The organism is Staphylococcus sp. MI 10-1553, assembly GCF_010365305.1.
In the GTDB taxonomy this organism is placed as follows: domain Bacteria; phylum Bacillota; class Bacilli; order Staphylococcales; family Staphylococcaceae; genus Staphylococcus.
Window position 1 is genome coordinate 2,825,898 of record NZ_CP048279.1, and the last position, 57,671, is coordinate 2,883,568.

Sequence of the window (57,671 nt, forward strand, 5' to 3'; positions counted from 1 at the left end):
AAGCGAATATTCCTCTAACGAAAGATATTTACGGTACGAGTATTAAATCTGCCTATATTATTAAATATGTTTTTGCGAACCGTATTCCAAGACATGTGATTTATCCATTACTCGTTAAAATGGATTTGCGCAAAGAACCTTATGCCTAAACCCTTGAAATCAACCGTTAAAGCCGTTACAATGGTAAAGAGGTAAGACTGACGGGTCACTGAACGCACACTACCGACAGTCTAAAAACATGAGGGAAAGGACCTAATGGCATATGCTAACAAAAGAATTTGCTCAACGATCTGAGCTTAGTGAAAAACAAGTCCGTAAAATCGTCCAACATCTTGAAGAACGCGGCTATCATTTAAACAAGACTGAATATCGTGGACGTGAAGCGACAGACTTTAAAGAAGAAGATATCGAACTCTTCCAAGAAATTGCTGAACGTGTCGCACAAACGAATAGTTACGATCTTGCTTTCGAAGCGCTCGAAAAAGAAAAAGACTTTTTACAGGTCATCGTTAAAGAAAACGATCAACAATTACCTGCTGACCAACAAGTGCCACAATTGATTCAAGAGTTGCGCCACGAAATCAATCAAATGCGTGAAGAACGTCAAATGTTAGGTCAAATGGTCTCACAAGTGCATCAACAACAAGAAGAACTTAAAGCATTACATCAACAGTTACATACACAGTTGGAAACGAGCAACAAGTCGCTTGAAGCTTTGACTACTGCACAACAGCAACAAACTGAGCAACTGTCAAAAACGCAAGAAACGATTGAAACCCAAACGAAAGAGCATCAAGAGCTTGCGGAAACGATTCACCGCAATGAGAAAAAAGGGTTCTTCCAACGTTTATTTGGTGGCTAAGCAACATTGATGATAGGCTAAGAATTGTAAAAGTTTCGATTTAACGTCCGTTTAAGTAATACTAATGAATGATCAACAAAAAAACATAAGCTAGGGGTGCTCGAGGTGAGCTGAGAAAGATGGTATCTTAACTCTTTGAACCTGACGTGGTTAGAACCAACGAAGGGAAGCGCAATATGACGACGAAATAGTCTCAAGATGAATGGTGAGTAGTCACATTATTTCAATCATATACGCTTTCCTCTTGCATCCTTTTATGCAGGAGGTCTTTTTTTATGAAACAAACGATAATTATTGGTGCAGGTGTCATGGGATTGTCTATTGCACGCCAACTCGATTCCAAACATCGTCATATCCGTATCATTGATCGCTCCACCCCACGAATGAACGCATCTTATGCTGCAGGTGGTATGTTAGGCGCACAAAATGAATTTTTTGAAGATACCCCACTTTATCGACTTGCAATGAAAAGCCGTGCGATGATGCCTGAATTAGCTCAAACCCTGGAGCGCGAAACGGGGATTCATATCGAATATCAACAGCATGGACTCATCAAAGTCGCTTCTCAACCCCAAGATGTCCAAGCAGTCCGTCAACAGTTCGAATTTTTACACCATCATGACCACACCGTCACCCAACTGTCGACGCAACAATTAACACAACGGTTCCCCCATCTCAATCCATCACAAAGTGCCGCGTTCAAAATTCAAGACGACGGCCAAATTAATGCGAATCTCTACACACAAGCGCTCATTGCTTCGGTCATGCAACGTTCCCATATCGAATTGATGACCCATACGGAGGTTCACGCGTTGCAGCGCCATCATCATCGATACCGTGTTGAGACGTCAAAAGGCATATTCGAAGCTGACGAGCTCATTATTGCAGCTGGCGCATGGAGTGGCGCATTGCTTCAACAATTAGGTTTCGAATTACCAACGCATCCTGTTAAAGGTGACGTCAAATTGATTGCGTCTGATTACGACGGCTTAAAAGAAACGATTTTTAATATGAACGGTTGTTACATCGTCCCAAAACTGCCGAATCGCTTCTTAATAGGCGCAACATCCGATTATGATTGTTGGGACACTGAAAACAATGACGACAACCTTGCGTGGCTTGAGCACGAAAGTTTGAACATGATTCCCGCATTACGGTCACACCATGTCATTAAAACTTGGACGGGGATTCGCCCCATTACAGAGAATGAAATACCTATTATGGGGAAAATCGCACCTCAACTTTTCGTGACGACAGGGCATTATCGTAATGGTATTTTACTGTCACCGATTGCTGGACAACTGATGGCACAACTCGTTGATGAGGATAGTGAAGCCCAACATCAGCTCGCTCCATTTACACCTAAAATTAAGCAAATATAAAAAATATATCTTGATTTTATGTTTCCTTACCATTATCCTATTATAGAAGTCGGAATTAAAAAGGAAGCGTATTTATGTCTATTTTTTTAGTGATTATTAATTTAATTATTTTTCTTATTGCGTTAATAAGCCTATGGGTCATGGCTAAAAAGCACGTCAAATTTCCCAAACGCGTGTTCTTTGCACTTGGCCTAGGTATCCTATTAGGCTTGCTACTCCACCTTGTTTATGGTGTTGAAGGCACGGTCACGTCTCAAACAACGGATTGGGTCGGCTTAATTGGGAATGGCTACATTTCATTGCTACAAATGATTGTCATCCCACTTATTTTTGTTTCTATCGTCGCAGCATTTACGAAAATTGAAATTGGAGAAAAGTTTGCTAAAGTCGGCAGCTTCATCTTCATGTTTCTTATTGGTACCGTAACGATTGCAGCGATTATCGGTATTATCTATGCAATCGCATTCAATTTAGATGCCTCTAGTATTGACTTAGGTCAGGCAGAAAATGCTCGTAGCGCCGAAATTGCTGATAAAGCGAAAGAGCTTACTGCGACAACATTACCAACACAAATTTTAGAATTGTTACCATCAAATCCATTTTTAGATTTCACTGGTGCACGTGCAACTTCTACTATTGCAGTCGTGATTTTTGCCGCATTTGTAGGTTTTGCATTTTTACGTGTCGCACGCAAACAACCTGAAAATGGTCAAACTTTAAAACGCGGTATCGATGCCATTTACGCACTTGTAATGGCTATCGTAACATTTGTTTTGCGCCTTACTCCTTATGGGATTTTAGCGATTATGATTAACACGATTGCGACGAGTGATTTTGCTGCGATTTGGACACTCGGTAAATTCGTCATTGCGTCTTATGCAGCACTCATTACAATGTACATCATTCACTTAATCATTTTGGCCATCATTGGTGTCAATCCAGTACAGTATGTGAAGAAAACAGCCGAAGTGATTTTATTCGCATTCACTTCACGTTCAAGTGCCGGTACATTGCCATTAAACGTTCAAGCGCAAACGAATCGCTTAGGTGTGCCTCAAGCTATCGCAAACTTCTCTGGTTCATTTGGGCTATCTATTGGACAAAATGGTTGTGCTGGGATTTACCCTGCCATGCTTGCGATAATGGTTGCACCTGTCGCGGGCGTTGAAGTGAATCTACAGTTTATCGTGACAGTAATCGTTGTTGTAGTCTTAAGTTCATTCGGTGTAGCAGGAGTAGGTGGCGGTGCAACATTCGCTTCAATCCTTGTATTATCTGCACTGAACTTGCCGGTCGGTCTTGCGGGTGTCTTAATTTCAGTCGAACCACTGATCGATATGGGGCGTACAGCACTTAATGTGAATGACTCTATCTTAGCGGGTACAGGTACTGCCAAACTGACAAAACAACTCGATGAAGATATTTTCCATTCAAATCATATGGACGAACTAACAGCACAACACTAAGCAACACAATAGTTACAAAACAGTATATACGGATGAACTTGCTCTCTTCCTACGATTTATTAGCTCTAGGATTGTCTTGATGGATTCGCTTTCCCAGGGGACTTGCCTCAACTAGCCAACGCTTAATCAAACTGTTACATAAGTGAAGCGTTGGCGGATTTTCGGCTGCGTCTGATTCCTCGGGAGTCTCACCCATCTTGACAATTTCCCTTTACAAAGTCATAGGACGAGGGCAACTTTGTACATCGATGTGATTTAACTTGATTTTGATTTCGTCGTTAATTGCTTGCTTTATTGTAAATTATATTAAAGTGCACATTTCATACATACTGAAACTTAATTTTCGTAGACAGTCTATAAAGGCAATCACATATGTATATAAAAATAATCAAAGAGACAGAAGGCAAGTTCGCTGTGATACTCCATTTCTTTCCAGCTAACATTAATGCCCCTATCTCTTTAACTTACATTTATTGTACTGTTTCTAATTCGCTGCTGTGACATTTTAGTGCATCGACTTGAATAATCTCGTCGCATCGTTGGGCAAGTGCTAAATCATGAGTGGCGATAATGAGCATTCGTCTTTCATCTACCATTTCAAACAAGAGTTCCACCACTTTTTGCCCGTTCGCGTCATCTAAAGAGCCAGTCGGTTCATCTGCTAAAATCAAGCGCGGTTGTTTGAGCAATAAACGCGCTAATGCTACCCGCTGTTGCTCACCCCCACTTAATGTCGCAACTTTACGCTTGCCTTCAATGTCAAGACCCACTTTTTGCAAACTATGTGTCTTTAATTGTTTCTTTCCTGATTTAGAACCTTTTTTAAAAGCCAGTGCCATATCGAGGTTTTGATTAATCGTCATAGATTCAACAAGACCATAATTTTGAAATACATAGCCGAGGACATCACGATAAAAACGAAAATCAGCTTTCAATAGTTTTTGGTCGAGTCGCACTTCACCTTTTTTTAACGTTTCAAAACCTGCAATGGTATTCAGCAAAGTCGATTTCCCCGAGCCACTACGCCCCACAAAGGCATACGACTTGCCCGGCTCGAATTTTAGATTCACATTGTCAAAAATCTTACGCTTCCCTTTTTGTATCGTTATATCTTTCAATTCAATCATTCTTTAACACTCACCTTTTTAGGCCATTTCGAAAGATCTTTAATATAATCGATATGAAAAACGTACGTCCCTTTGTGAAGCACTTTAACATGATCAAAATTGGCGTCATATCCCCCGAAATTTAAACGATATTTAAGAGGTTCACCTGATTCGTCATACGCTTGAATATCCACATATGTTTGTGTTCTCAATGGCACTACTGCATAAGAGGTCTCTTTTTTAAGAAAGGGATTAAAATAATCGACATAGGGAATACGTGCAAAAGCTAAAAATAACCCCACTGCCACTACAATAATAGCAAACGCAGCCAAAATAAATTTCTTCACTACCTACACCTCCCTAATTAATACATTAAATTGTTTTTCTAAATAATGGATGTAAACCCATTGAATGAAGAATTGAAACAGTAAAATAATGGCAAATATCCATATAACGTTGCTATTTTCGGTCATATTAAATAAGACGGCACCAATAACAGCAGTAAACAAACTATTCGCTACAACATATTTTTGATAATTTTGCCAACGCTTAAAGCCAAACATTTTTCGCATGAGCAACCATTGGCGATGCTGTTCAAAGTAATGTAACACATCTAATAACGTGACGATGAATAATACTGATATCGCAAGCCCACTAGAAAAGCTATATACAATCCATTGTGTTTGTGCTTCTCGATACTTTTTAATCACATTATCTTTATAGTTCGTTACACCTTGCACGTCATCCTTCAAATTAAAACGGTCGATATTACGAATGATATTTTCATAATTTTTAAAGATAAAAGTACCTTGTGATAAAGTGGCGTAATAGAAATCATCCGTTAAATCTGTGGCGTTTAACATCATAATTGCGGGTGACTTCAAATAAGCTGTAGACAAACCTGTCCGTACATCAAAGGCGTAAATTTGGTATGGATTGTCCAACTGTGTCACTTTTACTTTTGTATTGGTAGCTGAATTTGGAAGTTGAAAGTCTACCCATTCTTGAAAATCATCACGTATAGATGAGGCTTTTGTTTTTGCCTGAGGAGGTAAATACAACTCTACCTGCCCATCTTGATCTTCCAAACGTGGTAAATCTTGTAATTGTGACTTAAAATAGTCTACAAAGTTTTGATTAACAAACAGCACGTTCCCATTCTCTGGTACAAAATTCGTTTCGCTTGGCTGAGCTAGCACATTTTGGCGCATCAGTAATGCTTGTTCATGTTGCTCACTATATACTATCATTTGATGAAAGCGCTTTGCGAAATCTCTTTTTTCATTTATACTGCGCCGTATTGGTTTCAATTCAACCGTATAATAATCGTCTAATTTGCCCCACCATGCTTCTGTCTCTTGAATTTTTTCTAACTTTTTTAACTGATTAAAGTTAGGCAATACAAGAAGCGTAAGTAAAACTAGCATACTTAACTTAGATACATGATTGATAAAGTGTAATAATCGATACGGTTTAAGGCCTTTAATCATTAATGGTACATTCATGTTTACAAGTAAAATATAAGATAGCAAAGAACTTATGAATAAAATCATCCAAAACCATATGTCCGCTAAGATAAGATGACTGATAAAATATCGAAGTTGTCCATCCAAGCCTAACCATTTCAGCAGTCCAATTGAGAAGAGGCTGACACCCATCGCTAAAAGTAACCATCTCGCCACTATTTTCTTAATATTCAGAAAAAATATGTTGTAAAAACGGTAACCGTGTAAACGCATCGTCGCATAGGTTTTAAAATTTTTACTTCGATCATGCAAATGGTAAAGTACATATATGATTAGCAATGTTACAAAAGGGAGTAGGACGCCTCGATTAATGAGTACATCGATATAAATCATCCATCGCTTTATCGGAACAACAGCTACTTTAAGCCCAACACTTTCTAAAGCTGCTTTGATTTGATGGGGATTTGCGACACTATCCAATATGAAATAATCCCCACGTACATCCCGCTTCATCAAGTCATCATGGGTTAACTGTTGATAGCTATATGACGTATTCATTGGCGTGATTGTGTGATGATTCGCTTTTTTATTGAAAGTATAGATGGCCTTATCAACTTGCCCCTTTTTATGATCCATGATCACTTTAAAAATCGCAATATCTAAATCTTTCGCAACCTTTTCAAAACGATCAAAAACTTCTGCTTTCGAATATTGATAATCCCAACCTTCTACTTGAATGGCCGCTTGGCTCCCGGTAAGTATTTCACTATCTTCTTCATACAACAATACCATTAAAAATAGACTTATTAGCATGAGTGTAAACACATCTAATAAGTGTTTCATCCATTTCATGACTCACCCCCTAAAATTCTGGTAATTATAATACACTATAATATGCTTCATTATGCCACCACCATCTCTTCTCCGCTGACGCCTGAGCTTCTACTCCAGGTTTAGTAGATCCACTCTCTGATCTATATCTTCCTATTGCTGTGGAAGTGTGATACTTTTCATTATGACTATAATATGACCATACGTATTTACTTCCCACGCCATAGTTCCATATTCCACCTTCTGCATGAATACTTTCTGCACTCACTAAACTTGTTGCACAATAAAAACGACTAATAATCCTGTTGCAAGTGTACTTAAAAATTTCTTTTTCATAATTGCTTCCTCTTTTTCAATAGAATTATACCTATATTATATTTTTAAACAACTATATTTACAACATCATTATATTACTTTTAACAACTAGTAGGTAATATATTGCAATTAATTTATAATAGGTAACTAAAGTGAGCAAAAAAATACTCATTTTATACAAAAAATCTCCCTAATCAATTATCTAGATTAAAGAGATACGTTTTTTAACTAAAACCACTCAAAGGTTAAAGGGCTTTATTATTTTTGGTACGATACGTTTTCTTACTTGCAAAAACTTGTTCTTTTTACTTTTTTGAGGGAATAAGATTGCCAAAAAGGGTGAGACTCCCGAGGGATTAGACGCAGCCGAAAATCCGCCAACGCTTCAATGATGTATCAGTTTGATCAAGCGTTGGCTAGTTGAGGCAAGTCCCCTGGGAAAGCGAACCCTTTAAGGCAATCTTAAATTTAACATACATACTCAAAAGTAAAGCAGGCAAGTTCAGCAAACTTAGCTCTGTCAAAAAAATCTTAGCCCTTTCACCCCTATTTCTTATTAAATCCTGACATTTGCAACCAATCATTCATCTCTAATCGTTGCTTACTACTCATAAAGCCGGCAATTTGATCAGACCATGTTTCATCACGTTTGCCTTGTGTGCGTTCTTGATAATATTGAGAAACAGTTTGATCATAAGCTTCAATTTGTTCAGACAATTCAGTGTCGTCTTCGTTGTACGTATCCACGTGAAAAACGTGCGATAATGGTAGACGTGGTTTAGGTGCGCCATTTTCGTCATCTGCCGGCTCTCCAATCGCCATACCGAATAAAGGGAAGACGTGTTCAGGTAAGTTTAAAATTTCGCGTACGCGTTGGACATCGTTCCGTAACGAACCAAGATATACAATACCATAGCCCATATCTTCAGCCGTTAATGCAATATTTTGAGCCGCTAATGCCGCGTCAATTGTACCGACTAATAACCCTTCAGCCGATTCAAAGCTCGCTTCCATGTCCGCTTTCATTTTTTTGTTTATCAATTGGTGACGATGGTAATCAATCACGTAAACGAGCAAGTACCCATTTTCAACGACATAAGGTTGGCCTGATACTTCCCTGAGCGCTTCTTTCTTTTCAATAGATTCTACTCCAATAAATGATGTCGTTTGTAAAAAACTCGACGTCGATGCCATTTGCCCGGCTTCGATTAATTTTTCTATTATATCTCGATCAATCGGTGTTTGCTTAAACTTTCGAACTGAATGGTGACGTTTCGCCAAATCATACACATATTCTGACATAAAAACACTCCTTACATTCTTTTCTTAATCGTAACACTTAGCACCGTATAACGCATGGTTCTTGCATTATACGTAGCCATCACACTCACTCTTCATTAAATAGACGATCATCGCTTCTATATAACAACATCTTTGAAAGGTTTTCTATTTTACGTTTTAATTGAGAATGAAAGCATATAAATGATATTCAAATCTTTTACCAATTAACTTATTTCCGTTTTTATTTCCAATGTATCGTCTACTTTGTTATCTTTACTACAATGAAAAAAATAATGCGTATCAATCATCAAATGTGACCGAATTGTGATCAAAAGGTGGTGTTTTTACTGTATTTAACCTTTATTGCACCTATTACATCAAAATCGCTATTAATAATGAAAGCGTTTAACTTCAAAGTGGATAAAAATCGTTTGTATTTATTTGACGTAACGATTGTTCCATGTCATAATACTACTTGAGATTAGAATTATTATTAATAAGGAATTATCACAAAGTAAAAACAAGTTCTAATCCAAATAATAATGATTCATATAAATAGGAGGATTTTGATTATGTCATTAATCGGTAAACAAATTGAGGAATTTTCAGCACAAGCATACAATGCAAAAACAGATGAATTTATTGAAGTGACACACGAAGATTTAAAAGGTAACTGGAGTGTTGTCGTATTCTACCCTGCAGATTTCTCATTCGTATGTCCAACTGAATTAGAAGATGTACAAAATCATTACGAAAAATTACAAGAGTTAGGTACAAACGTATTCTCTGTTTCTACAGATACTCACTTTGTACATAAAGCATGGCACGATCATTCAGATGCCATCAGCAAATTACAATATACAATGATTGGTGATCCTTCCCAAGCGATTACACGTCAATTTGATGTATTAGATGAAATTTCAGGTCTTGCACAACGCGGTACTTTCATCATTGACCCAGACGGTGTTGTTCAAGCAGCAGAAATTAATGCAGACGGTATCGGCCGTGACGCAAGCACACTTGTACACAAAATTAAAGCAGCACAATACGTTCGTCAAAATCCAGGTGAAGTTTGCCCAGCGAAATGGGAAGAAGGTAGCGAAACTTTAACTCCAGGATTAGACTTAGTAGGTAAAATTTAAGGAGGCAATACTGAATGTTAAATCAAGAATTAAAGCAACAACTTTCACAACTTCTTGATTTGATGGAAAGTGACGTTGTACTGAAAGTGAGCACTGGCGATGACGATCATTCTCAAAAAATGAACGATCTCGTTAATGAAGTTTCAGACATGTCATCTCGAATTACAGTAGAAAAAGCTGAATTAAAGCGTACGCCTAGCTTTAGTATCAACAAACCATACGAGGACACTGGCATTACATTTGCTGGTGTCCCTCTTGGTCATGAGTTCAATTCTTTTGTCCTTGCACTCTTACAAGTGAGTGGTCGTGCACCAAAAGAAGAACAATCTGTAATTGATCAAATCAAGTCTATCAACGAACCCCTTCATTTTGAAACATTTATCAGCTTAACATGTCAAAAATGTCCTGATGTTGTTCAAGCGTTAAACTTAATGAGTGTCATCAATCCGAATATTACACATACGATGATTGATGGTGCAGTCTTCAAAAAAGAAGCAGAAGACATTATGGCGGTACCTGCAATTTTCTTAAATGGTGAACAATTCGGTAACGGCCGTATGACAGTCACAGACATTCTTAGTGCGTTAGGTCAAGGTCCTGACGCTTCTGAATTTGAAAACAAAGAAACATTTGACGTCCTCGTAGTCGGCGGCGGTCCTGCAAGTGCAAGTTCTGCTATCTATGCTGCTCGTAAAGGTTTAAAAACGGGTATCGTAGCAGACAGAATTGGCGGTCAAGTTAATGACACAGCTGATATTGAAAACTTAATTGGCGTGAAGAAAACGACAGGTCCATCACTTGCGACAAGTCTTGAAGAACACATTAAAGACTACAATGTGGATATTATGACTGGCGTACGTGCAGAAGGATTAGAAAAAACAGATGATATCGTTCATTTGACTTTAGATAACGGAGCAGTGCTTAAAACACGCTCACTCATTATCGCAACAGGTGCGCGTTGGAAGAAAATCGGTGTACCGGGTGAAGACACATTCGCAAACAAAGGTGTCGCATACTGCCCGCACTGTGACGGCCCTCTATTCGAAGGTAAAGATGTCGCTGTTATCGGTGGCGGTAACTCTGGTGTTGAAGCCGCGATTGACTTAGCAGGTATTTGTAAAAGTGTAACAGTCCTTGAATATGGTGAGTCATTAAAAGCAGACTCTGTATTACAAGAGCGTTTAAATTCATTACCGAATACAACAGTCATCACACATGCAGCAACACAAGAAATCAAAGGTGACGACCGTGTAAGTGGTATTGCTTACACTTGTAACGAAACAAATCAAGAAAAACATGTTGATTTAAATGGTGTATTCGTGCAAATCGGTCTTTCTCCTAATACAGAATGGTTAGGCGATACTGTTCAACGTAACCGCATGGGTGAAATTGAAGTGGACCGTTTAGGTAACACGAACATTCCTGGTGTCTTTGCAGCAGGTGACTGTACAGACCAACGCTATAAACAAATTATTATTTCAATGGGATCTGGCGCAACAGCAGCATTATCTGCATTTGACTACTTGATTCGTAACTAAATAGAATTAAAACAATCGGACTGATGAAAAGAAGGGGATTTTCATCAGTCCGATTTTCTGTTTTAGCAATGTAGTGATAGCACGGCTTTTACATCCATCGAGACAAACCTAAAAACACACGCCCTTTGAGTGCAATCAATAAAGGACAAATACATTAAATATTAAAGCATGATTCTGCAATTTGAATTCTCACCCTATTATAATGCGCGCTGAAATGCTCAGAAACACCTATACTGCAATCCTACAAAAACGAAATCAACCAGTTCCAAATTTTAGTAAAAAGGCTGACAATAGCATCCCACAATTTTTGCAAGAAATTACGCGTCTCCTCATTATCTAAATTCTTCAACTTCTTCAACTTATCACCGGCTTGGCTTTGAATCATCTCTTTTAATTTAGTCGCCTGCTTTTTAAACGCATCCGGATCCTGGTTGACAACATTGGATTGCGCGACGTTCATCATGATATTTTGAATGACTGCAATTTCGTTATCACTTAAAATCTGATACAGTCCGCGCTCATTTAATGTTTGGTTGACGATTTGGTTGATCGTTGTACTGTTCAGTTGTTGATCCGACGCTTTTGCTTCAGCGATTTGGGCTTTCATTTCTGCAACTGCTTCATTCAACGCTTCATCAGAATAGCCCTCTTTATTTTGATGATTTTCACTAATTTGCGCTAAATGATTCATTTCTTGGTTCGCATTTTGAATATCTTGCGTATTTAAACGATGACCTTGTGTGGCATAAGCTTTATAAATACCTGTCAATGCACCTTCACCGGTCACCTGATCGACAGAAGCAATTTTAATCGTCGCATCTTGAATACCTGATGTAATCGCTGCGTTCATATACTGTTCTCGTGTAATACGTGTAATATTTTCAGGGGTTTCAATTTCTACGTCGACACCACTCGTAAAGCGTTTCGGTTTAATCAAAGCACTAGAATGGATAAAGTCGTATTCTGTCCCTGTATATTCAATGACATCAGTATTTGTCACTTTATACGTCGTCACATTGTTACCGACCCCCAACTTTTCTTTCGTCTCTTCAAGTTGGTTATGATTCAAATCGGCGCCTTGGATAAATATTTCTTCTTTTGGCTTAAATTCATTCGCGGCTTGAGCAACGCCTACCATTAACATCGATGTGACCACGCCACTGATTAATAGCTTTTTATACATTTCCGTCACTTCCTCCTAGTGCTACGCTATTTTCTCTATTTTACCATGAATGTTCTACAATACTATCATTCTTGGGACCTAAGCGTAAAAAGTATCATGAGCGCTAAGAAAGATGTGATTAAACTAACACTTCCGATTCATGAGATGTGCCATAATCAATGTCGTATCCCATATCTTCAATCATGTCATAGTCTAATTGATTCGGTTGCCCACCTGTAATTAAATAATCGCCTACAAAAATTGAATTCGCGACCATTAACGCTGTAGCTTGTAGTGAACGTAAATTAACTTCTCTTCCCCCTGCAATACGAATTTCTTTTGTCGGATTGATCAAGCGAAAAAGCGCCAAAATGCGTAAACAGCGAGTCGGTGTCAGTTGATCCATTTCGCCAAATTTCGTTCCTTTAATCGGATGTAAAAAGTTGACTGGAATACTGTCCGCATCGATTTCTTTCAATGCAAAAGCCATATCCACGATGTCTTGGTTAGACTCACCCATGCCACAAATGACACCCGAACATGGTGAAATGTTGTTTTGCTTCATGATCTCAATGGTGTTGACACGATCTTCATATGTATGTGTTGAGACCACTTCATGATGATAGTTTGCACTCGTATTCAAATTGTGATTATAGCGGTCGACCCCTGCTGCTTTTAACTTCTCTGCTTGCTTCTCATTCGTTAAACCTAGACATGCACATACTTTCAACTGTGGATGTGCCGCTTTGATACGTTCAACAGAGGACGTAATATGATTAATTTCCTTATCACTCGGACCTCGACCACTCATCACAATACAGTACGTTCCAATTTCATTTTCAGCTGCAACGCGTGCACCTTCTGTAATTTCATCCTCTGATATTAAAGCGTAACGTTGCTTTTGCTTCATTTCACGTGATTGACCACAATAGCCACAATCTTCAGGACAAATCCCACTTTTCGCATTTAAAATCATATTCAACTTCACTTTATGTCCATAATAATGTTTGCGAAGTTGGTACGCTTCATGAACGAGATCCATCGTGTCATAGGATGGATTTACCAACAAATCTAATGCTTCATCTGGAGTCAATGCACGGCCTTCTAATATTTGTTTCGCTATTTTCATAGTCATTCCTCCTCATATAAAAGTCAGTATATCATAATTGTAACTATTTTTATAACAAAGTTTACAATTCATATAGAGGTTCATTTTAACTCAAAGTGGGGTATATTGAAGTTGTCACATTAATTTAAAATATCGCTTATAATAAAGTCAGTATCATCAAATTAAGACAGACCGCAGTCTAAAAACAGATATGGAGGCAACATAATGGATACATTAGATGAATTTTTGGAAACTATCGACAAATCAGAACATCGTAATAAATTAGCAACAGTGATACAAACCATACTCGATCACTACCCTGAACTTGCTTTGGAAATCAAATGGAATCAACCGATGTTATTGTACAAAGAAAATGGCACTTTTATTTTAGGATTCAGCAAAGCGAAACCCCACTTTGCCGTCGCACCAGAGAAATATACATTAGATACCTTTGCGAAAGAGATTGAAAAATCGGGTTATCAAATGACTAAAATGTTTATGAAGATCAAGTGGACAGACGAAGTCAATTATACGTTGTTATATGACATCATTGATTTTAATATTCATGATAAAAAGGACTCTCGTTTCTTCTGGAGACAGTAGCTTACCATAAAGCTGACTCGACTTCTCAAGCCTATCCGTATTGAGAAGTCAGACAGCGCCTTCGCTATGTCATCATACGCTTTAATTTTGTTATTCTCACCCACACCCCACCATTTCCATTTCTCTCTAAAATTTCAAAAAGAAACATCCATTTTCTATATACACATTCTGCAATGCACCTCCAATAATAAATGATTGTAATTTTTCTGAAAATGCCCAAAATTGTGTTGACTTGAATATAAAGTTCTTCTACAATACATAACATATCGCTTAGTTGTGAAGTCGGAATTCCGGGAGGCCTGTATGATTGAGTTTAAAAATGTGAATAAAATATTTAAGAAAGGGCATCATTCTGTTCATGCCCTTAAAGACATCTCTTTCTCCATTCAAGCGGGTGATGTTTTTGGTGTCATTGGCTATAGTGGTGCAGGGAAAAGTACACTCGTTCGTCTGATTAATCAATTAGAACAACAAACTTCTGGTGACGTTTATGTCGATGGTCATCATTTAAATACATATGCCCCTGCACAGTTAAGAGCCGTCAAAAAAGATATCGGGATGATTTTTCAACAATTCAACCTATTGGATTCTAAAACTGTCTTTAAAAATGTCGCCATGCCTCTCAAATTACGTAAAGTACCCATGGATGAAATTAAGTCTCGCGTAGAAGAAATGCTTCACTTTGTAGGCTTATCTGGCAAAGCGAACAACTTTCCTAATGAACTGTCTGGCGGTCAAAAACAGCGTGTCGCAATTGCACGTGCGCTCGTGACACGTCCTAAAATTTTACTCTGTGACGAAGCAACCAGTGCACTCGATCCAGCGACGACGGATTCGATTCTTCAATTATTAAAGAAGACGAACGAAACTTTTGGCGTCACGATTATCGTCATTACACATGAAATGAGTGTCATTCAAAGTATATGTAACCGCGTCGCCATTATGGAAAATGGTGTCGTCATTGAGCTCGATACGGTGAAACAAGTGTTCAGTCATCCTAAAACTGCGACTGCTCAACGTTTCGTATCCACTGTCATTAATACCTCACCTTCTCAAAAAGTGATGGACAACCTTCAAATTGATGAACAACACCAACTTTATCGACTGTTTATCGAATCGACTCAAATTACACAAACATTAATGAATGATTTGATTCAAAAAGCGGCCGTGAATGTGAATATCGTACATGCGACGATGGCTGACATTCAAGAGGAGACGGTTGGCTATTTATGGTTACTCATTAAGGGAGACGCAACTCAGCAACAACAGGTCACGTCTTATTTCGAACATCATCAAATCCAATTTGAGAAAGGGGTGCCGACATGCTAGGTTCATCTATTGATAGCACACAATTACTAGAAGCACTGTATCAAACGTTATACATGGTGACAATTTCACTCATTTTTGGTGCTTTAATCGGCGTCCCACTTGGTATTGTATTAGTGGCGACCCGACAAAATGGAATATGGCCAAATGCTTGGATTCATCACATTTTAAACCCAGTGATTAACATTTTGCGGTCTGTGCCATTCATTATATTACTTATCGCAATCATCCCATTTACTAAATTGATTGTAGGGACATCCATAGGGACGACTGCAGCGATTGTGCCCCTCACTGTTTATGTAGCCCCCTATATTGCTAGACTTGTTGAAAATTCACTTTTAGAGGTAGACGAAGGCATTATAGAAGCTGCGCATGCGATGGGTGCAACACCGATACAGATTATCCGTTATTTCCTATTACCTGAAGCACTCGGTTCACTCATTTTATCGCTCACTACGGCGATTATCGGGCTCATCGGTGCAACAGCAATGGCTGGTGCTGTCGGTGGTGGCGGTATTGGAGATATGGCGCTTGTATACGGTTACCAACGTTTTGACACACTTGTGATTATTATTACTGTTGTCGTTTTAGTGATTATCGTGCAATGTATTCAATCTATTGGAAATGCACTCGCTAAAAAAGTACGACGACATTAACTGGAGGATATATTTATGAAAAAACTGATTACCTTTTTAGTATTAGCTGTATTCGTTTTAAGCGCTTGCGGCAATAACAAATCTGAAAAAGTCACACTCGGCGTCGCTTCAAATGACACAAAAGCATGGGAGAAAGTAAAAGAACTCGCTAAAAAAGAAGATATTGACTTAGAAATCAAACAATTTTCGGATTATAATGTTCCTAACACAGCACTCAATGATGGCGATATCGATATGAACGCTTTCCAACATTTCGCATTTTTAGAAGCGTTTAAAAAAGCAAACAAAGGAACTGAAATTACACCGATTCGTACGACTGTGCTGGCACCTTTAGGCATTTATTCAGAAAAAATCAAAGACATTAAAGACGTGAAAGATGGCGCAAAAGTGGTCATTCCAAACGATGTGTCCAACCAAGCACGGGCATTGAAATTACTTGAAAAAGCAGGGCTCCTCGAATTAAACAAAGATTTCGGTTTATCAAGTTCTATTAAAGATATTAAAAGCAACCCTAAAAACTTAGATATTAAAGCCGTCGATGCCCAACAAACAGCGAGAGCATTGTCTGATGTCGACATTTCAGTGATTAACAATGGTGTCGCAACAAAAGCGGGCTTAGACGCTAAAAAAGATCCGATTTATTTAGAAGCTTCTGACTCTGATGCTGTTAAACCTTATATCAACGTCATCGCGGTCAACTCGAAAGACAAAGACAATAAAGTGTACAAACGTATCGCAGAATTGTACCACTCTGAAGAAGCAAAAGCAGCATTGAAAGAAGATACAAAAGATGGTGAGTTAATTATCGATTTAAAACAAGATGAAATTAAAGCCATTGAAGATAGCTTGAAATAACTCATGATAAACAACCGAGTCTGAGATACTTTTGTCTCGGACTCGGTTGTATTTGAGTATTCTATATTGCGTTGTGCTCATTAAAACACACTGTGTAGTTTTCAGTATTCAGAACCAATTGTAAATTCTCTTTGCTCTATCCCTAAAATTCACCAGCCGTCTTCTTGTGCGCCTCTACTTCAAATTGTTGTTTTAACCATTGTTTAGTGGCTGCATGCGCAAAAGTATAATCAACCGCTTTTAAATTTATGCGCGCAATATCTTCCCAATTAAGCAGTTTATGTTCTAACAACAATGTATATTCATCTAATAAATTCGTTTGTGTCACGGTACGATTATCCGTATTGATTAAAAATGCGATGTTCTCTTTTAATAAACGTTGTAAGTCTAAACTGTCTAACGCTTCGATAGCTTTTGTTTGTAGGTTACTTTGCGGGCAAAATTCGAGTAATACGTCTTGGGCTTTCACAGCTGCGATCACGTCGTCATCTTTAAAGGCTGCCACCCCATGGCCGATACGTTGTGCACCGAATCGAACAGCATCATACACATTTTTTGCACAGCCACATTCGCCAGCATGTAACGTAATGTTCAAACCTTGTTGTTGCGCATATTGAATCAGTGCTTCATGTTCTGTTGTTGGGGACGCCGCTTCATCACCAGCTAAATCCACGCCTACAATATAGTCTTCTAATGTTTCATCATCGCGGAGATTGTCGAATATCGTACGGTTCATTTCATCCGAATGATGTTTCATCCCGCATACTAACATTCTCACTTTAATGTTGAAAGTTTGTTCAGCCAAAGCCGCACCTTCACATACTGCTGTTAATATTTCCGGAATTTGCAGACCTTGTGCTTGGTGAAATGCTGGTGCAAAGCGAATTTCAATATATTTCACGCCATCTTGTGTTGCTTGTTCTGCCACATCAACGACAGCATCGATCAAACTTGTACGCGTCTGCATCACCTTTAAAATTTCGTCAAATGACTGTAAATATTCCGCTAAACTCTGGCAATGTTGATCCACTGTTACTTTGTCCATTTGAATCGGCACACCTTGTTGCTGACTTTGATGTTCAAGATACTTTAAACTGACTGACCCGTCTAAATGACAATGTAATTCGAGTTTAGGTATCTCCCTTAATTCCGCTTTCATAATAACCTCTTTTCTCTATCTTTTTAATTTCTAATTGTACCGAGATTATATTAATTGTCAATCCTTAATTTTTTAACAGAAAACCTTATTAATTGTCTTTCAACATCAATGCATGCAGTTTATTGTCCTTTGCCCCATGTTACAACGCTATTATCATATTTAGAATTGAATGAGTATATTAATTATATATTGGCACAAAATGTTTCTCTACTTTCTAAAAAGGTATATGTATATTGTTAATCATTATATCGCGTAAGGAGAGTTGGAAATGGAAAATAAAAAGCTAGAACAATTGAAAAAAGACGAAAAAAACAATGACGGTAAAGCAATGACGACGAATAATGGTGTCAAAGTGAGTGAAGATGAAAACACCTTAACTGTCGGCGAACGTGGTCCGAGCTTACTAGAAGATTTCCATTTTAGAGAAAAAATCATGCACTTTGACCATGAACGTATCCCCGAAAGAATTGTTCACGCGCGTGGCTTTGGTGCTCATGGTGAATTCCAAGTTTACAAAGATTTATCAGAGTACACTTCTGCAGACTTTTTGACTCATCCAGAAAAAACAACACCTGTATTTGTGAGATTCTCTACTGTACAAGGTTCTAAAGGTTCACCAGATACAGTGAGAGATGTACGCGGTTTTGCGACTAAATTCTATACAGATGAAGGTATTTTCGACCTCGTAGGTAATGACATTCCAGTATTCTTTATTCAAGATGCGATTAAGTTTCCTGATTTAATTCATGCCGTTAAACCTGAGCCACATAACGAAATGCCACAAGGCGGAAGTGCTCACGATACTTTTTGGGACTTCTTTGCGCAAAACCCTGAATCGACACATACGACATTTTGGGCGATGAGTGATCGTGGCATTCCGAAAAACTTTAGACAAGTGGAAGGATTCGGCGTGCACACATTCCGTCTCGTTAACCGTGAAGGTCAATCTTATTTTGTGAAGTTTCATTGGAAGCCACTGCACGGTTTAGAGTCATTGGTTTGGGATGAAGCACAAATTTTATCCGGTAAAGATATCGACTTCCACCGTAAAGACTTGTATGAATCTATCGAAAAAGGCGACTATCCTGCATGGGAGCTCGGTCTTCAAATCATTCGTCCAGAACAAGAATTCGACTTTGATTTTGATATTTTAGACCCTACAAAAATTTGGCCAGAAGATCAAGTACCAGTCGAAATTGTAGGTAAAATGACGCTCAATCGCAATGTTTCAAACGTATTCGATGAGACAGAACAAGCCGCATTCCACCCTGGTCATATCGTGCCTGGTATTGATTTCTCAAATGACCCTTTATTACAAGGTCGCTTATTTTCATATACAGATACGCAAATTTCAAGACTCGGTGGACCGAACTTTAACCAAATCCCAATCAACCAACCTGTCAATGAAGTCCACAACAACCAACGTGACGCCATGCACCAAATGAATGTGCACAAAGGACAAACGGCTTACCATAAAAATGCGTTAAACAATAATGACCCTCATACGACACCAAGAGAAGAAGGTGGTTTTGAACATTATCAAGAAAAAGTGGAAGGTCATAAAATTAGAAAACGTAGCGCAAGTTTTGAAGATTATTATAGCCAAGCGAAGTTGTATTTAAACAGCTTAACACCCGCTGAATACGAACATATGGTAGCAGGCTTCTCATTTGAAATTGGTATGTGTAACTCTGTGATGGTCAAACAAAACGCCGTTAACCAATTGAATAAAGTAGATCGCCAATTAGCGGAAACGGTTGCGGCAAATGTCGGCGTAGATGTCCCTGAAGAAAATGAAGAAGTGCAATCTACAGCGAAAGACAGTCAGCTCACAATGGAAAAATTCGACATTCCATTACCAGGACATTCCGTAGCTGTATTAGTTAGTGGTGACATCAGCGAAGAGACACTAAAATCTTATGCGAAAGTATTTGCAGACAACAAGCTGAATTATGCGTTCGTCGGTCAACAACCTCGTGCGATTGATGAAGACTTCGGTATCACTGAAACTTATGATACCGCACATCCTACGCTATTCGACAGTGTGATTGTATTATCAGACGGCTCAGACCTATTGCCAGAAGCAGAAGAATTTGCGGAAATGACGTATAAACATAAAAAGCCATTAGTGGTGAATGACAAAGCCGCGGATCAATTAGGTCACTCAAAAATCAACCTCAATGCACCTGGTGTCTTCACATCAGATGAACCCGATACTATTGTAAAAGCGTTTGATAGAGTCAGATATTGGGACCGTTAAAGTAATAAAGAAATCAACCCCGTGCCCTACAATTGATAAGGGACGGGGTTTTGCTTTGCGCGTTTATTTAAAGAGAATTAACGCAATATATTTTTACCACTTTCGATATCGAATATATGGCATTTATTCATATCAAACGCCAGTTCAACTTGATCACCTATACTCAAATTACTTCTAGCATCAACTTGAGCAATAACATTTTGATGATGCATTTGAAAATGAACCATGATATCAGAGCCAAGTAATTCAGCGACTTCTATTTGAGCTGTGAATTTATTTTCTTCATTTGCTTTTACAAAAATGGGTTCATCTCTGATATCTTCTGGCCGAATACCAAATTTAACTTTCTTGTTAAGATATCCTAAGTCTTTTAATTTTTGGACCTGGTTTCCCTTAAATCGGAAAATACGTTGTCCAATTTTCACACCCTCTTCCGTCAATGTTGCATCTAAAATTGTCATAGCAGGTGAGCCAATAAATTGCGCCACAAACAAATTGCTCGGAGAATTATAAACCTCCCGTGGCGTACCAATTTGCATTATGTCTCCTTGATTAAGAACCACAAGTCTTGATGCCATTGTCAATGCCTCTGTTTGATCATGTGTCACATAAATTGTTGTCGTATTCAAACGATGATGTAATTTCATAATTTCTGCCCTCATTTGAACGCGTAACTTAGCATCTAAATTAGATAAAGGCTCATCCATCAAAAATATTTTTGCATCCCGAACGATTGCTCTGCCTAATGCTACTCTTTGCCTTTGTCCCCCTGATAGTGCTTTAGGTTTTCTATTTAAAAAATCTGTTAAACCTAAAATACTTGCAGCTTCTTTAACACGCTTATCAATTTCTTCTTTATTTACTTTTCTCAACTTTAATCCAAACGCGATATTATCATACACTGTCATATGTGGGTATAAGGCATAATTTTGAAATACCATAGCGATATCTCGGTTTTTTGCTTCAACCTCATTCATACGTTGACCATCTACAGTAAATTCACCTTCTGAAATACTTTCTAACCCAGCAATCATTCTGAGCGTTGTAGATTTACCACAACCTGATGGACCAACAAAAACAATGAATTCCTTGTCTTTAATTTCAATATTAAAATCTTTTACAACTGTTAGGCGACCATCATAAGTTTTTCTTACATTTTCTAATTTTATTTCCGGCATTTGTTCCACATCCCCCTATTACTTTTTAACTTAATTCTAAAAGTAATGACTTTTTTCACAGCAGATGGTTGATATACAAACTGTCTATAAAATTAAACTTAACATTTCAAATTTGATATCATCGAATACTTTTTATGATTTCCTGAACTTTAACTTTTCTATTTTCATTTTTAGACAAACTCAAAGCATCTGCAGTAGCAATAGACGACATTGCAGCTGTACCATCAACAAGCGGTTCAAACTCTTTCGAAATTTCCGCACCTTTTAATAAATCATGTAAGTAATGCATCTCTTTTTGCATAATACCTTGTAACCATAAAGGTGGCTTTTTGTCAGGATTACCATACATAATTGCACCATCTTCTTTACTACCTTTGTAAATATTTGTTCGATCGATATCTTCTTCCTTACTGCGATGTAGTAAAAATTGCCGATCTCCACTATTTGTTCTCAATACTACTTTTACATCTTGAAGATCTATTAATATAGCACCTTTTGTACCTTGGATTTTCACAAAATGATCCGACCATCTAAACGCAGAGCCATATTGTAATGTAGCAAATTTATTGTTTTCGAATTCTAATGTAATCAATATCATATCGTCTTCGTCACCGAATTGTTCACCTTTATGTGCGAGATTTCCTCCTACCATCGTCGCCTGTACGGCAGGTCCCATGATAAACTGAATAAAATCTAATTCATGTATATGATGATACAAATGCCCTCCAGATAAATCTTTTTTCTTTTTCCAGCTTACTTCGCTTTGTACCTCTTCCCAACCATTCCTTTCCGAATGACAGAACAAAACTTCTCCTATATCACCGTTATTGATGAACTCTTTTGCTTTTCTAACACCATCCATAAAATTCATTACATGTCCTGCCATAAAGAAGACACCATTTTTCTTAGCTTCTTGAATCATTTCAAAGCAATCTTTATAATTAAGAGCTATGGGCTTTTCACAAAAGATATGCTTTTTATAACTTGCCGCTAACATCGCCGCTTCTTTATGAAATGCGTTGGGGGATGCTATAATAACAGCATCAATATCTGGCCTTTTACAAATATCTTCTAATGTTTCGTCAACATTCGAATTAATTTCATTAGCTAGTCTTTCACTATTCGATTTTTCAACATCATATACAGAAACGACCTTGGCATCTTCTATGTCCGCTAAAATTCTTCCTAACTCTTTACCAAAATATCCAGCACCTATAACACCATAATTAATTTGCTTCATTTTCATTGTTTTATCCTTTCTATTTAACCGAACCTTCTGAAAGTCCAGAACTAATTTTTTTCTGAATTAACATAAAAAATACGATTGATGGGAGTACAATAATTACTGATGCTGCTAACATTTGTCCCCAATTTAAAATTTCTGAGCCATTTAGCGAATACAACGCAATTGAAATGGGCATTTTATTCGTTGTATTAATTAATAATAATGCGAACAAAAATTCATTCCATGTATTGATAAATGTATAAACTGCTGTAGCTACAAGACCAGGCATAACAATTGGTAGTACAATTTTGCTAAAAATAACTAGGCGACTTGCACCATCAACCTTTGCAGCTTCTTCAATTTCAATTGGTACAGTACTAAAAAATCCGATGAGCATCCACACTGCATAGGGAATTGAAAAGGATAGATATGTAATCACAAGACCTATCCAAGTGTTCATTAATCCTAACTGTACAATGACAATTGTGTAAGGAATAGCTAACAAAATAGGCGGAAACATATATGTCGTAATTAAAAATCGTGTCATCAGTTTTCCAAAACTAGGGAAAAACCTTACTATACCGTATGCTCCTAATGCTGAAACAACTATAGAAATCAATGTCGCTACAAGTGAGATAATCAGACTGTTTCTTATATTTTTTATAAATCCTAAGTCAAACAAAACTTGCTTATAATATTCAATTGTAAATTCTTTAGATATCAATGATAGTGGATGGTTCGCTAACTCGTTCGTTGATTTAAACGAAGATAATATTATCCAAAGAAATGGAAAAATCGCAATAACAGTTAATAAAACCACAACGATATAAAGTGCTAGATAAACTATATGCTGTTTTTTCATATCATCTATCCTCGCTTTCCCACTTGTCTAAAATTTTAAAATATATAAAACATACAAAAATTAAAAATAATAAAAGTAAAATCGTTATAGATGATGCCGTACCTAACTGCATCAAACCCCACCCTGTCTTATAAGCATAAATAGGCAAAGTAGTCGTTTTACCACTTGGACCGCCACCGGTGATTAAAAATAACAATTCGAAATTATTAAAAACCCAAATCGTTCTTAACACGACTAATAATCCGATAACGCTCCGAATATGTCGTATCGTAATATGAGTAAATGATTGCCATGCATTTGCACCATCCATGGCTGCGGCTTCATATTGTTCATTGGGGATTGTTTTGAGTGCCGAAAGGATGTTCACCATAAACAATGGTGCACCAAACCAAATATTGATGAACAAGACTGTCCCAAATACAAGCGTACTATTAGATAAAAAATCAATATTTGTGTTAGTGAATCCTAACATTGTTAACATATTTGGTATTACACCCGAAACGTCATTTAATAACCATTTCCATGTAAAACCAATCACGATAGTTGGAAATGCCCATGGTACAATAAGCAATACTCTAAACAACCCAGAAAAACGAGGCAGTTTGTTCAATGCTAATGCTGCAATAAAACCAACTAATACTTGTCCCAGAATTGATAATACGGTCCACTTCACTGAGATCCATAATGCTTCATAAAATTCTTTAGAGCTCAAAACAAATATAAAATTTTGAAAACCTACTAAATCATAATTAGACTTAATTAAATTTTTAGAGGTGAAACTGAAATATAAACTAGAAATAACGGGATAGATTAATAACAACAACACAATGAGTAAAGAAGGCAAAATAAATAACAATCCTACTTTATCTAATTTTTTAATTTGTGCTTTTAATTGATACATTTTACCCACCTACCCTTTTATAATTTTAAATTGTCTATTTAACTTTTCTTCTGCCTTTTTCGCAGCATCTTCCGTACTGATATTTGTAGTTATTATTTCTTGAAACATTTCTTCAATGATACTTTGAGTAGTAATGATACTCGCTTCTACTTTCGGACCATCTTCCATTCCAATTGCTGATCCCTCGGAAATTTGTTTTTCAATCATACTAATTTCTGCGTTAAACTGTTTAACAATTGGATTAGATTGAAATTTCGCGTTGTCTGATACACCTTTCATAACAGGTAACATGCCTCCAGGTGCTGAAAGTAAAAACTTCACATAATCATCTTTATTGTATAATTCTTTCAAAAATGCTCTTGAAATATCTTTGTGCTTACTTTGCTTCCATACGACAATTGGTACATTGGTAGTTTCAATTCCTGTTACTTTATCAGAAGATTTCTCTCTCGGGATTGGCGCAGCGCTTATTTTACTCAATAAATCTTTGGAATTAGTTGCCACTCCTAAAATTTGAAATCCACTATTGAAATCAAAAGCTGTTTTTCCTTGATAAAATAAGGTCGCCTGATCTAGAACTTTAAAATTAATCGAACCTTTTGGAGAACTTTTTCGATATCGATCTACCCAATAATTTATTCCGTCAATAGCAACTTTATTTGTTAAATCTGCTTTTCCATCTTTTATTAATTTTTCTCCATGCGTCCGTACATAAAAATTCAAAAATCTTGTTGCCATCATATCTCCAACACCCATAGGTACTGAAATACCATATGTTCCTTTTTTCGAAATCTTATCTGTCACTCTTTGAAAATCTTCCCATGTTTGTGGCACTTTTTCGTTAACTTCTTCCAACAAATCTTTTCTATACCACATGACTTGGGCATGCGAATATAACGGTAAAGCATAATGATGCCCGTTCTTTTCCCCTTCTTTCAATGGTCCCTCATAAAATTTTTCTTTACCAATATCATTGATGATGTTATCAACGTTTGAAATAACATCAGCATCAACCATAAGCGAAACATCATTGGGTAAAGCTGTTGAAATATCAGGGACTTGACCCGCTTGTACACCAGTTGTCCATTTAGTATGAAATTCTGGCCACGCAAATGTTTCAATGTTGATTTGTACCTTAGGGTGTTTCTTCATAAATTCATCAGCTTTTTTCTGTATATATTCTTTCCTTGGACCTTGTGTAAATGAATGCCAAAAAGTAATTTCTCCTTCAAGCTCATTCGATGCTTTTTCAGTTGTCTGTGCTTCATGTGTTTGGCTACAAGATGCTAAAACAAGTATAGAGGCTAGTAACAAATAAATAATTTTAGTTTTCATTGACTCCCTCCTGTTAAGTAAGCGCTTACATAAGAGTATAAAGAAGAGAATCTAGAAAAAACAGCATACAAAGCAACGAAAACTAGCATAATTCAATGATTAGCTAGTTTCTATAATTCCTATATGCTCTTGGTGAAAGACCGTATACTTGTTTAAATTGTCTCGTAAAATAATTTGCATCTTCATAACCAAGTTGAAGTGCAATTTCATTTATTTTTAAATTTGACTTCAATAACAATTCTGCTGCTATATTCATTTTGTACTCATAAATATAAGTTTGTGGCGTTTTACCTGTGAAATTTTTAAATAGGAGCCTAAATTGTGACTCACTCAAATCAACCATCTTAGCCATAGCTGAAATCTTATAAGGTGTACTTAAATTGTTTTTCATATATTCTATTGCTTGAATAATTCTTTGATCTTTATTATTAATTTGTTGCGCGCTTTCATATAAATAGGGAATTGCTTCTTCACTTTTTATATACGATTTTAACGTACCAATTAAATAGTACAGTTCACCAAGTAGCTTATATTTCTGTCCAACATCATTTTGAGAAAATAAAATATTCATTTTCAAGAATAAATCTCGACACTCTCTAATAGTAAGTGCTTCCTTAAAACGAATATGTGTCGGAAGATCTACCATTAACAATGTTTGGAACGTTCCATACTTATGTATATCAGCTCGAAACCTTATACTTACAAACTCAATGCCTGATGCATTCGCTTTACTTATTAACTTCGCGTTTTGTGGTATACATAAAATATCACCCGACTGTACATAATAACGTTCACCATTAATCACAAATTCACCTGAACCTTTAATAATATAACGAATAAGTGAAAATAAGACGCGTTCATCATAGTCACTCCATCCTTGTAGAAACTTATACCGATTGATATATAGAAACTGAAGTGTATACAAATTCTCCATGTTTCTCCCCTCCATCAAAATACATTACAACTATCCATCTTGTCCTCTTTAGTTCACTATAGCATCTTTTTTACACATCATTGTAGCACGTTAATTCCGTTAGAACTCAACTTGAGTAAAATTTAATAACATAATTAATGTGATAACTTTAAAAATAGCATATTAAAAACCCCATACACCTCAATAGATGTACGGGGTTTGATAAATTAGCTTACGCTTCGTCATTTATAAATCATTAACAATATTTCATTAATAATTAAAAGTTAGTTATTAGATAACATTTCTGAGTTTCTAGTCTCATTTATATCTACTCCTCTGCCATCAACATTAAGTCATTCATATTCTTGATTTCTTTATCCGTTACATAAAAAAGCGAAATCACTAAACTCGCCACACTTACTAAAATAAAATTGATATTTATCGTACCAAAAAAATGAGGTAAAATACCACCAGTGAACGCGCCAAATGGTATCAAAATACTTAATAATCACTTGATGCTCATGAGTAGACAATTGGGGAATAAGCACACTCTCTGCAGGATAAATCACAGACGAAAATAGTGTAGACATACTTAACAATACGTACAAAATAAGCAAATGGTGATGATCTAATAAAAAATACAAAGACATCAGCACCACTATAAAAACTTGTGCAAGTGTACTGATACATAAGATTTTTTTAATATTGTACCTATCTAAAATGGGCCCTAAAAAGAACATGAATACATCAATAACCCCTACGATGACACCAATGATGCCCAAGTATAACGTGTTATGATAAGTAACAACAACATACCACGTTAATGAGATGAGTATGATACTATCTCCAATATTTGTTAGCACTCGTCCAAAAAGTAACTTGTGAACTTCTTTCATTTCACCCACTCCACATATTGTTCAATAAAACCTTTAATCCATCACTATTTGATTCTTCTTCCTTGTGCATCTAATTTAATAATTGGCTCATCCTTAGTATGTGTATAAGTCGCTACAATTTCACCTTCTTTATCTCTCAAATTGACATACCATTCATTTGATTTATTAAATCTCACATTGTCTAATAAATAGCGACTACTGTCATAATCGTGCCCTTCAAAGTCAGCAATCCGTTGATAAACTTGTGATCGCAAATGTGCCATTATACCTGGTTCCTCTTGTTGAGTTAAACTATTAATCTTTTCATCATCGTGTTCGAAACTTTCATCTACTATTTCTATGATATCTTCTAATTCCCTTAACGATTTGTACTTTTTATTCTTTTCATATAATGTTTTCAAATCAAGTTCCACACCATTTTTAAGAAGCTCTTGATAAGACGTGTAAATTTGGGTCCCCCCTAAAAATATTTTATCGTTGCTAATCCCAATCAAAGACTCAAAAATTGATTTTGGTGGATAAACTGAATAAATTTTCATATCTTTAGGCACACCAGAGAAGTGTTGAGTCGGCCACACATAAAGTTTGACTAATTGTCTCGGTTGCTTTTCATTTGGGATAACTCGATCGTAAAAACCTGTTAAGATTTCTTGTTTTGATAATGTATACTGTTCAGCTTCATCCGCAGAAAATGCGAGTGCAAGCTTCATTTTATCGGAAAGTTGGCTCACATCTTCTGTTTTTTGTTGTGTCACTTCTTTTTTCTTAGCATCACTTTTAGCATTATCACTTTTCTGCTGTTCCTCTTTTTTCATTTCCTTTTTATCTTGCTTTGTTTCACCTTGGCTTTGCTGACTGCTTCTTTCATGACTACAAGAGGTTGCAATTGTTAGTAGAACCCCCATTAAAACTAACCATTTCTTCATTAATGTCCTACACATTGAGTAAAAATTAAAACTTTATAACTCAATATTATCATTGTTGACAATGCATTTTAACCCTAATTCAATAAATGATACTTCTCATTGCGTGAAAATCAAATGTGTTAGCTGTTTTCATGATGATGTTTCTTTAAAAATTCAATTGAACAGATGTAATATTATCATTTCTATAAAAATAACCATAACCCGAGTAGAGTTATGGCTAGATCGCTACATTAATTATATAATGAACTGTCATTAATGTGAATAGCGTATAAAACGAATAGAAAAAGACCAAGAAATTAATTTCCAGAGTCTTTCTATATATAAGATTTATATTTATAGAATTTTAATCAATGAATCTATACTATTTTGACAATAGATTTGAAAGTCTTTTAATTTTTCTTTAAACCCTATTTGGAGACTATTATAATCATCCAAAGTACCTCCATGAAAAATTATTTTACGAGGTGTAAATTTATCAGTGATACTGATTCTTTCTGACAAATAATTTACGTAGTCTACTTGACTTTCATCTATTTGTCTAGGTCTACATTTCACTTCACTTACTAAGCCAAAATCAACATTTTCAAAATAAATATCTGATGTCTGTCTTCCATTTTTGACGATTAACGTTTCCTCTTCGTATGCGTTAAAATCCCAAATAAAACGATTATCTTTAAAATCATGAACAGTTCCAAATATCGATATGCACAAACCTTCCATCATAATTCCTCGAAGCTTACCTATACAGTCATTCTTTTGGTCATATAGCGACTTCATATCATCAATCAATTTTTCTAAAGTAACATAAACCTCATATAAAACCTTCTCTTCATATAATTTGAGGTTTTCAAATTTAGAATTATAACTTTCTAATGAGTTCACAAACGAAGCTTCTATCAGTTCTTTTACATTACGTATATACTCAGGTTTACTAGTAAAATTAATCAAGTCGTTGTTAATCAGCATACAGACTCTATTATAGACATTACTAAATAAATTTTTATTAATAGAGATTAGCTGATGCAGAATATTAATAAATGTGTCAATTTTTTCCATGAACAATTTAAATTTATGAACAGTAATATTATTCTTGTTAAATCTTCTATCTTTATACCTATTATTAGTTGATGCTTGAATTTTAATTTTATTCGTCATTTATTTTTGAGAGTTTACTTTTATCAAATGTAGGAAAGTCTACTTTACAATTAACAACATCTTTAATAATGGAGATAGATAAATTCTTAATACTTTCAGACATGGTAAAAAAAACAACTGGTTCGATGGAGTCTATTGAAAAATCACTAGTAATCGTTAATTTACTAGAATACAATGCTTTATATTCTAATTCTAATTTAAAATCTTCATTTTTTATAATAAACCTAATGAGTATAGGAATAGATTCATCTTCAAAATCGTCAGCCATTGGATAAATCTTAAATTCTATTTGATCAGAAGAAACTTTATAAGGGCTTTCAAAGTTAGTAGTATTTTCATCAATCTTACTTAAAGATACGGTGTTTAGATTATAGCTTTCTAGTTGAAATTTATGCTCTATCTCTCGAAAACTCAACATAAGACAACCTCTCTATTTTTACTATTAGTTTTTTTCATTAGTTCCACACCTTTAGAAAGATGATGTATCTGTTTCAAGTTAACTTCTTTAACGTTTCTCAAATAGTTTTCTATATCTGAAAATAAGTTTAATATATCGAGACAATTCTGATACTCGATTTCGTGAACATTATATCTTCTTTCTAATCTTTTGTTATAAAGAATAAAAAAAGAAACCTCAATATTTAAATACTTATCAACAACCATTTCTTTAATTTGATCATATAAGTATAAAAAACGAAATTTGAGCGATTGGCTAATTTCTGTTTCATTAAAAATACGTTTCATTTCAATCCATTGTATTTCTATTAACTCATTAAAATTATTTCTAAGTTCTTTCTTATTGCAATTGCTATACTTATTTTTAATGCTTTCAATGTTCAACATGATATTCACCCCTTTGCTGATCTTTATTGTGTAAATAGACATTTATCTCTCGAATTAACTCTAATCTCCATTTTAATAATGACATAAAATCCTTCTCGTATATATATATTAATATATACTATCTTTACTCTTTGTTAAAGATATTTATTGAGTGATAGGTATGTAAAAACCCCATACACCTCAATAGATGTACGGGGTTTGATAAATTGGCTTACGCTTCGTCTTTAACGAATGGTAATAATGCCATATGACGTGCACGTTTAATCGCTGTAGTCAACATACGTTGATATTTAGCTGAAGTTCCTGTTACACGACGTGGTAAAATTTTACCGCGTTCTGAGATAAAACGTTTTAATAACTCAGTATCTTTGTAGTCGATGTGTGTAATACCGTTTGCTGTGAAATAACAAACTTTTTTACGACGACGACCGCCTCTTCTTGGTCCACCTGCCATGATTTGTGCCTCCCTTACATTAAAGATTGTTTTCTATACGTTCAGATTGTCATTAGAATGGTAAATCATCATCGCTAATATCGATAGGTCCGTTCGCATTCGCAAATGGATTATCATTAGCTGGTTGATGATGATTGTTTTGATAAGACGAATTTTGACCTTGTTGTTGTCCACCGAATCCTTGGCCGTAGCTATCGAATTGATTACCTTGGTTTTGGTTCGCGTGACGTTGGTTTTGTGATTTTGGCTCAAGAAATTGAACACTATCACATACCACTTCAGTGACGAATACACGTCGGCCTTCTTGGTTTTCGTAACTGCGTGATTGTAAGCGACCGTCAACGCCAGCGAGACTTCCTTTGAATAAGAAGTTACTTACATTTTCTGCTTGTTTACGGAAAACAACACAGTTAATGAAGTCTGCTTCACGTTCCCCTTGCGCATTCGTAAATGTACGATTAACCGCTAAGGTAAATGTCGCTACACTTACGCCTGAGGGTGTCGTTCTGTATTCTGGATCTTTAGTTAAGCGACCTACTAATACGACTCTATTAAGCATTTACACGCCCCCAATTATTCTATTACTTGTTTTCGTCTTCACGGACAACGATGTAACGAATGATATCGTCATTGATTTTAGCTAAACGTTGGAATTCGTCAGTAGCTTTGTTGTTTTCAGACTGGATACGTACGATGTTGTAGTAACCATCTTTGAAGTCTTCAATTTCATAAGCTAAGCGACGTTTACCCCAGTCCTTAGTTTCTAACACCTCAGAACCTTCAGAAGCTAAAATTCCGTTAAAACGTTCAACTACTGCTTTACGTGCTTCTTCTTCAATGTTTGGACGCACGATGTACATTACTTCATATGTTCTCATTGTATATTGGCACCTCCTTATGGTCTATGCGGCTTATCAAAATTCAAATGATAAGCAAGGAATAATTTTCATTACTCACATTCAAAGATTGTATCATAGCCCCTTACAAATTACAATATCTTTCACGAATTCCTCAATCTAAATTGTTCGCTTGCCCCATTTGATTAGAACCCAATTAAAATTATAATAAATTAAAAATATTTCTTCTTAATCGAAATAAAAATTAAAATGAGACATACGTCATTCCATGATGTGTGCCTCATTTTTTATGTGCTATTTTGTTAACAGTTTGTCTGAATTAAATCGTTTCGAAATAGCTAAATAAACGATGATATCGACTACAATCAAAACAACGACGAGGATGATTGAAATCATAGGACCAAACAAAAATACGCCGTTTGCTTGAGAAATGATAAAGCCAATAATCGGTAATACTAAAATCATTGAAATGGATTGTGCTGATTTGCTTGTGTTCACCCTTTGCGACACAGCGACGACGAGTGAAATGGATAAAAACGTAATTAACGGCGCAATGAGGAAAGTAACCATGAGCCAGCTAAAATTCGGAAAAATCATCTCACCTAACACTTTGACGCCGTAAACATTAACGATAATGCCATAAATCAATACTGCAATCCAAGTGAGCAAAATCGACGGAATGCCTGAAACTAAAATCTTACCGAGCATCAATTCTTTATTCGTAATCGGCGTATAGAGGAGTCCTTCAATCGTTTTATGCTCTTTTTCACCCGTAAAGCTTGTTGTTGCTAACATACTGGACACAAATACCGGTATTAGGATGAAAAATGGAATAAAGAAATACATCAAGATTGCGTAAACCATCCCTTGATTACGGTCGATGGATTTCGGCAACACTTGGTCAGGCAACTGGTCAATGAACATACGTGCACCACCAATATAATCGACGACACTAAAACTGATATCACCAATAACTAGCGCTAACGGCAACACCAAGCTGAAAATAAATGGAACAATAAATACCGACACAAAAACACCGCGATCACTTCTAATGTCTAGAGCGTCTTTGTAAACAATTGTGAAGACATGTTTCATATTAATCACGTTGCACCACATCCATCTTCTTGAAATATAATTCTTTAATCGTATGTTGAACTTCAGTGACCGTATACACATCTAGTTGGTGTTCTGTAAACAGCTTAATCACCTGGGAAATATTTTCATAAGCCTCCACTTTCACACGGAGATACCCTTCTTTGTCACTATTTTCTTTGGCAACAAATGCCTGCTCATTTTCCAATAAAGCCAATGCACGAGTCACATCATTCACATGAATATCAAATTCAACTTGTGGCCACGCTTCACGTAACAAATCTTCTGCACGTCCCGAAACGATAAAACGGCCTTGATTCATCATAAAAATATGGTCAGCAATTTGTTCTAATCCTTGTAAATGGTGCGTACACATAAATACCGTCATTTGTTCCTCACGTACTTGCTGTTGTAAATATGTGTTCAGCGATTCAGAAGCTGATGGATCCAAACCAGACGTCGGTTCATCTAAAATTAATAGTTTTGGATGGTGAATGAGCGCTCGCATAATCGCTACTTTTTGTTTCAAGCCTTTACTCAATGTCCCAACTTTACTTTTTTTACGCTCAGTTAGCTCAAAATAAGTTAATAACGCATCAATTCTGTCGTCAATCGCTGCTTTTGGCACATCGTAAAAACGCGCCCATATTTTTAAATTTTCATATACTGTTAGATTTTCATACAAATTCCCATCATTTTGCACACCCATTTGTTTACGCACACGTTCAAAATGGGGGTCTGTCGTCTTTACGCCAAACACTTCAATTTCACCATGTGTCGGTTGAAGTAAACCTGTCAATAACCGAACTGTCGTCGTTTTCCCTACTCCATTCGGCCCCAAAATCGCATTAATCGTTCCCGGCTTCAAAGTAAAAGAAATATCATTAATCACATTTTTACCATTTAGCGTCTTTTGTAGTTGGTTCACACGAACTAACATCGTCCTCACCTCTCTCATTGTTGTCTACTTTACACATTTTCACTTAAGCATATTTTACCACTTTTTTACATAATACATTATTTTTTATCGTTTTTACACAAAATTTTCAGAATACTATACATAGTTTAAAAATAACTTGTATCACAGAGAATTCCAAACTTTCTCATCAACTCGTGCGTGTTCGGAAATCTAAAACAATATATATTAACGAATCATATCCGCAAAAAAAGAGCTAAAATGCTGATCATCTCAACACCTTAGCTCTCTTTGTTATCTCCTACACATTAAAACGGAAATGCACGACATCTCCATCTTGCATTACATAATCCTTACCTTCTAAACGCATTTTACCCGCTTCTTTCGCGCCTTGTTCACCGTTATGTGCAACGAAATCTTCATAGCTCGTCACTTCAGCACGAATGAAACCACGTTCAAAGTCTGTATGAATGATACCCGCACATTGTGGCGCCGTCATACCTTCCTTAAACGTCCAAGCACGCACTTCTTGTACACCTGCTGTAAAGTACGTCGCCAATCCTAATAAATCATATGTTTTGCGGATTAAGCGGTTCAAACCAGGCTCTTCAATACCTAATTCTTCCAAAAACATCGCCTTATCTTCATCGTCTAATGTCGCAATCTCTTCCTCGATTTTTGCACTAATGACGATGACTTCTGAATCTTCTTGTGCAGCATACTCACGAATTGCTTTCACTTTATCGTTTTCTGCGTCATTAATTTCATCTTCACCGACGTTCGCGATATATAACATTGATTTTGAAGTTAACAATTGCGCTTGATTCACATATTTTTGATCTTCATCATTAAACTCTAAACTACGGACAGGTTGCCCATTTTCAAGTGTTTCTTTAATTCTTGTTAAAATGCGCACTTCATTCACGGCTGTTTTGTCTTTTTGTTTTGCCATTTTCTCTAGACGTGGCAAACGTTTTTCGACAGATTCTAAATCCGCTAATACTAACTCCATGTTGATGACTTCAATATCTTCAATCGGGTTCACGCGCCCTGCAACGTGTGTGACATTTTCATCGTCGAATGCACGCACAACTTGGCAAATCGCGTCAACTTCACGAATGTGTGATAAAAATTTGTTACCGAGACCTTCTCCTTTTGAAGCACCTTTCACGATACCGGCAATATCTGTAAATTCAAACGTTGTTGGTACAGTTCTTTTCGGATTTACGATTGCTTCTAATTGTGTTAAACGTGTATCAGGTACCTCAACGATTCCGACGTTTGGATCAATCGTTGCGAAAGGATAGTTTGCAGCAAGTGCACCTGCTTTTGTAATTGCGTTAAATAAAGTTGATTTTCCGACGTTAGGTAAGCCGACAATACCAGCTGTTAAAGCCATGTTTCATTCTCCTTCTCATTTGAACTCGCTTTTTCGAGTACTTTTTTTATTTTTTTGTTGAATGTTTGACGTGGTAACATAATACTGCGCTGACAATTTTCACATTTGATACGGATGTCCGCGCCCATACGAATGATTTTAAAGCGATTTGTTCCACATGCGTGTTGCTTCTTCATCTCTACTATATCATTTAATTCGTAATTTGAAGCCACTCAATTTCACCTCTATGCTTCCTTGTTTTGTTGTTCTTGATATAACTGGACAAGTGTCGGCATTGGTGCTTCAATACCTTCAGACTGTAGAAATTCTTTTAGCTCGCGGCGTAAAATACGTGAGCCACCAAAGCTTTCACCCGGCAACGTTTCACCCGCCACACGAATCATCACTTCATAGCTGTTGAATTTATCGACACCTAACACTTCAGGCGGTTCGATAAAAATATCATACTTTTTAGGAATCGTTTTTAAGAAGAGGTTCATTTTCTTCTCTACGTCGTCAATTTTCTCATGAATTGACACTGGAATATCAATAATAGATACACCATTCGTTACTGAGAAGTTGGTCACCTCGCTCATCGTCCCGTTTGGAATGATCGAGAGTTCACCTGTAAATGATAAAATGCGTGTCGAACGTAGACCAATCGATTTGACTGTCCCTTCCGCAATCGGTGCACTGTTGTTTTTAATGCTCACATAGTCCCCGACATCGAACTGATTTTCAAATATAATAAAAAATCCTGTTATGACGTCTTTCACGAGTGTTTGTGCACCAAAACCAATCGCTAAACCTACGACGCCGGCCCCTGCTAAAATACTTTCAACACTAATGCCAAATTTGCTCAATACGGTTGTCAAAGTAATAAACCATACGATGTAACCGACGACATTTTGAACGAGTGTAATTAATGTTTTTGATCTTTTCGCACGATTTGTTTTAGCTGAACGATTGTTGACTTTAAAAAATTGAGTGATGACTTTGTTTAAAATACGTACAACGATAAAAGCCACCAACACATATAATAAAACGATAATCAGTTTCGTTAAAAGGTTGGAATATGTTTCTGGATCTAATAACGGTTGAACCATACTTTTTAATACCGCTTCTAATTGATTCATAAGTAACTCCCTTCTCTATGCATAATCTTGAGTGATGTATGTTGATGCCCGTGCCCTTTTCGACATTACATGTTTTTAAGCAATTGAATCAGCCTGCGATAGTCATTTTCAGAGTGGAATGTAAAAGTAATCTCGCCTACATTTTTCTTCGTCGTAATTTCTACACTTGTGCCATATTGTTCTTTTAATTGTTGTTCATGTTGGCGAATCAGTGCAGGCTTTTTCGTCGTATGCTGTTGACGTGATATCGCTTGTTGCGTGCTACCTGTATGTTCAGCGACGCGTTGTTCCAAATATCTCACACTCCAAGACTCCCGGATGGCTAACTTTGCATATTGTATCATCGTTTCCGGTGTTTTGAGTGCGAGTAGTGTGCGTCCGTGTCCACCTGAAAGTTGGCCTTCTCGTATTAAAGTCCTAATCTTAACAGGTAACTTGAGCAGTCTCAACATATTCGCTACATACGGTCTTGATTTGCCTAACCGTGCTGCAACCTCTTGTTGTGTCAAATTCAAATGTTGCATCAGTTGTTGATAACTTTCTGCCTCTTCTAAAGCATTTAAATCTTCACGTTGCAAGTTTTCAATAATTGCCAGTTCCCGCATCTCACCATCTGAAAATGGTTTAACGATAGCTGGAATGTGCGTTAAGCCTGCCTCAAGACTTGCTCGATAACGGCGTTCACCCGCTACAATATGATACCCTTTGATCGCTTGCGTTACGATGATGGGCTGCAACACACCATGCTGTGCAATCGACTGCGCAAGTTCTGTTAACTTTTCAACATCAAACGTTTTGCGAGGTTGGTACGGATTCGGTCTAATTTCCGTCAATGCCAGTCGTTGAACTTGCTCGGCATCATTTTGTTGACTTTGCCATTTTTCGGTCACCCTTCTCACCAACCTTTCAAATTTTTTACCATTCCATTTTACTGTTTGCACCATTGAGACACAAGCTTTTCTCCATGATTTTGACAGACATGCAATTTCTTTCTCTTCTAAATTTTCAGAAAACACGTTGACAACCTTTTTGACATCGTGTAAAGTATGTTTTATCAAAGCACAACACAATATTCCTAAACACTGTAAAAAGGAAAGTAAAACGACCCCTGCATTTACAGAGAGCCTTCGTTCGCTGAGAGAAGGTATTGAAAGCACGTTTGAAAATGGCCTTGGAGTGTTGGTATCGATATGAGGTATCACCGGGTTCGCCCGTTATAGCGACTCAGTATTCACATTTTGTGGCACGGTAAAGTATTCCAAAGATATCCCTCACATTACATATCTATCATACCCTTTACCTCGCACACAATTTAGCGTACTGGAAGAGGTGATTTGAGCAATCATGTCACGAACAAAGGTGGTACCACGAACAAGCTTTCGTCCTTTATATCTAATGTCTTATTGGATCTAAAGGACGGAAGCTTTTTTATTTTTGAAGAGGAGGTTGAACTGATGAAAGAAACGACACTGGCACAAATTGCGTTGACTCAAGATGACACAGGCGCTATCGCAAATCCAATTTATCTCTCTACGGCATACCAACATGAAGGACTTGGACTATCAACTGGATTTGACTATACACGAACTAAAAACCCGACGCGACAAGTTTTTGAAGATGCTTTTGCACGACTTGAAGGCGGTATCGCGTCATTTGCGACGGCGAGTGGTATGGCAAGTATCCAATTGGTCTGTAATCTTTTCGAACCTGGTGATGAAATACTCGTCTCTTTTGACTTATACGGCGGCACGTTTCGACTATTTGAATTTTACGAAACGCAATATGGCATTCGTTTTCACTACATCGATTTTGAAAATCCAGACGCTGTAAAGGCTGCCATCACACCTCAAACGAAAGCCTTATTTATTGAACCGATTTCGAATCCTTTGATGATTGAAATTGATTTGACACCTTATTATGAAATAGCCGCCCAGCACGAGTTATTAACGATTATCGACAATACGTTTCTCACACCTTATTTGTCGACACCTTTACTCGATGGTGCAGATATTGTGTTACATTCAGCGACGAAATATATCGGTGGGCACAATGATGTTCTTGCTGGCGTCGTCACTGTAAAAGATGAAGTCCTTGCAGAAGAGTTAGGCCAATTTCACAACATGATTGGTGCCACACTTTCACCGATTGACAGTTACTTATTATTACGTGGTTTAAAGACATTGCATCTCCGTGTCGAACGGTCACAACAAAATGCGCAACGTCTCGCACAACGTTGTCAACAACTTGAGGGGATACAAGAAGTGTTATATAGCGGACGTACAGGTATGTTAAGTTTGCGCCTTGACCCCGCTTATCGAGTGGATGCACTTTTACGACGCATCAAAGTTTGTCGCTTTGCAGAAAGTTTAGGTGGCACTGAAACTTTCATTACTTTCCCTTATACACAGACACATGTCGATATGCCTGATGACGAAAAGGATAAACGTGGTATCGATCAGCATTTAATCCGTTTATCTATTGGTATTGAAGCTTATGAAGATATTGAAAACGATTTAATTCAAGCACTTGAGAAATCTAAGGAGGGTGTTCATTTATGAAGCGCACGAAACAAACTGAATTGATCCATGATATTAACAGAGGCCACAAATATAAAAGCGCCAATATACCCCTTTATTATTCGTCGACCTATCATCAACAAGTATTGGGTGGCCCTTACGAATATGATTACGCAAGAAGTGGCAATCCTAATCGTGAGTTACTTGAAACTAAGTTAGCACAACTCGAAAACGGTCAGTTCGGCTATGCTTTTAATTCTGGAATTGCCGCAATTACAGCTGTATTTTTAACACTTAAAGCAGGTGATCATGTTATTTTACCTGATGATGTTTATGGTGGTACTTTTCGATTAACTGAAAGTATCTTATCTCGGTTTAATATCTCATTCACAACTGTAGATGCGGAAGATGTTGATGCGATTCGTCGCGCTATTCAACCTTCAACACGCTTAATTTATGTGGAAACACCTTCAAATCCATTATTTAAAATTACAGATATTAGACAAGTTGCAGAACTCGCTCAAGCACATCAGATTCCCGTCGCCGTAGATAACACATTTATGACACCACTTGGTCAAAACCCTTTAGATCTAGGTGCAGATATTGTGATTCATAGTGCTACAAAATTTTTAGGCGGACATAGTGATGTTATCGCTGGTGCAGTAATTACTAATGACAAAGCAATTGCCGACGCACTGTACTTGATTCAAAACGGAACAGGTAGTGGCTTATCCGTATATGACAGTTGGACACTGACACAGCACATTAAAACATTGGATGTGCGTTTTCAACAATCAGTTAAAAATGCTAAAGCTGTCTCTCGCTTTTTAGAACAACATCCTGCTATTTCGCACGTCTATTATCCAGGAAATAGCACTGTTCATTTACAACAAGCACATAATGGGGGCGCTGTCCTCGGTTTTCGATTAAAAGATGAAACCTATGCACAACAGTTTGTCGATGCTCTAACTATCCCACTTGTATCTTTAAGTTTAGGTGGCGTTGAAACGATTATTTCACATCCAAATACAATGTCTCACGCAAGTATCCCAGCAGATATTCGTGAGGCCCGTGGGATTACTTTCGGTTTATTCCGTTTAAGTGTTGGCATCGAAAATGTAGAAGAACTCATTGCAGATTTAGACCATGCATTAAAGGGGGGATATGATGCATCGATTGTTAAAAGCATTACAAAACAAAGTTCTAGTGGCTGATGGTGCAATGGGAACGATTCTATACTCTGAAGGGTTAGATACATGTCCCGAAGCTTATAACCTCACACATCCGGAAAAGGTTGAACACATTCATCGTTCGTATATCGAAGCAGGTGCAGATGTCATTCAAACGAATACGTATGGTGCTAATTTTGAAAAGCTTCAACCTTTTGGACTCGAACATAAAGTAAAAGCCATACATCAAGCAGCAGTAGCCATTGCCAAACGTGCTGCAGGACCAGATACATTCATCTTAGGGACGGTCGGTGGCTTTAGAAGTACAAAACAAGGCGAACTGTCACTGTCAGCCATTCAATATCACACTGACATTCAAGTCGATACACTCGTGGCTGAAGGCGTCGATGGTCTGTTATTCGAAACATATTACGATGATGAAGAGTTACTGAATGCGATTAAGCAAACACGTCAAAAGTACGATATTCCGATTATTGCGCAACTGACCGCTTCTAACACGCATTATTTAGTCAACGGTAAAGAAATTAACAGCGCATTACAACAATTGGTCGAAGCAGGTGCAGACATTGTCGGTTTGAATTGTCATCACGGCCCGTACCATATGAAGCGTACTTTTGGCCATATCGAATTGCCGACCAATGCTTACTTGTCGTGCTATCCGAATGCGAGCTTACTCGATATCGATCAGCAAACCTTTAAATATAGTGACAACGCGCAATACTTTGGTGAGACCGCGGAGCAACTCATTCAAGAAGGGGTCCGTCTTATCGGTGGCTGTTGCGGTACGACACCTGATCACATTCGTAAAATTAAAGCAGCCGTCCAAGGATTAAAGCCAATTCAAGAGAAAAAAGTCATTCCGATTCATCAAAAACAAACGTCAGAAGCACCGAAGCAAACACGTCAAAACTTGGCAACGCGTGTACGAGAACGACCGACCATCATCGTCGAACTTGATACACCGAAACATCTCGATACAACGAAATTTTTCCAAAACGTCAAAGCTTTAGATGACGCACAAATTGATGCTGTAACGTTAGCGGACAACTCTTTAGCAACTGTTCGCGTATCCAATATTGCAGCCGCGAGTTTAATCAAACAACAATTCAACATCGAACCACTCGTCCACATTACATGCCGAGATCGCAACTTAATCGGACTGCAATCTCACCTCCTCGGTTTATCGTTAATCGGGGTCCATGAGATTTTAGCGATTACCGGAGACCCTTCGAAAGTCGGACATCTCCCAGGGGCAACGAATGTGTACGACGTGAATTCAAAAGGATTGACCGAACTTGCACTCAGATTTAACAAAGGCGTGAACACTGACGGCGATACATTAAAAGTCGCCACACAGTTCAACATCGCGGGAGGTTTTGACCCTCATGTGAGCAACATCAAAGCCGCGGTCCGCAAAATGGAAACAAAAATTAAGAGCGGCATGCATTACTTTATTACACAGCCGGTCTTCACAAAAGAAAAAATTGTCGAGATTTACGAAGCGACAAAGCATCTCGATGTCCCTATTTTTATTGGGATTATGCCGATTACGAGTTACAAAAATGCGTTGTTTTTACATCACGAAGTCCCTGGCATCAAAATGTCAGACGATGTACTCGCACAGTTTGAAGCTGTTGCCGATGATAGACAAGCAACGTATGAACTGAGCCTATCCCTTTGTAAATCACTTATCGACACCGTCCATACGTATTTCAACGGACTGTATTTAATTACACCGTTTGAGCGTATTGATTACTCATTAGAACTTGCAGCCTATTCGAAATCAATTACAACATCCCACCAGGAGGCGATTTTATGACAATTAAAACAACAAACTTAGGATTCCCAAGACTTGGACACAAACGTGAATGGAAAAAAGCCATTGAGGGCTACTGGAACAACAAAATTACAAAAGCTGAATTAGACGACACGTTACAACAATTACACCGTTCTAACTTAGTATTACAACAAAACTGCAACTTAGATAGCGTACCAGTAGGCGACTTTTCATTATACGATCATATTTTAGATACATCTTTATTATTCAATATCATTCCAACGCGTTTCCAAGACCGTGACATAGATGATGACTTACTTTTCGACATCGCACGCGGTAACAAATCACACGTCGCAAGTGCACTTGTCAAATGGTTTAACACAAACTATCACTATATCGTACCTGAATGGGACAATGTGACACCTCGCGTGAACCACAACCGTTTATTAGACCGTTATAACGAAGCAAAAGCACTCAATATTCATGCACACCCTGTTATTGTTGGACCTGTTACATTCGTAGCACTTTCTAAAGGTGGCGATCAATCATTTGAAGACAAAGTGCGTACGTTATTGCCACTTTACGTTGAAGTATTACAATCACTCATCGATGCAGGTGCAGAACTCATTCAAATTGACGAACCGATTTTAGTAACAGATAAAGCTACTGAATTAGAAGACATTACACGTGAAGCTTACGAGGCATTTGCTGAAGCTGATGTTGCAAAAGCGTTAGTGATTCAAACGTATTTCGAGCGTGCAAATGTGAAGTTTTTAAGTGCATTACCAGTAAAAGGTCTCGGATTAGACTTTGTACATGATCGTGGCTACAACTTACAACAAATCGAAAATGGCGACTTTGACCGTTCAAAAACATTATTTGCAGGTATCATCGACGGTAGAAATGTATGGGCTGCAGATGTTGAAGCGAAGAAAGCATTAATTGAAAAATTATCCCAATATTCCGATGACTTATATATCAATCCATCGTCATCATTATTACACGTACCAGTCTCATTAGAAGATGAAACGTTAGAAGATGACATCCGTGACGGTTTAAGCTTTGCGACAGAAAAATTAGAAACATTAGATGCATTAAAACGTGCTGTGAATGACAACGATACTGAAGCATATGACCGTTTACATGCGCAATATACACGTTTCCAAAGCCAAGCGTTCAAAAATCTTGAGTACGACTTTGAAAGTGTTCGCGCAGAACGTGCTTCAGCATTCTCTGAGCGTAAAGTCGTACAACAACAACGCTTAAACTTACCAGATTTACCGACAACGACAATTGGTTCATTCCCACAATCACCAGAAGTGCGTAAACAACGTGCAGATTGGAAAAATAACCGTATTTCTGACGAAGCGTACCGTCAATTTGTACAAGATGAAATTAAACGTTGGATTGAAATTCAAGAAGACATCGGTTTAGACGTCTTTGTTCACGGTGAATTTGAACGTAATGACATGGTCGAATTCTTTGGTGAAAAGTTAGACGGCTTCCTCGTGACGAAATTTGGCTGGGTACAATCATACGGCTCACGTGCGGTAAAACCACCAATCATTTACGGTGATGTGAAATGGACAGCGCCATTAACGATTGATGAAACCGTGTATGCGCAAAGCTTGACGGACAAACCAGTGAAAGGCATGCTAACAGGTCCTGTAACGATCTTAAACTGGTCATTCGAACGCGTGGACATCCCTCGCTCAACAGTTCAAGATCAAATTGCGCTTGCGATTAACGAAGAAGTGTTAGCACTGGAAAAAGCAGGCATCCAAGTGATTCAAGTCGATGAACCAGCGTTGCGGGAAGGCTTACCATTACGTAAAGAGTACCACGAAGATTACTTAGCGAAAGCCGTGCATAGCTTCAAACTTGCGACATCTTCCGTGACGGACGAAACGCAAATCCATACGCATATGTGCTATTCGCAATTCGGACAAATCATCCATGCGATTCACGACTTAGATGCAGACGTGATTTCAATCGAAACATCGCGTAGCCATGGTGACCTCATTAAAGACTTTGAAGATATCGATTATGATTTAGGTATTGGTCTAGGCGTTTATGACATTCATAGCCCACGTATTCCGACAGAAGAAGAAATTACGACAGCAATTGAACGTGGTTTACAACAAATCGACCGTTCATTGTTCTGGGTCAATCCAGACTGTGGTCTTAAAACACGTAAAGAAGATGAAGTGAAGGCTGCATTGACTGTTTTAGTGAATAGTGCACGTAAATTGCGTCAAGAAAATGTTGAAGCAAAGTAATAATAGAATATGCTTTCAAATTAATTAACATATCCCACACCCTAAAAGTATTGGTTCCACTTATTTTTAGGGTGTGGTTATTTTTTCGGATGATTGGGTTTAATGATATATAAAGGATTATTTTTGAAATGGGTGTTTGATATTTTTACAAAAAGGAATAATGAATAAAAAGGAAGATTGAAGGAGAGAAGTCAGCATGAGCATCAAACTCATCTCATTTATCGTGTATATTTTAGTTTTAATTATACATAGATATGTTCTATCGAATAAGAGACCCGCATTTCTAGGCGCAATCGTACCCATTATCTATATTGTGGGTATCGGAACAGCTATCATCAGATCTGATACGCATCTATCACTCTATGACTATGTTCCTTTTATTCTAGGACTTATTCTACTCTTAGTTTTTTGGATGAGAGGAAGAGAAGACTATCACAATAAAGTGACTCAAAGTGCGGAGAATACGCAATAAACTAAGGAGCGGGGTTTCAATGAAAATTTCTTGGATTTTATGGTGGATTTTCACTATTTTAGAAGTGGCGCTGTTTTTAGGGCTATCTTTTTTGCTCTATATGCGAGAAATTGATGCAAGTGGTGCCGTTCAAACAGTAGAGATAAAATGGATTAACATAATGGTGTTAGGTGTTTTCTTTTTAATACCAACTATCATTCAAATCATCTGGCTCATTATCAATATTGTAAAATCTGAAAAGAGAATGGCTCGTGATTTGTAGACTTATAATGTTTGTTACTATTTTTGTTCGCACATACGACTATAGAGAAACAAAAATTCATTTATATAGAATCATTGTTTCACCGTATTCTAAACTACCCCAAAAGGGAGCAAGACATAATTCCTTCCTCGTTCGCTAAAAAGGCTCTAATTAGATGTTAAATAATATTTAATCAGAGCTTTTTAGATATTATTAAAAATAAAGCACTTTCCGTATAATTATTAATAACCACAAAAATAATAGACAAGTGTGATTTATATGTATAAAAATTATGACATATTTCAACTTACACACCAATGGAAACTGAAATATCTTTTCCCGAAAATGATGTTAAAAATCATACTTTATTGTTATACCAATTCTGTTTTTTCAGGACGAAGAATTGAGCATCTGTTAAAAGATGGTTGCCGAATGATGTTGATTGAGCAAGGTCAAACGTCAACTTATAGAACAATCAAGCGCTTTAGTCAATTTGTCATTGAAAAATCAACAGCATTATATGAGCAATTAGTTTCTGAGGAGATTATTCCTGAAATCAAGCGTCAATCTGGACATGAGTTATCAAACCGCCATAAAACAACATTTTCAAACCGCTATTGACATCAGGAATTCTATAACAGAAAGCCAGTGAAATTTTTTCAATATAGCTGTTAATTTGATTTTGATTCCCTTTCTTTGAGGAGTTCTGATGATATATATAAAATAAAAATTGACAGAGTTAAAATGATTGAGAGATGTGGAACATTCTCAAAAAAATACCATTTCAAATGCAAGTCAAACATCATATTAGCCGATTGAATTGCAAATTTTGATCCTAAAATAATCACACAAATTGAAGTTAAAATATCTAGAATTTTTATCATTTAGCAATCATCCTTTCTTAAGTTAGCAATATGTAAGTATAAGAAGCTAGATTTGAAAAAATATGTACTGCAATAGAGACATAGATATTAAAATTCGATTTGATATATACAAAAACAATTGGTATACCTAGCATTAAATACAATACTATCTCATTTAAAGCATCTATAGAATGCACATGTGCCAAAGCAAATATAAGCAACGATACAATAGCCATTAGTTTGTATGGAATTATTTTTCCAATTTCTCCAATAATTAAATGACGATATAAAATTTCTTCTAATATCGGTCCGATAAACACAATAGAAAAAAGGTAATTACTCCTATTGTTACGGAGCTAGGTTTATTTATCCACTCTATTATTCTGATTTGATTTTCCGTAATAGATAAATCAAAGTTACTATTAAAAAAAGTCATAAGTTTATTTATACATATAAAAGCCACTCTAGTAGAAACTAAAATAATTAAAATGATCTTCCAATGATTTGCCAAAAACACAAAAGCTAGTTTCAAATGAATGCTGTGATTATTATTAATAAAAACAAACGCTAATATTATTATTATACTCACTAATACGTCTGAAACTATTTGTAGGTTGTTTAGTCCGAGATAATTAAAAATATTAAATTCTATAAAATTACTAAGTATAGATAAAAGTACATTAAAAAATAAAGGTAAAAATAATATTAGTGGGAAATATGTAAGCTCAATCCACTTTACTTTACGTATATTCAAAGCAACTCTCCTTGTAATACTACTTTTTTCTTTTTTCTTTTATCATTTCTGAAGGTATAGCAAATATAAAAAGTAGGACAACTAATATAATTGCCATGTGAGGAATATCTTCCAAAAAATACCATCTCAATTTCCAATCGAACATTTCATTGACAGAGAGGATAAGAAACTTTGAAAACAATAAAATAACACATAAAATTGCTAAAAAATCTAATATAGTAGTTATAACCTTCATAAACATTCTCCTCTGATTTGAATTTATTTTTTAAATGAAGCAAAACAACTTGTACCATAGAGAATGGAATTTATTTCGAGATAATAAAGTTAATAAAACACCAGAGCTACCTTCCAAAAGACTAACACTATCTTTATGTTCATACCCGTTATCTTGATGTTCTATATCTCTAAATATAAATTCCGCATAAGAATTTTTAGATTTTATTATTTCATTATAAAAATACTTTTCCAATTCTTCGTTTTTCAATATTTTATTAATAATAGCTATCCCACTATATCCATGACAAAATGTAGGTGATATTAATTTTCTTTCCTCCTTTGTTCTCCTTAAAGTTTCTTTAGATAAAAATTTGCTTATACTAATTGCTTTTTCATCATACAATGTACGAGAGATATTGTTAAGTACAAATGATACACCTGGAGTACCGTAACACCAAGCATCTCTATGATTTAACATATTATCATCTAAAGTGTTAGGAATAAAACATGAATTCCGATGGAAAATTATGGATTCTATTAAAAAATCTCTAGATTGCTTTAAAGTATTTAATGCCGTAGTTGACATAAAACCACGATTATAGGAAGCGTTCAAAACATTTATAGCACCACTGATACCATGTGAAACACCTAAATCAGAAAAAAAGCCTCCCTTAACTTTATATATTAATTTATTATTAATAAGTGATTCTACAAAAATAGTTAATTTTTCAATCCATGTGTTTAAATTAGCATGAATTTCACTCCCATAAACATCTGATATATGTAATAAACATACAAGTGACCCACAAACACCATTTACTAAATCAAAATTTTCTTTTGATTTAGTAATGTTATAAACTTGTTTATTTAATATAGAATATATTTCATCGAATATAACATCATACGCGTTTAAAAGTTGGGTAGTAATATTTCTATAGTTACTACCTCCATCAGAACAAGTCGCTAATACAAATAATATACCCATAGTTCCGGAAAATAAAGATGTAGAATACATAGGGTTTGCTTGTATGATGTCGATTGTTTCACTTAAATATTCATTACAAAGTTTATAGTATTTGATATCATTTGTATATTTATACGTTTCATATAATAGTAAAGCAATACCTGGATATCCCGTAGCTACACTTACTTTATAAATGGTTTCTTCACCATAATTAAACTCAATATTTTTTTTTGATATTTCTATGTTGGAGACTTTTTCTATAAAATCCATGAACTCTTTTTCCATAAAACATACCTCTAGTTCCATTGTTTTATTTTTTCATAGTCTAGCAAAGCTCTGTATATTAATTCAATCACTTTACTTTCCAATTCCCTATCAGTTCCCAAAAGTCTGTTACAGAACATATGAACGATGCTTAAAACAATGCTATTATCATTTAACTTATTTGACTTTTTCAACAACGAGATATAAGCATTATACTTGACTTCTCTCCAGTTTTTTGTACCATGAGCCTCAATAAATTTTTGATTTTGGTTTATAGATTTAAGTATTCTATTTCTCTTTTCTCTGTATAAGTCTTTAACTGCTTTATTTTTACCAACAAACTCTAGGGTCAATATTTGAGAATTAATCGAAGGTCTAAAGTAATTCAAAATTTCTATAATATTATCTATAGCAAAATCCAAAACATCCAAGTTATCAACTAAATCACCATAGTATTTTAATACGATTTTAGAATCTACTTGAAAACATTCTTCTGCTACTTTTATACATTCTGTCCCTCCATAACGATATGTTTCTCTATAATATGGTGTTATACTAAATGTTTTTATGTAACCATTATTTTTAAATGTGTTAATTAAATCTAAAATTTTTTTCTGAATAAGTGAATCCTTACTAGGAATTCTAAATCTTAGTCTTAAGTGATCATTTGAGTCACGATATCTTATAAAGAAAATAGTATCTATTTCCTTACTCTTTAATAACTCTTTAAAAACTTTTTCCCAAAGACCATAGGACATGAACTCTTTAAAATTATATTCGTTATAGTATAGATTTAAAGAGAGCCACTCGTTACCAGGGAGTATGATTTCTTTTTCATTTCTAATTGTTGGCTGAGAAAAATTAACAACATTTTCCAATTTCAAAGGAGTAGTTGAAGAAAAAGAAAACACAAGTTCATTGAGCGTTGAACCTTCTTCAAAATCAAAATCTTTTTCCAATTCTTCCAATTCTAGGTTCTTACCTTTCTTATACTCATTGTATAAAATGTATTGAGAAATATTATACTTCCAATTTATATAAAGCCTTTGATCTCCATAAACTAAATAAAATTCTTCATCTAAGTCGTAAATTTTAGAAAATTCATTAATTTTAGAAATGAATAAATTAAAATCTAAACTACTTTCAAGTTTAACGTTCCATTTCCTTGGAGATAAGACTAAATTCTCATACTCAATTCTAGGAAAATAAGCTTGTTCTGTTATAAAATAAGTTAGAAAATAGTGTCCAGAAATATATTGCATACTTATATCTGATAAAAACCTAATAATGCCTGGCGCTAAGTTAGTATTATGCATATTGTTGAAGTTAGGGTATAAAATATTCCCTTTTATATCTCTAATATAAAAATTAAAATCCTCACCTAAAAATACATATAAATCATTTGATGTAATACTAGCATTCGGGTTAGAAAAATCAATAACCTTACTAGGTGTATTTGAAGTCATTACATTTTGTATTTTAGAAGAAGGATGATTATATACAACTTCTATAGAATGCATTTCTTTTGGTTTATAATCATTAAATTCATAGATTTTTTCACTAAGATTAGAAGAAAACATGTATAAAAATCGCCCATAAGTTTGAGTGGCTTGTAACGATCCAGAGTTAGTTCTAAAATATAGGATAGATGAATTGCTTAACTTAGTTAAATACATATCAAAGGAGGTATGTATATTGCCTTTTTTCAAATAGGGTTCTAATTCCATGAACTTAGACTCATTTAATTTAATAGTTTTTTTATTTTTCAACAGTGCTTCCGTTTTCCAATTTTCTAATATTCTAGCTATGCTATTAGCTTTTTCAAGATTATTCGAATTATTGGTTCTATTGTACTCATTTGGCAAACCTAAACCTGTACTTAAATTCAGTAATTCTGTCAATCTTACATCTTCATCTTGCCCATAAATTTCAGAAAATTCCTTTTTGTACTCTTCTAAAACTTTAGACGTCTCAAATATTGATAATCGAGAACTCAAGTTTGCTATTTTTTCGATATTTAAAATATCTTCATTGGTAATTTGAAAGTTTCGACCACTGATTTTAGTATCGATATTTATTACATTTTCTTTGAAATTCGAAAACTTTGCTGCTACTAAGTTATCCGCTTTCATTAAAAGTTTTAAAATGGTGCCTCGATCATTAGTATTAAGTATTCCCTTTAATGTAATATCTATACTTTTCAACAACTCATATACTATGTTTTCTGTTTCATTTAAATTTTCTATATTTTTCATTATTTTTTTATAAGAATTTTTATCGCTAAAATTAATCTTAAACTCTGAAACTAAAAAGTCTTCAAAAATCATTTTTTGTAAATACTCTTTTACTACTGATTCCGAAGCAAGAAACTCTTCACATATAATTTCTTTCAATTGTTTAAAATCGATTCCGTGAGCACATAAATGTATTACCCTTTGGGTCAATTTGTTTTTTTGTAAACTTACATTTCCTGTATCATTATAATCATTCGAACCATATTGAACTTGATAAGGTAGGAAATGATGGGTCTTGTCTTCATATATATTAGGATTGACATGTACTTTTACTTTATCAAGTATTTTATCTTCTCTATGTAAAAAGTCTATAAATAGATACAATACAGAATTATTTATATAACCAAAATATGTAATTTTTTCTTCCTCATCAAAGTTTTGATTATATATACCATTCACGCCTACACCAGAATACATTCCGAAAGGAGTTGGTCTAAACATCATACGAACAAGATACTTATATAATGAAATTAAAATACTTCTAGTTTTTTTATCCGATGTATTCATACTAAAATTAGTAATTGAATGGTATAAGCTTTTGCTAGAAGAGTATATATTTGCATATAAATTGTTTTTCTCAACAAATTTTATAAGATGTAATATATATTCTCTATCACTCAAATCATTGCGTTCTATTTCTTTGAATTTGCTTATAGACAAAAGAGGAGTTCTATATAAGTAATATTTAAACAATTCCATTAAGTAAAATCTCCCTTGTACGTAATAATATGTTCGTATTCTCACTTTTTTTGTATAATTCATCTAAAAACAACTTTGAAGCACATGCTATATGTTCCTCGTCTAACATAGCTATTATAAGAGCAACACAACAAGAAAAATATGAACATGCAATACTATTTCCAAAATTCAGGGTATATCTTTTATCTAAACCGATTTCTGATCCAATGTTGAAATTAGACAACGTACTATTTGCTAATAATATGTATGATTTCATATTTTTAGCTTGAAAAATGTCGTCTCCTCCTGGAGCATAATAATTAGCAGCGATATGCTTATTAAAAAGAGAAATTTTATTTTGGAAATCTAAACTACCGACGGAATAAACTCCTTTAAGAGAGGCTGGTATAATAGTTTCATTGCTATTAAATCGCTCATTACTAGCACTACAACATATATGTATATTGGCTTTTTTAGCCTTATCAATCAATTTTTGAAATTTCTCTGTAAGCCTATCACTGCTACTAACACCAGAATAACTTATATTAATCACTTTATAATCTTTTTCGATTGCATGCAATAAAGCCTCGTATAGCCATTCAAATTTACTAACTCCCTTAGAATTCGTAATCTTGTATACAACCACTTTACTTTTATTATAAAGACCATTAATGTGTTTCTTTCCGACTACAGCACTTATTATTTGTGTGCCATGACCTGTATAATCATTCAAACTTTTATCTCCTTCAACAAATGAAATAGATTCATCTATCAACACACTATCTTTAATTTCATCGTGTTCCACATCACATCCACTATCTATATATAATATTTTAATATCATAATTAAATTTATCAAAGATGTTGGCTTCATTTGGCCAATTACAAATTTCTAACAATATTCTCACCTTTTCAAATAATATAAAAGGTAAATGCAGAGAATTCTAACAATTACATCTTTGCATTTACCGATAGAAAAAATTCACTACTTACCAAATTTGCATCCACAAGTTAAAGTGATACCTACACAATACTTTTTAGAAACTTGTATCACTGTACGAACAACACTAGCAGTTTGTGGGTTTAAATCACTTTTTTTTGTCTCCACACCTTTAGTAAGATTTAAATCGAATAATGAGTCTTTCATAGATTCACCTCCCTTATTTCAAATAATAATGCATTTTTAAAGCGTTTTCAATAAATTTTTTCAAAATTTCGAAATTTTTATTCGGCGATAGTTGGAAAACTATAATCGAGTAGGAGAATATCCATTAATTGACTATTCGTCCTCTCACACCACCGAGCGTACGGTTCCGTACTCGGCGGTTCAATATCTTGCGTAATCCAACTCTGCAAGCTGGGCTAATGGTATTAATCCCCACTTGTAGAGTTGTTTTGTTGTAAGTGCACGATGAACCTCGTGCGTGTTCGATAATCGCCAGTATTTTTTGCGAGACTGTGCGATTTTCATTGCACTTCTATGGTCAAGACCATATTGGCATAACATCTTATATTGAGTTCTTACTCTTTTCCACCGTTTAAGAATGAGTTGTCTAAGTCGGCGGTTTAGCCAAGATTGCGTGGTTTCAATGAATCCTTTAATAAAACCTCTACCAAAGTCATTTATCCAACCTCGTGTCACTTGATTGATTTCAGTGATAATATCCTTGAAAGTGCCGGTTCTATTTCGTTTCGTTAACCTTTTTAAGGCGCGTATTAAATTTCTTTTTGCTTCCGTAGTCGGTCTGAAACGATAAACCCCATTGACCTTGGTTATTAGACAACTCAAGAACTTTAAACGAGTGACTGCTCCGACTCTGCTTTTGTCTTCATTTGCTGATTTCTCATCATTCGTTGTTACTACGATAGAAAATACCGCTGATGAGACCTCCCCAGGTAAGGTGTATCCTCTTTCCACTCATTCCACCGCATCATTTACTATATAGAACTCGGGTAGTATCGTACTTCATCTTGTTGTGCAGATTCATCCATTTTACATAGCCTTAATATGATGTTTCTGTTCGTCAGTGCGCGTGTTTGCGTCCGACTTCCTTCAGATTCCACTTCACAATGGACACCCTTGTCTTTCGCTAACAGTTCCTACTACCAAGCCTGTAACGGACTTTCACCGTCAAGGTGTTACCCATGTTGGGCGTACTCAAAAAAGCTTCTCTTCCCGTTAAATTTAAGGAAAAGAAGCTTTTTATGTGATGCATTCCGTTACTTTAATATTTTCTTAAAAATTGTGCGTCTTCTTCATGGTACGTTTCCATGACATATTGATGTACGGCATGAATGACCCGTTGAATAACGTCTGTGGAATACGCCAAAATACGAAATGTTAAACCGTGTGTCGGAAGTAATGTCACACCGACACGGCAATGTTCATCGATATAAGGTGTCACCACTTCTTGTACCGCTTCAACGACTTTCTGATTGACACCTGGGCTAATATAAAAACAAGAAGCCATATGTGTAAATCCTTCCATATAGCCCATATTCGTCACTTTATTTTTCTGCGTATCTAACTTCAAATTATCAAATACGACCAGTTTTTCATCCACATAAATTTCGTTTTTGAGATGTAAATAATGATAATTAAATTGGCGCCCTTCTTTATCATAACCTGGCGTTAAAATATCTGTATAAAACATAGAAGCAGTCGGACTTAAATGGAATTGATTGACTTGATAAAATTTCGCTTCTGAATAACCAATAATCGGATCACTGATAAATTCCATAAACGATTCGTCATCGAGATGAAACGTTTGGTATTGCTCGACTTTATCTTCCAACGTTTTAAAAACAATCGTCGCACCTTGAGTCGTTAAGATTGCGTGTGTACGTGGCTCAAAGTGGACAGCCATGCGGTAGCGGTCACCGTCAACGAAGCCCCCGCCTAAGTTAATCAAAAACATCGTCGGATGAGGACTTCCATTTAAATAAGTGGGCCGAATGACTTTAAGCCCACCTTGGAAATACGTTTTCCCATTTACAGTACGTCTACCGTCATGTTTAAAGGTTAAATCTAACTCACCTGTCCATTTAGAAATTGCCATTATTCTAACCCTTCAAAAAAGACGTCCTTTTTGATCCAATTTAACACATCTTCTAAACCTTCATCCGTTTTTAAGTTTGTAAATGCGAACGGACGATTTTTGCGGAATTTCTCTGTGTCTTCAGCCATACGTTCTAATGAAGCTCCTACATATTGCGCTAAATCTGTTTTATTAATTACAAAGTAGTCAGATTTAATCATCCCTTGACCACCTTTACGCGGAATCTTTTCACCTTGTGCGACGTCAATAATATAAATTGAAAAATCAACCAGTTCTGGACTGAATGTCGCTGCTAAGTTGTCGCCACCTGACTCAATAAAAATCAGTTCAATATCTGAATGACGTTCCATGAGTTCATCAATCGCCGCAAAGTTCATGGAAGCATCTTCACGAATCGCTGTATGTGGGCAACCCCCTGTTTCCACACCGATAATACGGTCTTCTGGTAGTACGCCTGAGTTAACTAAGATTTTTTGGTCTTCTTTTGTATAAATATCATTCGTAATGACGCCAATACTTTTCTCCTCAGATAGACGTTTAACAAGTTTTTCAATCAGTTGTGTTTTCCCTGCGCCAACAGGTCCACCTACACCAATTTTAATCGGTTTCATGTTTCATTCCTCCTATGAAATAAAAATACGTACATCTACATTTTCATGTTCCAACTGATTCATCTCGATACCGGGTGCTGTCAAACCAAAATCCGCTTCATCCAATTGTATCACGCCCTCACGTGTTGTCGTAATAAATGGAATCATGTCAGCTACGATAGTTTGGCCTTCTGTTTGCCCTAACGGTATCGCACGCACAGCATTTTGCGTTAAGCTTGAAACATTTTGGTAGTAGTAATAATCAATAATTTTTTCAATTTCAATCCCTAAATGATGGCCCAGCAAGGTGAACACCACTGCCGGATGGGTATGCAACTCATATGCCGCGGCCTTTTCACCGTACCATTCCAACCATTTGTCTTCATGGTAAATCGTGCGCGCGAGCTGAATCATCCGTTTACCCATTTGCTTCGTTCCATTTCTCGTTTCTCGCGGAATATTTTGCACGAATAGCAACTGATCTAGTCGCTCAATCGCTGCCGTATCATTCGCTTCGATTGCTTCATAGACGAGACGCATCGCCAAACCATCTGTATACGTTAACTGCTCTTTCAAAAATACTTCTAACCATGCTTGAAATGAAGCACCGTCATGAATATCCCCACGTTGAATATACGTTTCTAATCCAAAAGAATGACTAAACGCACCAGTCGGAAATTGAGAATCACAAAATTGAAAGAGCTTCAAATACGCTTGATTAATCATGAGAATGTCCTATATGTTTAAAGGCTTGGTTGACTTTACGATCTTCACGTTCATAAGGAATACCAAGACCTTTCAATAAATCTTCTACTAAGTAATCATACTGTACCAACATTTCATTATCGTCTGTAAATTGAGCTGGCAAGTGACGGTTACCCAGTTGATGCGCGATATCTCCCATTTCTTTAATGGTACGTGGTTTAATCGCAATAATATCTTCTGAGTTCACATCAATAATAATCATATTTTTGTCATCACGATATAAAATGTCTCCATATTGTAAATCAATCGGCTGACTCAAACGAATCCCAATTTCAGTGCCATGGTCTGACGTCACACGCTGAATACGTTTCACTAAGTCAGAGTTTTCTAAATACACCTTTTCAATATGAACGTTCTTTTCCTCTTGAGATAAATTTGCGATGTTGCCTTGTATTTCTTCTACTATCATATGTTTCATCTCCTTGAATATCGCTAAATCACACCAATGGATGTCTTTTTTCATGTCTGATCAATAAAGTTAACAGTGACTGATGCTTTCAATACATTTAATTCCACGATTTATCACAATGCTATTTAAATCATCATACATTATTCAACAATAACATATCATTGCGGATAGCTTTCAAAAAAGTACATGAATTGATGTTGATTCACACACTACTTTACCACATTTCATCCTTAAAAAGTAAGCAATCACTCTATGTTACACTGAATTTAAAACTTTAGACCTATGATATATCCTTATTTAAAACAAAGCACTTTTACTTTTGAGGTAAAGTGATGATACAACACAACATGGGATGAAGACGCTAAATATTAACGTTGACATTTTCAAAAAGCATGTCAATATTTAGTTAGACATCTAATCAACCAAAGAAGATATTGATATGCAAAACGAACAACTTTATTACTTTGAGAAATCCCGTATTTTTAAAGCACTCATGCATTTTTCATTACCGATGATGATAAGTTCACTACTCAGTGTCATTTATGGGATTTTAAACCTTTACTTTATTAGCTTCTTATTGACAGGGATGTTACAAGCAACAGGACAAGGACGCGGTTCAACGATTATGGTACTCGCACAAGGGCTCATCATCATTCCAGTGTTATTCGTGTTAGGACAACTATTTCGGATTAACTGGTGTCGATTGGTCATGACTCGTGGCAGAAACGCTCTGTTCACTACTTGACATGTTCATCGTCTATGTATCAAGACATCACTTTACAGTCGATACAGACGCATTACGCGAATAATAAGAAACAGGCATATGCTGAAGACGTTTTCAGCATATGCCTGTTTTTAAAATATGATATGTTGGAAATGGCTATCTTCACGTTTTAATTGGATAATCCAACTGGAACGTCTGAACCCCTGTGATTTTACGATATTGATAGAAGAAATAGCCCACCCAAGCAATTGTACAACATACCGCCAAGCCATAACTTAAGTTCAAGTCTAATCCGAATCCAATCGGCTGGCTCAAAATGTAAGTAAACAAATTCCACGTCATAAATGTAGCCGGAACAAGTGCCACCCAGAAGTTTTTCTTAGCAATCATTAAATACATCGCGCCAACCCACAATGCGACTGCTGCTGTGGTTTGGTTCGCCCATGAGAAATAGCGCCATAACACTGTAAAATCCACTTGTGTCAGTATAAAGCTCATTACAAAGAGTGGAATAGCGACTAAAAAGCGTTTACTGAGTGCTTTTTGATCTAAATTAATGTAATCTGCAATAATCATACGTGCACTTCGGAATGACGTATCACCACTCGTTATCGGCAATACAATAACCCCTAAAACCGCAATTGTACCGAATACTGAACCGAGTAACATTGTGGACACTTCACTGACAACGAGTGCCGCTTGACCTTTTGCGAGCACAGCTTGTAAACCACCATAACCTCCAAATAAACTCATCGCTGCTGCTGCCCAAATCATCGCAATAATCCCTTCAGCAATCATCATACCGTAAAATATCGTACGCCCATTTTTCTCTTGATTCGTTGTGCGAGAAATAATGGGTGATTGAGTCGCATGAAAACCAGATAATGCCCCACAAGTAATCGTAAAAAATAGTAATGGGAAAATTGGCGCATGGGCTGGGTGCATATTTTCAAAAGTTAATTCCGGAATCGGTGCACCTGTTTGAATTAAGCGAAAACAGACCCCTACCGCACTTAATACAAGCAATGCCCC

At 36.1% G+C, this 57,671-nt stretch carries 56 protein-coding genes, 3 pseudogenes, 1 riboswitch and 1 other annotated feature (2 of these 61 cut by a window edge); of the genes and pseudogenes, 18 read left to right on the forward strand and 41 right to left on the reverse strand.

Going from position 1 to position 57,671, the window contains the following annotated elements:
• From GZH82_RS13440 to GZH82_RS13455, 4 genes are all read left to right on the forward strand, one after another.
• On the forward strand, positions 1-149 hold the final stretch of the coding sequence (locus GZH82_RS13440; RefSeq protein ID WP_162682896.1) for a hypothetical protein. The gene continues 526 nt to the left of window position 1, outside the view; 149 of the gene's 675 nt are visible here — the last part of the coding sequence; its start codon lies beyond the left edge, outside the window; it ends in the stop codon at positions 147-149.
• Between the two features lie 113 nt (positions 150-262).
• Positions 263-862 (forward strand): hypothetical protein, encoded by a 600-nt coding sequence (locus tag GZH82_RS13445; RefSeq protein WP_014614902.1) that lies wholly within the window; start codon positions 263-265, stop codon positions 860-862.
• 82 nt (positions 863-944) lie between these two features.
• A riboswitch (TPP riboswitch) is annotated at positions 945-1,047 on the forward strand.
• A gap of 90 nt (positions 1,048-1,137) precedes the next feature.
• The gene (thiO, locus tag GZH82_RS13450) at positions 1,138-2,244 is read left to right on the forward strand and encodes a glycine oxidase ThiO (RefSeq protein WP_162682897.1); all 1,107 of its coding nucleotides are present in this window, start codon (positions 1,138-1,140) and stop codon (positions 2,242-2,244) included.
• A 74-nt stretch (positions 2,245-2,318) separates the two neighbouring features.
• Positions 2,319-3,710 carry an L-cystine transporter gene (locus GZH82_RS13455; RefSeq protein WP_162682898.1) on the forward strand — a complete coding sequence of 464 codons (1,392 nt, stop codon included), beginning with the start codon at positions 2,319-2,321 and terminating at the stop codon, positions 3,708-3,710.
• 470 nt (positions 3,711-4,180) lie between these two features.
• On the opposite strand, the gene GZH82_RS13460 is transcribed toward GZH82_RS13455, so the two are convergent.
• From GZH82_RS13460 to nfsA, 5 genes are all read right to left on the reverse strand, one after another.
• Positions 4,181-4,837 (reverse strand): ATP-binding cassette domain-containing protein, encoded by a 657-nt coding sequence (locus GZH82_RS13460; RefSeq protein WP_162682899.1) that lies wholly within the window; start codon positions 4,835-4,837, stop codon positions 4,181-4,183.
• Positions 4,834-5,163, reverse strand: coding sequence for a YxeA family protein (locus GZH82_RS13465; protein WP_162682900.1), 330 nt, complete (start codon positions 5,161-5,163; stop codon positions 4,834-4,836). The genes GZH82_RS13460 and GZH82_RS13465 overlap by 4 nt, the downstream gene beginning before the upstream one ends.
• A 3-nt stretch (positions 5,164-5,166) precedes the next feature.
• Positions 5,167-7,134 (reverse strand): DUF1430 domain-containing protein, encoded by a 1,968-nt coding sequence (locus tag GZH82_RS13470; protein WP_162682901.1) that lies wholly within the window; start codon positions 7,132-7,134, stop codon positions 5,167-5,169.
• Between the two features lie 25 nt (positions 7,135-7,159).
• Entirely contained in the window at positions 7,160-7,381 is a 222-nt protein-coding gene (locus tag GZH82_RS13475; RefSeq protein ID WP_343236261.1) for a lactococcin 972 family bacteriocin, read from the reverse strand.
• Positions 7,382-7,974: 593 nt separating this feature from the next.
• Entirely contained in the window at positions 7,975-8,730 is a 756-nt protein-coding gene (nfsA, locus tag GZH82_RS13480; RefSeq protein WP_162682902.1) for an oxygen-insensitive NADPH nitroreductase, read from the reverse strand.
• A gap of 551 nt (positions 8,731-9,281) precedes the next feature.
• On the opposite strand from nfsA, the gene ahpC reads away from it, so the two are divergent.
• The gene (gene ahpC / locus GZH82_RS13485) at positions 9,282-9,851 is read left to right on the forward strand and encodes an alkyl hydroperoxide reductase subunit C (RefSeq protein WP_162682903.1); all 570 of its coding nucleotides are present in this window, start codon (positions 9,282-9,284) and stop codon (positions 9,849-9,851) included.
• 14 nt (positions 9,852-9,865) lie between these two features.
• Positions 9,866-11,389, forward strand: a complete 1,524-nt coding sequence (ahpF, locus tag GZH82_RS13490; RefSeq protein WP_162682904.1) for an alkyl hydroperoxide reductase subunit F — start codon at positions 9,866-9,868, stop codon at positions 11,387-11,389.
• Positions 11,390-11,630: 241 nt separating this feature from the next.
• On the opposite strand, the gene GZH82_RS13495 is transcribed toward ahpF, so the two are convergent.
• Together GZH82_RS13495 and bioB are read right to left on the reverse strand one after the other, a co-directional pair.
• Positions 11,631-12,572, reverse strand: a complete 942-nt coding sequence (locus tag GZH82_RS13495; protein WP_162682905.1) for a DUF1002 domain-containing protein — start codon at positions 12,570-12,572, stop codon at positions 11,631-11,633.
• 118 nt (positions 12,573-12,690) lie between these two features.
• Complete coding sequence (gene bioB / locus GZH82_RS13500; protein WP_162682906.1) at positions 12,691-13,680, reverse strand: biotin synthase BioB; 990 nt, start codon at positions 13,678-13,680, stop codon at positions 12,691-12,693.
• A 204-nt stretch (positions 13,681-13,884) separates the two neighbouring features.
• Here bioB and GZH82_RS13505 point away from each other — a divergent pair, with 204 nt between their 5' ends.
• The 4 genes from GZH82_RS13505 (at position 13,885) to gmpC (ending at position 17,099) form a co-directional block, all read left to right on the forward strand.
• Positions 13,885-14,262, forward strand: a complete 378-nt coding sequence (locus GZH82_RS13505) for an iron chaperone (protein WP_162682907.1) — start codon at positions 13,885-13,887, stop codon at positions 14,260-14,262.
• A 303-nt stretch (positions 14,263-14,565) separates the two neighbouring features.
• Entirely contained in the window at positions 14,566-15,591 is a 1,026-nt protein-coding gene (locus tag GZH82_RS13510) for a methionine ABC transporter ATP-binding protein (protein ID WP_162682908.1), read from the forward strand.
• On the forward strand, positions 15,585-16,244 hold the full coding sequence (locus GZH82_RS13515) for a methionine ABC transporter permease (protein WP_110160380.1): 660 nt from the start codon (positions 15,585-15,587) through the stop codon (positions 16,242-16,244). The genes GZH82_RS13510 and GZH82_RS13515 overlap by 7 nt, the downstream gene beginning before the upstream one ends.
• Before the next feature lie 15 nt (positions 16,245-16,259).
• A complete protein-coding gene (gmpC, locus tag GZH82_RS13520) occupies positions 16,260-17,099 on the forward strand; it encodes a dipeptide ABC transporter glycylmethionine-binding lipoprotein (protein ID WP_162682909.1) in 840 nt (279 codons plus the stop codon).
• Between the two features lie 142 nt (positions 17,100-17,241).
• On the opposite strand, the gene add is transcribed toward gmpC, so the two are convergent.
• On the reverse strand, positions 17,242-18,258 hold the full coding sequence (add, locus tag GZH82_RS13525; protein WP_162682910.1) for an adenosine deaminase: 1,017 nt from the start codon (positions 18,256-18,258) through the stop codon (positions 17,242-17,244).
• 268 nt (positions 18,259-18,526) lie between these two features.
• Here add and GZH82_RS13530 point away from each other — a divergent pair, with 268 nt between their 5' ends.
• The gene (locus GZH82_RS13530; RefSeq protein WP_162682911.1) at positions 18,527-20,518 is read left to right on the forward strand and encodes a catalase; all 1,992 of its coding nucleotides are present in this window, start codon (positions 18,527-18,529) and stop codon (positions 20,516-20,518) included.
• 77 nt (positions 20,519-20,595) lie between these two features.
• On the opposite strand, the gene GZH82_RS13535 is transcribed toward GZH82_RS13530, so the two are convergent.
• The 20 genes from GZH82_RS13535 to GZH82_RS13630 all read right to left on the reverse strand — a co-directional run bounded on the left by GZH82_RS13535 (position 20,596) and on the right by GZH82_RS13630 (position 37,601).
• Complete coding sequence (locus GZH82_RS13535; RefSeq protein WP_162682912.1) at positions 20,596-21,696, reverse strand: ABC transporter ATP-binding protein; 1,101 nt, start codon at positions 21,694-21,696, stop codon at positions 20,596-20,598.
• A gap of 118 nt (positions 21,697-21,814) precedes the next feature.
• Positions 21,815-22,942 (reverse strand): Gfo/Idh/MocA family protein, encoded by a 1,128-nt coding sequence (locus GZH82_RS13540; protein WP_457853057.1) that lies wholly within the window; start codon positions 22,940-22,942, stop codon positions 21,815-21,817.
• A gap of 13 nt (positions 22,943-22,955) precedes the next feature.
• The gene (locus GZH82_RS13545; protein ID WP_162682913.1) at positions 22,956-23,783 is read right to left on the reverse strand and encodes a carbohydrate ABC transporter permease; all 828 of its coding nucleotides are present in this window, start codon (positions 23,781-23,783) and stop codon (positions 22,956-22,958) included.
• 1 nt (position 23,784) lies between these two features.
• Positions 23,785-24,684: a carbohydrate ABC transporter permease gene (locus GZH82_RS13550; RefSeq protein WP_162682914.1), complete on the reverse strand. Its 900-nt coding sequence runs from the start codon at positions 24,682-24,684 to the stop codon at positions 23,785-23,787.
• Between the two features lie 9 nt (positions 24,685-24,693).
• The gene (locus tag GZH82_RS13555) at positions 24,694-26,019 is read right to left on the reverse strand and encodes an ABC transporter substrate-binding protein (RefSeq protein ID WP_162682915.1); all 1,326 of its coding nucleotides are present in this window, start codon (positions 26,017-26,019) and stop codon (positions 24,694-24,696) included.
• Positions 26,020-26,122: 103 nt separating this feature from the next.
• Complete coding sequence (locus GZH82_RS13560) at positions 26,123-26,953, reverse strand: helix-turn-helix domain-containing protein (RefSeq protein WP_162682916.1); 831 nt, start codon at positions 26,951-26,953, stop codon at positions 26,123-26,125.
• 353 nt (positions 26,954-27,306) lie between these two features.
• The gene (locus GZH82_RS13565; RefSeq protein ID WP_203232824.1) at positions 27,307-27,828 is read right to left on the reverse strand and encodes an MFS transporter; all 522 of its coding nucleotides are present in this window, start codon (positions 27,826-27,828) and stop codon (positions 27,307-27,309) included.
• A gap of 44 nt (positions 27,829-27,872) precedes the next feature.
• Positions 27,873-28,754 carry a hypothetical protein gene (locus GZH82_RS13570; RefSeq protein WP_162682918.1) on the reverse strand — a complete coding sequence of 294 codons (882 nt, stop codon included), beginning with the start codon at positions 28,752-28,754 and terminating at the stop codon, positions 27,873-27,875.
• A gap of 333 nt (positions 28,755-29,087) precedes the next feature.
• Positions 29,088-29,909 carry a hypothetical protein gene (locus GZH82_RS13575; RefSeq protein ID WP_162682919.1) on the reverse strand — a complete coding sequence of 274 codons (822 nt, stop codon included), beginning with the start codon at positions 29,907-29,909 and terminating at the stop codon, positions 29,088-29,090.
• Positions 29,899-30,327 carry a hypothetical protein gene (locus GZH82_RS13580; RefSeq protein ID WP_162682920.1) on the reverse strand — a complete coding sequence of 143 codons (429 nt, stop codon included), beginning with the start codon at positions 30,325-30,327 and terminating at the stop codon, positions 29,899-29,901. Before GZH82_RS13580 ends, GZH82_RS13575 begins: the two co-directional genes overlap by 11 nt.
• Positions 30,321-30,752 carry a hypothetical protein gene (locus GZH82_RS13585; RefSeq protein ID WP_162682921.1) on the reverse strand — a complete coding sequence of 144 codons (432 nt, stop codon included), beginning with the start codon at positions 30,750-30,752 and terminating at the stop codon, positions 30,321-30,323. The genes GZH82_RS13580 and GZH82_RS13585 overlap by 7 nt, the downstream gene beginning before the upstream one ends.
• 211 nt (positions 30,753-30,963) lie before the next feature.
• The gene (gene rpsR / locus GZH82_RS13590) at positions 30,964-31,206 is read right to left on the reverse strand and encodes a 30S ribosomal protein S18 (RefSeq protein WP_014614919.1); all 243 of its coding nucleotides are present in this window, start codon (positions 31,204-31,206) and stop codon (positions 30,964-30,966) included.
• Between the two features lie 52 nt (positions 31,207-31,258).
• Complete coding sequence (gene ssb, locus GZH82_RS13595) at positions 31,259-31,765, reverse strand: single-stranded DNA-binding protein (protein WP_162682922.1); 507 nt, start codon at positions 31,763-31,765, stop codon at positions 31,259-31,261.
• A gap of 22 nt (positions 31,766-31,787) precedes the next feature.
• A complete protein-coding gene (gene rpsF / locus GZH82_RS13600) occupies positions 31,788-32,084 on the reverse strand; it encodes a 30S ribosomal protein S6 (RefSeq protein WP_086428801.1) in 297 nt (98 codons plus the stop codon).
• A 273-nt stretch (positions 32,085-32,357) separates the two neighbouring features.
• Positions 32,358-33,158 carry an ABC transporter permease subunit gene (locus tag GZH82_RS13605; protein ID WP_238989703.1) on the reverse strand — a complete coding sequence of 267 codons (801 nt, stop codon included), beginning with the start codon at positions 33,156-33,158 and terminating at the stop codon, positions 32,358-32,360.
• Between the two features lies 1 nt (position 33,159).
• Positions 33,160-34,095: an ABC transporter ATP-binding protein gene (locus GZH82_RS13610; RefSeq protein WP_162682924.1), complete on the reverse strand. Its 936-nt coding sequence runs from the start codon at positions 34,093-34,095 to the stop codon at positions 33,160-33,162.
• A gap of 277 nt (positions 34,096-34,372) precedes the next feature.
• Positions 34,373-35,470, reverse strand: coding sequence for a redox-regulated ATPase YchF (gene ychF / locus GZH82_RS13615; protein WP_162682925.1), 1,098 nt, complete (start codon positions 35,468-35,470; stop codon positions 34,373-34,375).
• Positions 35,461-35,682 (reverse strand): DUF951 domain-containing protein, encoded by a 222-nt coding sequence (locus tag GZH82_RS13620; RefSeq protein ID WP_014614931.1) that lies wholly within the window; start codon positions 35,680-35,682, stop codon positions 35,461-35,463. Before GZH82_RS13620 ends, ychF begins: the two co-directional genes overlap by 10 nt.
• Before the next feature lie 12 nt (positions 35,683-35,694).
• A complete protein-coding gene (locus GZH82_RS13625) occupies positions 35,695-36,585 on the reverse strand; it encodes a mechanosensitive ion channel family protein (RefSeq protein WP_162682926.1) in 891 nt (296 codons plus the stop codon).
• Positions 36,586-36,650: 65 nt separating this feature from the next.
• The gene (locus GZH82_RS13630; protein WP_162682927.1) at positions 36,651-37,601 is read right to left on the reverse strand and encodes a ParB/RepB/Spo0J family partition protein; all 951 of its coding nucleotides are present in this window, start codon (positions 37,599-37,601) and stop codon (positions 36,651-36,653) included.
• A gap of 59 nt (positions 37,602-37,660) precedes the next feature.
• Positions 37,661-37,975: a binding site (T-box leader), on the forward strand.
• 64 nt (positions 37,976-38,039) lie between these two features.
• Here GZH82_RS13630 and GZH82_RS13635 point away from each other — a divergent pair.
• From GZH82_RS13635 to GZH82_RS14675, 6 genes and pseudogenes are all read left to right on the forward strand, one after another.
• Positions 38,040-39,143, forward strand: a complete 1,104-nt coding sequence (locus GZH82_RS13635; protein WP_162682928.1) for a PLP-dependent transferase — start codon at positions 38,040-38,042, stop codon at positions 39,141-39,143.
• The gene (metC, locus tag GZH82_RS13640) at positions 39,140-40,315 is read left to right on the forward strand and encodes a cystathionine beta-lyase MetC (RefSeq protein WP_162682929.1); all 1,176 of its coding nucleotides are present in this window, start codon (positions 39,140-39,142) and stop codon (positions 40,313-40,315) included. The genes GZH82_RS13635 and metC overlap by 4 nt, the downstream gene beginning before the upstream one ends.
• On the forward strand, positions 40,269-42,110 hold the full coding sequence (locus GZH82_RS13645; RefSeq protein WP_162682930.1) for a bifunctional homocysteine S-methyltransferase/methylenetetrahydrofolate reductase: 1,842 nt from the start codon (positions 40,269-40,271) through the stop codon (positions 42,108-42,110). Before metC ends, GZH82_RS13645 begins: the two co-directional genes overlap by 47 nt.
• Positions 42,107-44,347 (forward strand): 5-methyltetrahydropteroyltriglutamate--homocysteine S-methyltransferase, encoded by a 2,241-nt coding sequence (metE, locus tag GZH82_RS13650; protein ID WP_162682931.1) that lies wholly within the window; start codon positions 42,107-42,109, stop codon positions 44,345-44,347. Before GZH82_RS13645 ends, metE begins: the two co-directional genes overlap by 4 nt.
• Before the next feature lie 491 nt (positions 44,348-44,838).
• Positions 44,839-45,081 (forward strand): DUF3923 family protein, encoded by a 243-nt coding sequence (locus GZH82_RS13655; protein WP_162682932.1) that lies wholly within the window; start codon positions 44,839-44,841, stop codon positions 45,079-45,081.
• Between the two features lie 318 nt (positions 45,082-45,399).
• A pseudogene (locus GZH82_RS14675) lies at positions 45,400-45,591 on the forward strand (IS5/IS1182 family transposase); the annotation flags it as partial.
• Between the two features lie 140 nt (positions 45,592-45,731).
• Here GZH82_RS14675 and elxI1 (GZH82_RS14540) read toward each other — a convergent pair.
• The 12 genes and pseudogenes from elxI1 (GZH82_RS14540) to ureE form a co-directional block, all read right to left on the reverse strand.
• Positions 45,732-45,944: an epilancin biosynthesis-related protein ElxI1 gene (gene elxI1, locus GZH82_RS14540; RefSeq protein ID WP_343236262.1), complete on the reverse strand. Its 213-nt coding sequence runs from the start codon at positions 45,942-45,944 to the stop codon at positions 45,732-45,734.
• Between the two features lie 17 nt (positions 45,945-45,961).
• On the reverse strand, positions 45,962-46,243 hold the full coding sequence (locus GZH82_RS14680; RefSeq protein WP_162682934.1) for a CPBP family intramembrane glutamic endopeptidase: 282 nt from the start codon (positions 46,241-46,243) through the stop codon (positions 45,962-45,964).
• Between the two features lie 453 nt (positions 46,244-46,696).
• Positions 46,697-46,912: an epilancin biosynthesis-related protein ElxI1 gene (gene elxI1 / locus GZH82_RS13670; protein ID WP_162682935.1), complete on the reverse strand. Its 216-nt coding sequence runs from the start codon at positions 46,910-46,912 to the stop codon at positions 46,697-46,699.
• A 30-nt stretch (positions 46,913-46,942) separates the two neighbouring features.
• Entirely contained in the window at positions 46,943-48,142 is a 1,200-nt protein-coding gene (locus GZH82_RS13675; RefSeq protein WP_162682936.1) for a lanthionine synthetase C family protein, read from the reverse strand.
• An 11-nt stretch (positions 48,143-48,153) separates the two neighbouring features.
• A complete protein-coding gene (locus GZH82_RS13680) occupies positions 48,154-51,114 on the reverse strand; it encodes a lantibiotic dehydratase (protein ID WP_162682937.1) in 2,961 nt (986 codons plus the stop codon).
• The gene (locus GZH82_RS13685; protein WP_162682938.1) at positions 51,101-51,991 is read right to left on the reverse strand and encodes a S8 family peptidase; all 891 of its coding nucleotides are present in this window, start codon (positions 51,989-51,991) and stop codon (positions 51,101-51,103) included. Before GZH82_RS13685 ends, GZH82_RS13680 begins: the two co-directional genes overlap by 14 nt.
• Before the next feature lie 86 nt (positions 51,992-52,077).
• The gene (locus GZH82_RS13690; protein WP_162682939.1) at positions 52,078-52,239 is read right to left on the reverse strand and encodes an epilancin family lantibiotic; all 162 of its coding nucleotides are present in this window, start codon (positions 52,237-52,239) and stop codon (positions 52,078-52,080) included.
• A 180-nt stretch (positions 52,240-52,419) separates the two neighbouring features.
• Positions 52,420-52,926, reverse strand: a pseudogene (locus GZH82_RS13695) (group II intron maturase-specific domain-containing protein); the annotation flags it as partial.
• A gap of 391 nt (positions 52,927-53,317) precedes the next feature.
• The gene (locus tag GZH82_RS13700) at positions 53,318-54,151 is read right to left on the reverse strand and encodes an urease accessory protein UreD (RefSeq protein WP_162682940.1); all 834 of its coding nucleotides are present in this window, start codon (positions 54,149-54,151) and stop codon (positions 53,318-53,320) included.
• Positions 54,151-54,762, reverse strand: a complete 612-nt coding sequence (ureG, locus tag GZH82_RS13705; RefSeq protein WP_096546754.1) for an urease accessory protein UreG — start codon at positions 54,760-54,762, stop codon at positions 54,151-54,153. Before ureG ends, GZH82_RS13700 begins: the two co-directional genes overlap by 1 nt.
• A 12-nt stretch (positions 54,763-54,774) precedes the next feature.
• Positions 54,775-55,467 carry an urease accessory protein UreF gene (locus GZH82_RS13710; RefSeq protein ID WP_162682941.1) on the reverse strand — a complete coding sequence of 231 codons (693 nt, stop codon included), beginning with the start codon at positions 55,465-55,467 and terminating at the stop codon, positions 54,775-54,777.
• Positions 55,460-55,915, reverse strand: a complete 456-nt coding sequence (gene ureE / locus GZH82_RS13715; protein WP_019166033.1) for an urease accessory protein UreE — start codon at positions 55,913-55,915, stop codon at positions 55,460-55,462. Before ureE ends, GZH82_RS13710 begins: the two co-directional genes overlap by 8 nt.
• 439 nt (positions 55,916-56,354) lie before the next feature.
• Between ureE and GZH82_RS14685 the strand changes: the two are divergent.
• A pseudogene (locus tag GZH82_RS14685) lies at positions 56,355-56,493 on the forward strand (MATE family efflux transporter); the annotation flags it as partial.
• Positions 56,494-56,801: 308 nt separating this feature from the next.
• On the opposite strand, the gene GZH82_RS13725 reads toward GZH82_RS14685, so the two are convergent.
• Positions 56,802-57,671, reverse strand: partial view of a carbon starvation CstA family protein gene (locus GZH82_RS13725; protein ID WP_162682942.1) — the 3' portion only. 570 nt of this gene lie beyond the right edge of the window; only the last 870 of its 1,440 coding nucleotides appear in the window; its start codon lies beyond the right edge, outside the window — the gene reads right to left on this strand; its stop codon occupies positions 56,802-56,804.

What these genes read in the sequence shown, in the direction of transcription:
- elxI1 (WP_343236262.1), bottom strand. Translation starts at nt 45,944, where the DNA reads ATGATAAAAATTCTAGATATTTTAACTTCAATTTGTGTGATTATTTTA.
- GZH82_RS13470 (WP_162682901.1), bottom strand. Translation starts at nt 7,134, where the DNA reads ATGAAATGGATGAAACACTTATTAGATGTGTTTACACTCATGCTAATA.
- gmpC (WP_162682909.1), top strand. Translation starts at nt 16,260, where the DNA reads ATGAAAAAACTGATTACCTTTTTAGTATTAGCTGTATTCGTTTTAAGC.
- metE (WP_162682931.1), top strand. Translation starts at nt 42,107, where the DNA reads ATGACAATTAAAACAACAAACTTAGGATTCCCAAGACTTGGACACAAA.
- GZH82_RS13515 (WP_110160380.1), top strand. Translation starts at nt 15,585, where the DNA reads ATGCTAGGTTCATCTATTGATAGCACACAATTACTAGAAGCACTGTAT.
- GZH82_RS13635 (WP_162682928.1), top strand. Translation starts at nt 38,040, where the DNA reads ATGAAAGAAACGACACTGGCACAAATTGCGTTGACTCAAGATGACACA.
- GZH82_RS13460 (WP_162682899.1), bottom strand. Translation starts at nt 4,837, where the DNA reads ATGATTGAATTGAAAGATATAACGATACAAAAAGGGAAGCGTAAGATT.
- GZH82_RS13575 (WP_162682919.1), bottom strand. Translation starts at nt 29,909, where the DNA reads ATGACGAATAAAATTAAAATTCAAGCATCAACTAATAATAGGTATAAA.
- GZH82_RS13655 (WP_162682932.1), top strand. Translation starts at nt 44,839, where the DNA reads ATGAAAATTTCTTGGATTTTATGGTGGATTTTCACTATTTTAGAAGTG.
- GZH82_RS13495 (WP_162682905.1), bottom strand. Translation starts at nt 12,572, where the DNA reads ATGTATAAAAAGCTATTAATCAGTGGCGTGGTCACATCGATGTTAATG.
- ahpC (WP_162682903.1), top strand. Translation starts at nt 9,282, where the DNA reads ATGTCATTAATCGGTAAACAAATTGAGGAATTTTCAGCACAAGCATAC.
- rpsF (WP_086428801.1), bottom strand. Translation starts at nt 32,084, where the DNA reads ATGAGAACATATGAAGTAATGTACATCGTGCGTCCAAACATTGAAGAA.
- GZH82_RS13455 (WP_162682898.1), top strand. Translation starts at nt 2,319, where the DNA reads ATGTCTATTTTTTTAGTGATTATTAATTTAATTATTTTTCTTATTGCG.
- GZH82_RS13690 (WP_162682939.1), bottom strand. Translation starts at nt 52,239, where the DNA reads ATGAAAGACTCATTATTCGATTTAAATCTTACTAAAGGTGTGGAGACA.
- GZH82_RS13675 (WP_162682936.1), bottom strand. Translation starts at nt 48,142, where the DNA reads ATGGAAAAAGAGTTCATGGATTTTATAGAAAAAGTCTCCAACATAGAA.
- add (WP_162682910.1), bottom strand. Translation starts at nt 18,258, where the DNA reads ATGAAAGCGGAATTAAGGGAGATACCTAAACTCGAATTACATTGTCAT.
- GZH82_RS13545 (WP_162682913.1), bottom strand. Translation starts at nt 23,783, where the DNA reads ATGAAAAAACAGCATATAGTTTATCTAGCACTTTATATCGTTGTGGTT.
- bioB (WP_162682906.1), bottom strand. Translation starts at nt 13,680, where the DNA reads ATGAAAATAGCGAAACAAATATTAGAAGGCCGTGCATTGACTCCAGAT.
- GZH82_RS13565 (WP_203232824.1), bottom strand. Translation starts at nt 27,828, where the DNA reads ATGAAAGAAGTTCACAAGTTACTTTTTGGACGAGTGCTAACAAATATT.
- GZH82_RS13540 (WP_457853057.1), bottom strand. Translation starts at nt 22,942, where the DNA reads ATGAAAATGAAGCAAATTAATTATGGTGTTATAGGTGCTGGATATTTT.
- GZH82_RS13605 (WP_238989703.1), bottom strand. Translation starts at nt 33,158, where the DNA reads ATGAAACATGTCTTCACAATTGTTTACAAAGACGCTCTAGACATTAGA.
- ssb (WP_162682922.1), bottom strand. Translation starts at nt 31,765, where the DNA reads ATGCTTAATAGAGTCGTATTAGTAGGTCGCTTAACTAAAGATCCAGAA.
- GZH82_RS13550 (WP_162682914.1), bottom strand. Translation starts at nt 24,684, where the DNA reads ATGTATCAATTAAAAGCACAAATTAAAAAATTAGATAAAGTAGGATTG.
- GZH82_RS13530 (WP_162682911.1), top strand. Translation starts at nt 18,527, where the DNA reads ATGGAAAATAAAAAGCTAGAACAATTGAAAAAAGACGAAAAAAACAAT.
- GZH82_RS13535 (WP_162682912.1), bottom strand. Translation starts at nt 21,696, where the DNA reads ATGCCGGAAATAAAATTAGAAAATGTAAGAAAAACTTATGATGGTCGC.
- GZH82_RS13445 (WP_014614902.1), top strand. Translation starts at nt 263, where the DNA reads ATGCTAACAAAAGAATTTGCTCAACGATCTGAGCTTAGTGAAAAACAA.
- GZH82_RS13625 (WP_162682926.1), bottom strand. Translation starts at nt 36,585, where the DNA reads ATGAATCAATTAGAAGCGGTATTAAAAAGTATGGTTCAACCGTTATTA.
- GZH82_RS13560 (WP_162682916.1), bottom strand. Translation starts at nt 26,953, where the DNA reads ATGGAGAATTTGTATACACTTCAGTTTCTATATATCAATCGGTATAAG.
- GZH82_RS13645 (WP_162682930.1), top strand. Translation starts at nt 40,269, where the DNA reads ATGCATCGATTGTTAAAAGCATTACAAAACAAAGTTCTAGTGGCTGAT.
- GZH82_RS13555 (WP_162682915.1), bottom strand. Translation starts at nt 26,019, where the DNA reads ATGAAAACTAAAATTATTTATTTGTTACTAGCCTCTATACTTGTTTTA.
- ychF (WP_162682925.1), bottom strand. Translation starts at nt 35,470, where the DNA reads ATGGCTTTAACAGCTGGTATTGTCGGCTTACCTAACGTCGGAAAATCA.
- GZH82_RS13570 (WP_162682918.1), bottom strand. Translation starts at nt 28,754, where the DNA reads ATGAAGAAATGGTTAGTTTTAATGGGGGTTCTACTAACAATTGCAACC.
- nfsA (WP_162682902.1), bottom strand. Translation starts at nt 8,730, where the DNA reads ATGTCAGAATATGTGTATGATTTGGCGAAACGTCACCATTCAGTTCGA.
- GZH82_RS13580 (WP_162682920.1), bottom strand. Translation starts at nt 30,327, where the DNA reads ATGTTGAGTTTTCGAGAGATAGAGCATAAATTTCAACTAGAAAGCTAT.
- GZH82_RS13610 (WP_162682924.1), bottom strand. Translation starts at nt 34,095, where the DNA reads ATGTTAGTTCGTGTGAACCAACTACAAAAGACGCTAAATGGTAAAAAT.
- ureG (WP_096546754.1), bottom strand. Translation starts at nt 54,762, where the DNA reads ATGAAACCGATTAAAATTGGTGTAGGTGGACCTGTTGGCGCAGGGAAA.
- thiO (WP_162682897.1), top strand. Translation starts at nt 1,138, where the DNA reads ATGAAACAAACGATAATTATTGGTGCAGGTGTCATGGGATTGTCTATT.
- rpsR (WP_014614919.1), bottom strand. Translation starts at nt 31,206, where the DNA reads ATGGCAGGTGGACCAAGAAGAGGCGGTCGTCGTCGTAAAAAAGTTTGT.
- GZH82_RS13505 (WP_162682907.1), top strand. Translation starts at nt 13,885, where the DNA reads ATGGATACATTAGATGAATTTTTGGAAACTATCGACAAATCAGAACAT.
- GZH82_RS13700 (WP_162682940.1), bottom strand. Translation starts at nt 54,151, where the DNA reads ATGGCAATTTCTAAATGGACAGGTGAGTTAGATTTAACCTTTAAACAT.
- elxI1 (WP_162682935.1), bottom strand. Translation starts at nt 46,912, where the DNA reads ATGAAGGTTATAACTACTATATTAGATTTTTTAGCAATTTTATGTGTT.
- GZH82_RS13510 (WP_162682908.1), top strand. Translation starts at nt 14,566, where the DNA reads ATGATTGAGTTTAAAAATGTGAATAAAATATTTAAGAAAGGGCATCAT.
- ahpF (WP_162682904.1), top strand. Translation starts at nt 9,866, where the DNA reads ATGTTAAATCAAGAATTAAAGCAACAACTTTCACAACTTCTTGATTTG.
- GZH82_RS13680 (WP_162682937.1), bottom strand. Translation starts at nt 51,114, where the DNA reads ATGGAATTGTTTAAATATTACTTATATAGAACTCCTCTTTTGTCTATA.
- ureE (WP_019166033.1), bottom strand. Translation starts at nt 55,915, where the DNA reads ATGATAGTAGAAGAAATACAAGGCAACATCGCAAATTTATCTCAAGAG.
- GZH82_RS13710 (WP_162682941.1), bottom strand. Translation starts at nt 55,467, where the DNA reads ATGATTAATCAAGCGTATTTGAAGCTCTTTCAATTTTGTGATTCTCAA.
- metC (WP_162682929.1), top strand. Translation starts at nt 39,140, where the DNA reads ATGAAGCGCACGAAACAAACTGAATTGATCCATGATATTAACAGAGGC.
- GZH82_RS13585 (WP_162682921.1), bottom strand. Translation starts at nt 30,752, where the DNA reads ATGTTGAACATTGAAAGCATTAAAAATAAGTATAGCAATTGCAATAAG.